The organism is Maricaulis sp. (assembly GCF_048268525.1).
Taxonomy (GTDB): Bacteria; Pseudomonadota; Alphaproteobacteria; order Caulobacterales; family Maricaulaceae; genus Maricaulis.
On sequence record NZ_JBLWVH010000024.1, the window covers coordinates 1 to 53,650 of the forward strand.

Annotated in this window: 46 protein-coding genes, 2 tRNA genes and 1 pseudogene; 21 read left to right on the forward strand and 28 right to left on the reverse strand. The window is 62.8% G+C overall.

All coding sequences use genetic code 11. The features are described from left to right. The 7 genes and pseudogenes from ACN0X9_RS12135 to ACN0X9_RS12165 all read right to left on the reverse strand — a co-directional run. Positions 1-1,027, reverse strand: a pseudogene (locus ACN0X9_RS12135) (hypothetical protein); the annotation flags it as partial. A gap of 125 nt (positions 1,028-1,152) precedes the next feature. Then, a complete protein-coding gene (locus ACN0X9_RS12140; protein ID WP_417487842.1) occupies positions 1,153-1,371 on the reverse strand; it encodes a helix-turn-helix transcriptional regulator in 219 nt (72 codons plus the stop codon). Between the two features lie 2 nt (positions 1,372-1,373). Then, entirely contained in the window at positions 1,374-1,808 is a 435-nt protein-coding gene (locus ACN0X9_RS12145) for a hypothetical protein (protein ID WP_417487843.1), read from the reverse strand. Beyond that, on the reverse strand, positions 1,808-2,242 hold the full coding sequence (locus tag ACN0X9_RS12150) for a hypothetical protein (RefSeq protein ID WP_417487844.1): 435 nt from the start codon (positions 2,240-2,242) through the stop codon (positions 1,808-1,810). The genes ACN0X9_RS12145 and ACN0X9_RS12150 overlap by 1 nt, the downstream gene beginning before the upstream one ends. A 150-nt stretch (positions 2,243-2,392) precedes the next feature. After that, on the reverse strand, positions 2,393-2,926 hold the full coding sequence (locus ACN0X9_RS12155) for a hypothetical protein (protein WP_417487845.1): 534 nt from the start codon (positions 2,924-2,926) through the stop codon (positions 2,393-2,395). A 300-nt stretch (positions 2,927-3,226) separates the two neighbouring features. After that, positions 3,227-4,816, reverse strand: coding sequence for a lysine--tRNA ligase (locus ACN0X9_RS12160; protein WP_417487846.1), 1,590 nt, complete (start codon positions 4,814-4,816; stop codon positions 3,227-3,229). A gap of 620 nt (positions 4,817-5,436) precedes the next feature. Beyond that, on the reverse strand, positions 5,437-5,898 hold the full coding sequence (locus ACN0X9_RS12165) for an ABA4-like family protein (protein WP_417487847.1): 462 nt from the start codon (positions 5,896-5,898) through the stop codon (positions 5,437-5,439). Positions 5,899-5,999: 101 nt separating this feature from the next. Here ACN0X9_RS12165 and ACN0X9_RS12170 point away from each other — a divergent pair, with 101 nt between their 5' ends. The 5 genes from ACN0X9_RS12170 to ACN0X9_RS12190 all read left to right on the forward strand — a co-directional run bounded on the left by ACN0X9_RS12170 (position 6,000) and on the right by ACN0X9_RS12190 (position 10,669). Then, the gene (locus tag ACN0X9_RS12170; protein ID WP_417487848.1) at positions 6,000-6,635 is read left to right on the forward strand and encodes a TetR/AcrR family transcriptional regulator; all 636 of its coding nucleotides are present in this window, start codon (positions 6,000-6,002) and stop codon (positions 6,633-6,635) included. Beyond that, positions 6,632-7,585 carry an HlyD family secretion protein gene (locus ACN0X9_RS12175; RefSeq protein WP_417487849.1) on the forward strand — a complete coding sequence of 318 codons (954 nt, stop codon included), beginning with the start codon at positions 6,632-6,634 and terminating at the stop codon, positions 7,583-7,585. The genes ACN0X9_RS12170 and ACN0X9_RS12175 overlap by 4 nt, the downstream gene beginning before the upstream one ends. Then, positions 7,582-8,508, forward strand: a complete 927-nt coding sequence (locus ACN0X9_RS12180) for an ABC transporter ATP-binding protein (protein WP_417487850.1) — start codon at positions 7,582-7,584, stop codon at positions 8,506-8,508. Before ACN0X9_RS12175 ends, ACN0X9_RS12180 begins: the two co-directional genes overlap by 4 nt. After that, a complete protein-coding gene (locus tag ACN0X9_RS12185) occupies positions 8,505-9,611 on the forward strand; it encodes an ABC transporter permease (RefSeq protein WP_417487851.1) in 1,107 nt (368 codons plus the stop codon). The genes ACN0X9_RS12180 and ACN0X9_RS12185 overlap by 4 nt, the downstream gene beginning before the upstream one ends. A gap of 296 nt (positions 9,612-9,907) precedes the next feature. After that, positions 9,908-10,669, forward strand: a complete 762-nt coding sequence (locus ACN0X9_RS12190) for a hypothetical protein (protein ID WP_417487852.1) — start codon at positions 9,908-9,910, stop codon at positions 10,667-10,669. A gap of 2 nt (positions 10,670-10,671) precedes the next feature. Here ACN0X9_RS12190 and ACN0X9_RS12195 read toward each other — a convergent pair whose 3' ends face one another. From ACN0X9_RS12195 to ACN0X9_RS12210, 4 genes are all read right to left on the reverse strand, one after another. Then, positions 10,672-10,872 carry a helix-turn-helix transcriptional regulator gene (locus ACN0X9_RS12195; RefSeq protein ID WP_417487853.1) on the reverse strand — a complete coding sequence of 67 codons (201 nt, stop codon included), beginning with the start codon at positions 10,870-10,872 and terminating at the stop codon, positions 10,672-10,674. Then, positions 10,869-11,279: a hypothetical protein gene (locus ACN0X9_RS12200; protein WP_417487854.1), complete on the reverse strand. Its 411-nt coding sequence runs from the start codon at positions 11,277-11,279 to the stop codon at positions 10,869-10,871. The genes ACN0X9_RS12195 and ACN0X9_RS12200 overlap by 4 nt, the downstream gene beginning before the upstream one ends. Next, positions 11,276-11,542: a hypothetical protein gene (locus tag ACN0X9_RS12205; RefSeq protein WP_417487855.1), complete on the reverse strand. Its 267-nt coding sequence runs from the start codon at positions 11,540-11,542 to the stop codon at positions 11,276-11,278. The genes ACN0X9_RS12200 and ACN0X9_RS12205 overlap by 4 nt, the downstream gene beginning before the upstream one ends. A gap of 141 nt (positions 11,543-11,683) precedes the next feature. Further along, positions 11,684-12,337, reverse strand: coding sequence for a peroxiredoxin (locus ACN0X9_RS12210; protein ID WP_417487856.1), 654 nt, complete (start codon positions 12,335-12,337; stop codon positions 11,684-11,686). Positions 12,338-12,473: 136 nt separating this feature from the next. Here ACN0X9_RS12210 and ACN0X9_RS12215 point away from each other — a divergent pair, with 136 nt between their 5' ends. Both ACN0X9_RS12215 and ACN0X9_RS12220 read left to right on the forward strand, forming a co-directional pair. Further along, positions 12,474-12,962: a SixA phosphatase family protein gene (locus ACN0X9_RS12215; protein WP_417487857.1), complete on the forward strand. Its 489-nt coding sequence runs from the start codon at positions 12,474-12,476 to the stop codon at positions 12,960-12,962. A 307-nt stretch (positions 12,963-13,269) separates the two neighbouring features. After that, a complete protein-coding gene (locus tag ACN0X9_RS12220) occupies positions 13,270-14,646 on the forward strand; it encodes a glycosyltransferase family 2 protein (RefSeq protein WP_417487858.1) in 1,377 nt (458 codons plus the stop codon). 180 nt (positions 14,647-14,826) lie between these two features. Here ACN0X9_RS12220 and ACN0X9_RS12225 read toward each other — a convergent pair. The 4 genes from ACN0X9_RS12225 to ACN0X9_RS12240 all read right to left on the reverse strand — a co-directional run bounded on the left by ACN0X9_RS12225 (position 14,827) and on the right by ACN0X9_RS12240 (position 20,299). Then, positions 14,827-14,900: transfer RNA gene (locus ACN0X9_RS12225), tRNA-Gly, on the reverse strand. Between the two features lie 93 nt (positions 14,901-14,993). Then, on the reverse strand, positions 14,994-17,051 hold the full coding sequence (locus ACN0X9_RS12230; protein WP_417487859.1) for an alpha/beta hydrolase family protein: 2,058 nt from the start codon (positions 17,049-17,051) through the stop codon (positions 14,994-14,996). A 143-nt stretch (positions 17,052-17,194) separates the two neighbouring features. Next, on the reverse strand, positions 17,195-19,114 hold the full coding sequence (locus tag ACN0X9_RS12235; protein ID WP_417487860.1) for an alpha/beta hydrolase family protein: 1,920 nt from the start codon (positions 19,112-19,114) through the stop codon (positions 17,195-17,197). A gap of 165 nt (positions 19,115-19,279) precedes the next feature. Beyond that, complete coding sequence (locus ACN0X9_RS12240; RefSeq protein ID WP_417487861.1) at positions 19,280-20,299, reverse strand: 2'-deoxycytidine 5'-triphosphate deaminase; 1,020 nt, start codon at positions 20,297-20,299, stop codon at positions 19,280-19,282. Positions 20,300-20,463: 164 nt separating this feature from the next. Here ACN0X9_RS12240 and apaG point away from each other — a divergent pair, with 164 nt between their 5' ends. Together apaG and ACN0X9_RS12250 are read left to right on the forward strand one after the other, a co-directional pair. Then, positions 20,464-20,856: a Co2+/Mg2+ efflux protein ApaG gene (gene apaG / locus ACN0X9_RS12245; RefSeq protein ID WP_417487862.1), complete on the forward strand. Its 393-nt coding sequence runs from the start codon at positions 20,464-20,466 to the stop codon at positions 20,854-20,856. 50 nt (positions 20,857-20,906) lie between these two features. Then, positions 20,907-22,364, forward strand: a complete 1,458-nt coding sequence (locus tag ACN0X9_RS12250; protein WP_417487863.1) for a TrkH family potassium uptake protein — start codon at positions 20,907-20,909, stop codon at positions 22,362-22,364. Here ACN0X9_RS12250 and ACN0X9_RS12255 read toward each other — a convergent pair. The 4 genes from ACN0X9_RS12255 to ACN0X9_RS12270 form a co-directional block, all read right to left on the reverse strand. Beyond that, positions 22,361-23,515 carry a GGDEF domain-containing protein gene (locus ACN0X9_RS12255; protein ID WP_417487864.1) on the reverse strand — a complete coding sequence of 385 codons (1,155 nt, stop codon included), beginning with the start codon at positions 23,513-23,515 and terminating at the stop codon, positions 22,361-22,363. The two genes, ACN0X9_RS12250 and ACN0X9_RS12255, sit on opposite strands and share 4 nt — an antisense overlap. 120 nt (positions 23,516-23,635) lie before the next feature. After that, entirely contained in the window at positions 23,636-24,565 is a 930-nt protein-coding gene (locus tag ACN0X9_RS12260; protein ID WP_417487885.1) for an Hsp33 family molecular chaperone, read from the reverse strand. Positions 24,566-24,592: 27 nt separating this feature from the next. Then, complete coding sequence (locus ACN0X9_RS12265) at positions 24,593-25,780, reverse strand: aspartate aminotransferase family protein (RefSeq protein ID WP_417487865.1); 1,188 nt, start codon at positions 25,778-25,780, stop codon at positions 24,593-24,595. An 82-nt stretch (positions 25,781-25,862) separates the two neighbouring features. Further along, the gene (locus ACN0X9_RS12270) at positions 25,863-26,675 is read right to left on the reverse strand and encodes an ABC transporter permease (RefSeq protein ID WP_417487866.1); all 813 of its coding nucleotides are present in this window, start codon (positions 26,673-26,675) and stop codon (positions 25,863-25,865) included. Positions 26,676-26,879: 204 nt separating this feature from the next. On the opposite strand from ACN0X9_RS12270, the gene ACN0X9_RS12275 reads away from it, so the two are divergent. Then, positions 26,880-27,413 (forward strand): GcrA family cell cycle regulator, encoded by a 534-nt coding sequence (locus ACN0X9_RS12275; protein ID WP_417487867.1) that lies wholly within the window; start codon positions 26,880-26,882, stop codon positions 27,411-27,413. A gap of 98 nt (positions 27,414-27,511) precedes the next feature. Here the strand turns inward: ACN0X9_RS12275 and phoB are convergent, their stop codons facing one another. The 6 genes from phoB to ACN0X9_RS12305 form a co-directional block, all read right to left on the reverse strand. Further along, entirely contained in the window at positions 27,512-28,201 is a 690-nt protein-coding gene (phoB, locus tag ACN0X9_RS12280; protein WP_417487868.1) for a phosphate regulon transcriptional regulator PhoB, read from the reverse strand. Positions 28,202-28,233: 32 nt separating this feature from the next. Then, on the reverse strand, positions 28,234-28,917 hold the full coding sequence (gene phoU, locus ACN0X9_RS12285; protein ID WP_417487869.1) for a phosphate signaling complex protein PhoU: 684 nt from the start codon (positions 28,915-28,917) through the stop codon (positions 28,234-28,236). A gap of 31 nt (positions 28,918-28,948) precedes the next feature. Continuing rightward, positions 28,949-29,740 carry a phosphate ABC transporter ATP-binding protein PstB gene (pstB, locus tag ACN0X9_RS12290; RefSeq protein WP_417487870.1) on the reverse strand — a complete coding sequence of 264 codons (792 nt, stop codon included), beginning with the start codon at positions 29,738-29,740 and terminating at the stop codon, positions 28,949-28,951. A gap of 4 nt (positions 29,741-29,744) precedes the next feature. Continuing rightward, complete coding sequence (gene pstA, locus ACN0X9_RS12295; RefSeq protein WP_417487871.1) at positions 29,745-31,487, reverse strand: phosphate ABC transporter permease PstA; 1,743 nt, start codon at positions 31,485-31,487, stop codon at positions 29,745-29,747. Continuing rightward, positions 31,480-33,180 carry a phosphate ABC transporter permease subunit PstC gene (pstC, locus tag ACN0X9_RS12300; protein WP_417487872.1) on the reverse strand — a complete coding sequence of 567 codons (1,701 nt, stop codon included), beginning with the start codon at positions 33,178-33,180 and terminating at the stop codon, positions 31,480-31,482. Before pstC ends, pstA begins: the two co-directional genes overlap by 8 nt. 146 nt (positions 33,181-33,326) lie before the next feature. Then, positions 33,327-34,724 (reverse strand): ATP-binding protein, encoded by a 1,398-nt coding sequence (locus ACN0X9_RS12305; protein WP_417487873.1) that lies wholly within the window; start codon positions 34,722-34,724, stop codon positions 33,327-33,329. Between the two features lie 273 nt (positions 34,725-34,997). On the opposite strand from ACN0X9_RS12305, the gene ACN0X9_RS12310 reads away from it, so the two are divergent. The 8 genes from ACN0X9_RS12310 (at position 34,998) to ACN0X9_RS12345 (ending at position 48,524) form a co-directional block, all read left to right on the forward strand. Beyond that, a complete protein-coding gene (locus tag ACN0X9_RS12310; RefSeq protein WP_417487874.1) occupies positions 34,998-36,413 on the forward strand; it encodes an efflux transporter outer membrane subunit in 1,416 nt (471 codons plus the stop codon). Positions 36,414-36,415: 2 nt separating this feature from the next. Then, the gene (locus tag ACN0X9_RS12315; protein WP_417487875.1) at positions 36,416-37,684 is read left to right on the forward strand and encodes an efflux RND transporter periplasmic adaptor subunit; all 1,269 of its coding nucleotides are present in this window, start codon (positions 36,416-36,418) and stop codon (positions 37,682-37,684) included. A gap of 29 nt (positions 37,685-37,713) precedes the next feature. Continuing rightward, positions 37,714-40,932 carry an efflux RND transporter permease subunit gene (locus ACN0X9_RS12320; protein WP_417487876.1) on the forward strand — a complete coding sequence of 1,073 codons (3,219 nt, stop codon included), beginning with the start codon at positions 37,714-37,716 and terminating at the stop codon, positions 40,930-40,932. A 77-nt stretch (positions 40,933-41,009) separates the two neighbouring features. Then, a complete protein-coding gene (locus ACN0X9_RS12325; RefSeq protein WP_417487877.1) occupies positions 41,010-43,073 on the forward strand; it encodes a M13 family metallopeptidase in 2,064 nt (687 codons plus the stop codon). Between the two features lie 145 nt (positions 43,074-43,218). Next, positions 43,219-45,303 carry a M13 family metallopeptidase gene (locus ACN0X9_RS12330; RefSeq protein ID WP_417487878.1) on the forward strand — a complete coding sequence of 695 codons (2,085 nt, stop codon included), beginning with the start codon at positions 43,219-43,221 and terminating at the stop codon, positions 45,301-45,303. 119 nt (positions 45,304-45,422) lie between these two features. Continuing rightward, positions 45,423-46,694, forward strand: coding sequence for a DUF819 domain-containing protein (locus tag ACN0X9_RS12335; protein ID WP_417487886.1), 1,272 nt, complete (start codon positions 45,423-45,425; stop codon positions 46,692-46,694). A 150-nt stretch (positions 46,695-46,844) separates the two neighbouring features. Beyond that, complete coding sequence (locus ACN0X9_RS12340) at positions 46,845-47,831, forward strand: hypothetical protein (protein ID WP_417487879.1); 987 nt, start codon at positions 46,845-46,847, stop codon at positions 47,829-47,831. A 93-nt stretch (positions 47,832-47,924) separates the two neighbouring features. Next, entirely contained in the window at positions 47,925-48,524 is a 600-nt protein-coding gene (locus tag ACN0X9_RS12345) for a gamma-glutamylcyclotransferase (RefSeq protein ID WP_417487880.1), read from the forward strand. 10 nt (positions 48,525-48,534) lie between these two features. Here ACN0X9_RS12345 and ACN0X9_RS12350 read toward each other — a convergent pair whose 3' ends face one another. Next, positions 48,535-50,190 (reverse strand): aminotransferase class V-fold PLP-dependent enzyme, encoded by a 1,656-nt coding sequence (locus ACN0X9_RS12350; RefSeq protein ID WP_417487881.1) that lies wholly within the window; start codon positions 50,188-50,190, stop codon positions 48,535-48,537. Positions 50,191-50,307: 117 nt separating this feature from the next. On the opposite strand from ACN0X9_RS12350, the gene ACN0X9_RS12355 reads away from it, so the two are divergent. The 3 genes from ACN0X9_RS12355 (at position 50,308) to ACN0X9_RS12365 (ending at position 52,969) form a co-directional block, all read left to right on the forward strand. Continuing rightward, positions 50,308-50,763: an Lrp/AsnC family transcriptional regulator gene (locus ACN0X9_RS12355; protein WP_323762014.1), complete on the forward strand. Its 456-nt coding sequence runs from the start codon at positions 50,308-50,310 to the stop codon at positions 50,761-50,763. A gap of 78 nt (positions 50,764-50,841) precedes the next feature. Then, on the forward strand, positions 50,842-52,161 hold the full coding sequence (locus ACN0X9_RS12360) for an MFS transporter (RefSeq protein WP_417487882.1): 1,320 nt from the start codon (positions 50,842-50,844) through the stop codon (positions 52,159-52,161). Between the two features lie 319 nt (positions 52,162-52,480). Then, positions 52,481-52,969, forward strand: a complete 489-nt coding sequence (locus ACN0X9_RS12365) for a hypothetical protein (RefSeq protein ID WP_417487883.1) — start codon at positions 52,481-52,483, stop codon at positions 52,967-52,969. Between the two features lie 139 nt (positions 52,970-53,108). Here ACN0X9_RS12365 and ACN0X9_RS12370 read toward each other — a convergent pair. Together ACN0X9_RS12370 and ACN0X9_RS12375 are read right to left on the reverse strand one after the other, a co-directional pair. Next, a tRNA-Arg gene (locus ACN0X9_RS12370) sits at positions 53,109-53,185 on the reverse strand. 111 nt (positions 53,186-53,296) lie between these two features. Continuing rightward, a partial coding sequence (locus tag ACN0X9_RS12375) for a P1 family peptidase (RefSeq protein WP_417487884.1) occupies positions 53,297-53,650 on the reverse strand: 354 nt, incomplete at its 5' end.

Below are 53,650 nucleotides of genomic sequence, written 5' to 3' on the forward strand. Positions count from 1 at the left end.
CCAGCATGTTGGACGCCCAGGTCACACCGGTTTCCAGCGTCAACGAGCGGCCCGGCCGCCAGCGCAGATCGGCGCGGGCCGCCGTTTCGCTGGTTTCCCGGGTCGAGGCGGAGTGGCTGGTGACACCGGCGGACAGGTAATGGTCGCTGGCCACGGCTTCGCCCTGGCGGCGAGTGACGAGTCCAATAAGCTCGATGGTGTCGGAGAAGTCATGGCGCCATCGGGCCGACCCGAAACGGGCGATCGACTCCGAGGCACCAGCTTCGACCGTGCTACCGGGCGACAGCGAGCTCAGGACAGGCGTGGACGCTTCATCCCGCCGCTCCGTTGACAGGGAGAACCCGAAATCATTGCGCGGATTGGCGTGGTAGCGGGCCAGGGCCAGCCAGTCGCGCCGGGTCTGGCTCTCGACTTCGTCGGAAGAGACCCGCGCGCCCGGCTCATCGGCCGTGGACGTCCGCACAGCCCCATAATCCGTGAGGGTCTCGTCATAGAGGTCGATCCGCGCTTCCAGCTCGAATTTGCCGCCGGTGATCGAGGTCGCAAGCTCGCCCTGATATTCCTCGCCACCATCGTCTCGCGGCTCGATTTCGATCCGCCCGTCGACCCGGGTCGCACTTGTCTGCGTGGTAACGATGTCGAGAACCAGCGGATAGCCCTGCATCTCGACGTCACGGGCGCCGGCCTCGATCAGCTCCAGGCGGACGACATCCTCGACGCGGATCGCCCGAATACGGGCCTCCAGCGAGCCGCTGCCACGCGGCGGGCGGCGGCCATTGATCAGCACATTACCGGCTGCGCCCGACAGACCGCGAACATTGTCGCCGCCATTCAGGCTGAAACCCGGCAGGCGATACACCATGTCCAGGGCATTGCGGGGCAGGAATTCTGCGAAGGCGGCGGGTCGGTAGACGGCGATACCCGCATCTTCGGTCGCATCCTGTCCCCAGACAGGTGCATACGACGTCGCCGCCAGACAAATGCTGACGGCGACGGCACGATGAAACGTGTCAGTCAATTTGAACATGCCCCAAGCCATTTCCAGCCAAATTCGCTGCAATGGGTTAGAGAAATGCTTCTAATCGGCCGAAAATCCAGCCCCTGATCATAAACAAATGCAGCGTGTATTTGTCTGGCGCAACCGAATGACCGTCATTCGGCCGGATATTGGAACACAGCGTCCAGGCCGACCTTGAATACACGCGCGATCTTGAACGCGACCTCCAGCGAGGGCGAGTATTTGCCCTGCTCGATGGCGATGATGGTCTGCCGCGTCACACCGACCTGTTTGGCCAGCTCGGCCTGGGTCATCTCGCCGGCATGAAAGCGCAGGGTGCGGATCTCATTGGTGATGGGTGTGGATTTGGCCATGATCAAACACTCCCGCGATAGGTCAGGAACTTCACCAGGATGCTGGTCAGCCCGGCCAGCATGGCGCCGACGAACAGGGTGTTCGCAGCCCAGAACGGATCAAGCTCGAAGACGAGCAGCATCAGCGCGATGAAGGCCGCGGCATGCATGGCATGTCCGCCCCAGGCGTCACCGCGCCGCTCGGCCGCATGATCACGCTCATCATCGACCACATCCGCCTCGTCGAGCTGTCCCTGACTGGCGATGGCGGCCCGGATACTGTCGGCAATCAGGGTGACCACGAAGATCACCACCGCGATTACCATCTCTGCCTTCCAGGAAACCTCGTCCAGGGGATGGGTGACGACCTGCGGTGCGACACGGATCAGGTACCAACCCAGGGCCAGAATGGTGCCGATGGCGGCAGAGCGGTTCATTTTTTCCAGAAAGCCGGGCATCACACACCCCTCCGATAGCCGATCAATTTGGTGACGCCCTTGACCAGCTCACTGGCGACAAGGCCGGCCAGGACCAGGTTGGCGATCAGATAATAGGGCTGGGCAGTCATCGCCGAAGCCATGGCCGCGAGGGCGAACAGGGCCAGCACAAAACCACCGCGCTGGTCGCCACGCATCTCGACCAGCCTGTCACGCTCGTCCGCTGCCTCTTCGGCCTCCGACGGCGAGGCGATGGCCAGCGCGATATGGGCGACGATCGAGGCGATGATGACGGCACCCACCGTCACCAGCATCTTGGTATTGGTCAGCTCCAGCGCCTCTTCCGGCGACACGCTCCCGCCCAGCAAGACATTCGCCGTGCTGGCGAAATACCAGGCATAGACGCCGCCGGTCAGCACCAGCATGGCGATATTGCTTTTCTCGTGAAAACTCATGTCAAGCACTCCGTTCTTTGTGTCTGCAATTTTTAACATGACTTTATGTAAGACGGAGCAGACGTGGTGTCAAATTTATTCGACACCACGTCAGAAAAAGAAGCCCGGCACTTCTGTGCCGGGCCCTTTGCCTGTCAGATCGGGAGGCGATCAGGCCAGAAAGTCGATCAGCGGAGAGGATTGTCCGCCCGTTGCGCCATAGGCGCCGACCTGTCCACCACCCGGGCCACCGCCCAGTCCACCGGCCAGTCCACCGGCACGACCACCGGACAGAGGGGTTTCGCCGTTCTCGGCAAACAGGTTGCGGACGGCCTCATGGTCGATCTCACCGTCATCGCCGAGCACGGAGGACGCTGCATCCTCGCCGAAACGCTCGGCGAGACTGGCCATCATGCGGTCATCGCGGGCTTGCTTCTCCTCTTCGCGAACCTCGGCCATAAGGCCTGACAGGGCCTCGTAATCGACCTCACCGTTGTCAGAGACAACGCCGGAGGCGGCCGAGCCGAAACGTTCGGTCAGGGTCGCGTCCAGGGCTTCCAGATCAATCTCGCCGGCCTCGATCGCTTCCTGGAGGCTGTCGACCAGCTCTTCCTCGGACGGGGGCGGGGGTGGCGGCGGACCGCCTCTCGGACCTTGCGGCCCGCTCATGCCGGACATCGGCATGGATTGCATTGCACCGATCATGGTGTCGCTCCTGTGTCGGTACCGGCCGCTTGCACAGGACGGTACGGGTTCGGGCGACTGCGATCCTTTGAACAGGTTGAGGCCTAGGCCTGAAAACTTTACACGCGGTTACCATTGCGCCTGTCGGACGGCGTGTTTTTCGCATCCGCACAAACTTGTGCAGGCACCGACGGAATGGGCGCGGCGGCGCGTGTCATGGCGAGAGAAACGGGCTTGCAGCCCCCAAGCCCGGCTGCGCTCCTTTGAACCCTGCACAGCCTGTCAGGCCCGTTTCTCTACCCGCGCCGCAGTCCGGACGCGTCAGGACTTGACCAGCTCGCCGGCCAAGCCCTTTTCGATGAGTGCAATTGTCTCGCCGACCCCGTAAATAGCGACGAATGAGCCAAAGCGCGGCCCTTGCGACTGGCCGAGCAGGACTTCATAGAGGGCCTGGAACCAGTCGCGCAGGTTGTCGAACTCCTGCGTCTTGCCGGCAGCGAAGACCTCGTCCTGGATCTTCACGGCATCGCGCTCATCCGCATCCATGGCCCTGAGGCGGACCAGCAGATCTTCCATCGCCGCCCGCTCCATCTCCGTCGCGAGACGGAAGGATTTGGTCGGCTCGACGAAGTCGGCAAAATACTGCACTGCAAAGCCGGCCAGCTGGTCGAGCAGCGGATGGCTCTGCGCCGTCGCGCCGTCGACATAACGGCCGATAAAGCCCCACATCACCTCGGTATTATGAGCCGAGGCGGCCGAGGCGAGATTGAGCATCAAGGCAAAGGAAATCGGCGAAGTATCCGTTGGCGGATTGCCGTCATGGATATGCCAGGCCGGGTTTTCCAGCTGCTTGTCCGGCGTCTGATCGGCATAGGCCGCCAGATGCTGCATATACTCATCGACCGCCTTGGGAATGACGTCGAAATACAAGCGCTTGGCCGTCTTCGGTTTGACAAAGTTGTAATAGGACAGGCTCTCCGCCGGGGCGTATTTCAGCCAGTCCTCGACCGACAGGCCATTGCCCTTGGACTTGGAAATCTTCTCGCCCTTCTGGTCGAGGAAGAGCTCATAGACAAATTGCGTCGGCGGCTCGGCACCGAGAATCTTGCAGATCCGCGAATAGACCGGCGCATTGGTCTGGTGGTCCTTTCCGAACATCTCGAAATCGACGCCCAGAGCTGCCCAGCGCATGCCGAAATCCGGCTTCCATTGCAGCTTCACATGACCGCCCGTGACCGGCAGCGTGGTCTCGGTCCCGTCCTCATCATCAAAGGTCACCGTACCGGCCACCGCATCGACGGACTTCATCGGCACATAGAGGACCCGGCCCGTCTTCGGCGAGATCGGCAGGAAAGGCGAATAGGTCGCCTGGCGTTCCGCCCCCAGCGTCGGCAGCATCACCGCCATGATGTCATCATAGCGTTCGGCGGCGCGCTTGAGCATCGCGTCATAAGCGCCCGACCTGTACAGCTCGGTCGCCGACTGGAAGGTGTAGGTGAAGCCGAACCCATCGAGAAAGCCGCGCAGGCGGGCATTCATGTGGGCACCAAAGCTCTCATGCGTGCCGAACGGGTCGGGCACCACGGTCAACGGCTCCTGCAGGTGCTGGTTCAGCATCTCCTGCTGCGGCAGGTTGTCGGGAACCTTGCGCATGCCGTCCATATCGTCGGAGACACAGATCAGCTGCGGCTCATAGGCCCCGCCGGTCAGCGCATCAAACGCGCGCAGCACCATGGTCGTGCGCACAACCTCGCCAAATGTGCCCATGTGCGGAAGCCCCGACGGGCCATAGCCGGTCTCGAACACGACCGGCCCGGATTTTCGCCCCAGCTTGTCCAGACGCTTCTTGAGCAGGCGCGCTTGTTCAAACGGCCAGGCTTTCGCGTTTTGGGCAAGATCGGAGACAGACATCCCGGTGGTCTTTCTGTTTGTGGACACAAGAGGCTCGCGAGGTAGAGGGGAAGCGGGAGATGGTCAAGCGGGCTGGGCTTGGTGGGGGCCAGTTCCCTCTGGCTCGGGAGAGAGACCGGGTGAGGCGGATATCCCGGAAACTGTGAACCGCGCCCTCGCCGGGCCTTCGGGCCCCTTCTCCCGCGGGAGAAGAATTCCGGCGGTAGCCCTACACCACTTTCCGTCACCCAAAAGCCACACCTCTCGACGATCCAACCACACCGTGTCGATTTCGCCTTGAACGCGAACTGTTGCGGCGTCATAAGCCGCCTCCCGTCAACCCCGCCCGGGACCGAGCCCATCGGTTCCGCGCACAATGAAGAGACGATCATGAACGCAGTTCAGACCCGATATCGCCTCTCCCGCCCGGTCTATTGGCCGGCAGCGGTTGTGCGCGCGGAGGATGGCGCTTCCACCCGGTAGACTGGCCCCACAGTCCCGGTTGATGGCCCTCCCAAGCGCCCGCTTGTGGAGGGTTTTTTGTATTCTGCGCCGCCTCTCCCCCCAAGGGCGGCCGGAATGCAGACCCAGGGAGGGAGCGCGACCCCCGACGCGCTCCCTCCCGCTAAGGTTCGCCAGGCTCATGTGACGCCTTGCGTCCCCTCATCCAGTGACCAACCGGCCTTGCCGGTCAGTTTGCGGCCAACGAGGTAGAGCAAAAGGCCGGTTGGCCCGAACAGGAAGGCCAGTATCAGCGATGGCAGGACCAGGGCGCGAGCGACACCGCGGCGCCGGGCATCGCGACTGATCCAGGCCCCGACAAACAGGTCGAATGCCAGGAAGTGGACCCATCCGGTCAGCAAGCCGACGGGGTGGGAAAACAGGGCCTGAACGGCGGCCAGGCTCGACATGCCGGCCTCCGGATCGGACTGGCCGAAGACGATCCCCAGCGTCAGGAAGCTGAGATAGACCGCGCCCAGCGCCAGCGGCACCAGCGCCGTGTGAACAACCGGCCCGGTCCAGCGCCAGCCAGGCACGAAAATCAGCAGGAACCAGGCCGGAAATACCGCGATATTGATGGCCGAGAACAAGATCTCATACATGGCGGGCTCCCTTTCTTTCACCAGCACGACAGAGAACGCGGATTCGGACCGCCTGCCATCCCGCACTTGTTACTGACTGACTGGTCAGTTATATTGGCGTCATGCCAGAGACCAGCCGACGCCGCCGCCCCGAAGCGCGCCCCGAGGAAATCCTCGACGCTGCCCTGTCTGTCTTTTCAGAACAGGGGTTCGCCACAGCCCGTGTCGAAGACATTGCCCGCGCCGCCGGCCTGTCGAAGGGCGCGATCTATCTCTATTTTCCGTCCAAGGAAGCGATGTTGAACGAGCTGGTCGAGCGCTCCGCCGGGCATCTGGCCAAGACTGCCGAGGCCATGGTCGCCAGCGGCGCCCCTCGGGACGCGGAAACCGGCCTGCGCAATCTCCTGCGCATGTTGTTTACCAGCATGGCCGACCCGGCGATCAGCGCCGCGCCGCGCCTGGTTTTTGCCGAAGCCGCACGCTTCCCCGTGATCGCGGACTTCTATCGCCGTCAGGTGCTCGAGATAGCGCGCGGGGCAATGCGCGCCCTGCTGGAAGCCGGTGTCGGCGCCAATGTCTTCCGCCCGGTCGATGCCGACGCTTTCATGCGTGCGGTCGCCGGGCCGGCCTTTGCCCATATGGCACTGACCACGATCTTCACCCTGCCCCCCGACACGCTGACAGACCCGGCCGACATGGCCGATGCGCTGGCAGATATCCTCCTACATGGCCTCAAGCCGCGAGCCCCTGCATCATGATCACCCGCCTCACGCTCACCGCGCTCCTCCCGCTCACCCTGCTGGCCCTGGTCGGTTGCAGCGAGCCCGAAGACAGCGGGCTTGTCGGCTACGCCGAGGGCGATTTCATCCGCATCGCGCCGGATCAGCCTGGCCGCATCACCGAGGCTCCCGCCGCCGAGGGCGAGCACGTGCTCGCCGGGAGCCTGCTGATACGCCAGGACGATACCGCCGAACGCGCGGCGCTGGCCGCCATCGAGGCCCGCATGGATGCGGCGACCGCCCGCTATGACGATGCCCTCGCCGGTGCCCGCGACCCGGAAGTCGCCGCCGCCCGGGATCTACTCCGCCAGGCGCTGGCCACCCAGGCCGAGGCCGACCAGGCGCGCGACCGCAGCCAGGCCCTGTTTACCGACGGCCATATCAGCCAGGCCCGGCTCGACACCGCCATCGCGGCCGCCCGGGCGGCGGATGCCCGCGTCGACGAAATGCGCCAGCGGCTCAATATCGTCCGGTTGCCCGCCCGGTCCGGCCAGCTGCGCGCCCTGCAGGCCGGGATCGCGGCGGGCGAGGCCGAGCGTGAAGGACCCGCATCTCTGCTGACCCCGCACACCGTCACAGCCCCGGCAAACGCCCGCCTCCATCGCCAGCTCCGCTTCGTCGGCGAACAGGCGGGACCGACTGCGCCGGTCTATGAACTTCTGCCGGACGGTGCGGTCCATGCCGTCCTCTTCATTCCGGAACCGGAGCTCGCAGCGCTGCCCGTCGGGAGCCGGCTCGCGGTCAGTTGCGATGCTTGCGCAGCCGATTTGATGGCCACGATCGCGACGATTGACGACGCCGCCGAATTCACCCCGCCCATCCTGTATTCGGACTCCTCGCGGGCGCGTCTCGTCTTCCGCGCCGAGGCCCGTTTCGACGACACACCGCCGCCGCCGGGCACACCGCTCTTCTTCGAGCCGCGCCCATGAGCGAAGCGCTCGCCATCGACGTGACCGGGCTGAGCAAGTCCTTTGGCGGCACCCGCGTCGTCGATGATTTCGACATGGCTGTCCCGCCGGGCAAGATCTACGGCTTTCTCGGCCCCAACGGATCGGGCAAGACCACGACCATCCGCATGATGTGCGGCTTGCTGAAGCCTGATGGTGGCGGTGGTACGGCGCTCGGCCTCGACATCATCCGCCAGAGCCGCGAGATCAAGGCGCGCGTCGGCTATATGACCCAGCGCTTCTCGCTCTATGGCGACCTCACCGTGCGCGAAAACCTCAGCTTCATGTCGCGCCTGCATGCCCTGCCCAAGACGCGGCAAGTGGTGGACCAAGCCTTGGAAGAATACGATCTCGCGCCGCGGGCCAGGCAATTGGCGGCGAACCTCTCCGGCGGCTGGAAACAGCGCCTGGCGCTGGCTGCCGCCTCGCTGCACCAGCCCGGCCTTCTCCTACTGGACGAGCCGACCGCCGGGGTTGACCCCAAGGCGCGGCGGGACTTCTGGGACCGGATCCGCCGTCTGGCACGGCAGGGCGTCACTGTGCTGGTCTCGACCCATTACATGGATGAGGCCGTGCAATGCGACAATATCGCCTTCATCGCCTATGGCCGCAAACTCATCGACGCGCCGGCCGGCGAGATCCCCTCCCGCATCGGCCTGCACACGATCCGTATTGAAGGCCCCGGCCTGCAGCCGGTCTATGACGCGCTGGAGAACGCGAAAGGCATCGAGCAGATCGCCCGCTTTGGTGCCGCCCTGCACATTTCCGGACGCGACCGGCAAGCCCTGGAGGCGGCATCCGCACCCTATCGGTCGCGCAACGGGCTCAGCGTGACCGAGGCCAAGACGGGGCTGGAGGAAGCCTTCATCTGGCTGATGACCGGCGCCGAGGACAATTTCACATGAAATCGCTCTCCCGCATCCTCGCCATGCTGGGCAAGGAATTCATCCAGATGCTGCGCGACCGACTGACCTTCGGCATGATGGTCGGCATTCCGGTGATGCAGCTCCTCCTGTTCGGCTATGCCATCAATACCGACCCGCGCCATCTGCCGACCCTGATCGAGATGGGCGATAGCGGGCCGGCCAGCCGCGCCATTCTGCAGGCCATGGAGACTTCGGAGTATTTCGACCTGATCGGTACGGTCGCACGCGGCGGCGATGTTGAGACCGCCATGCGCGACGGGCAGGCCGTCTTCATCGTCACCATTCCGCCCGGCTTTGAACGCGACCTGGCGCGCGGCGAGAGACCGCAAATCCTGCTCGATGCCGATGCCACGGACCCGGTCGCAGCGGGCGCCGGAGCCGGCGCGTTTGCGACGATCGTGCAGCAGGCGCTGGAGCCCATGCTGGGCGAGATGACGCCGCCGGTCGAGACCATCATCCACCGGCGCTACAATCCGGCCGGGCGGACCGCCCTCAACATCGTACCCGGCCTGCTCGGCATCATCCTGACCATGACCATGGCAATGATGACCTCGATGGCCCTGACCCGCGAGGCAGAGCGCGGCACGCTGGAAGCCCTGCTGTCGACTCCGACACGGCCGCATGAGGTGATGATCGGCAAGATCACCCCCTATGTCGTTGTCGGCTTCATCCAGGTAGCGATCATGCTGCTGGGTGCCCGCTTCCTGTTCGACGTGCCCTTTGAGGGCTCGCCGCCCGCCTTCCTGGTCGCGGTCTCGCTCTTCATCCTGGTCAATCTGGCACTGGGCTTTCTGTTCTCGACCGTGGCGCGCAGCCAGATGCAGGCCATGCAGCTGACCTTCTTCGCCTTCCTGCCCTCGATCCTTCTGTCCGGCTTCATGTTCCCCTTCGCCGCCATGCCGCAATGGGCACAGGCGATCGGTCAGGCCATTCCGGCGACCCATTTCATCCGGGCGGTGCGGGCGATCATGCTGAAAGGGGCCGGGCTGGAGCATGTCTGGCCACAGGTCTGGCCGCTGATGGTGATTTTCACTGTCATCGCGACCGTGGCGATGGTCCGCTATAGGCAAACGTTGGATTAGAACTTTCTGGACCTCTCCACGATGCACCTTTAAGGTGCACAGCGGAGGTGGCCCATGCCATTTGTTCCAGAGTCGATACTGGCGAAGGTTACCGCTTTAGGCATCGCAGCCACAGCATGCGCACTCCTCACGCTGCTGCTACACTTTTTGATTTATAGCTATTGTGAGACTGAGACCTGCGATCAGGCACCAGGAATCAATACTTACAGCGTCATATTTTTCATTCTCTATAGCCTGTATTACATCGTTAAAGGGGCAATACTGGCAATCAATAAATGGATGAGAAAGGAAAGGCCATGACTGTCAGGATGGCCTCGATCATCCCGCTTGCCCTGATCGTTTTTTTGGCGGGTTGCGCGAGCACGGTTTCGCACGACTATCCAAGTCCGGTAGTGCCGTGGCCAGCTCCACCAGAAACGCGGACCATTCGAGTGGGCGGGCATTTCAATGCCACTTTGGAAAGGTCAATTCTTTATAGCGACCAAGCCATCCCCCCATACCCTGCCACATCTGGCACAACCAATGCGCCAACGATTGTCGGGTTTGTTGCCAGCCACTCTTCAGACAGGGCCGCCAGACGTCGCCTTCGCGCTGTTTGTGAAGGGCTGCAGGAAGCGGCAACACCCCATTCAGGATCGGTCGCTCCATCCACGCGATTGCTCTATTGGTATGACAGGCGACCGAGTGCGGATGCGCGCCCGTGGCAAGGCGGTGGCTGCCTGGATCTCAGCAACAACTTTCATACTGATCGGTCCTGGGCAGAGTACACCAACCGTGCCGGAAACCGGAGCAGTGTAAACCTCCACAAGCGGGGGCCTTTTCTGGTGTTTCAGGATCGCTCGGTTGACCGTTGGTTCAGCATCGACTTTTCAGCCTTGCGCACGACCGATATTCGAGAGGGCGTTGAGGCCTTGCGGCCCTTCATACTCGCCAACACAGATCAGTGGGAAAACAGGTCGATTTCCGCTGAGGCGCGACACTTCGATCTAATTCGAGCGTTTGTAAACTGGGCTGAGTCAATCGGCGCTCTGTTTGAGAATAGCCACGGCGAAGCCTGAGTTTATTGCATACCTCCATCATCAAAAATCGTCTCGATCGGCGTGGCGAACAGGCGCGCCAGTTTGAAGGCCAGTGGCAGGGACGGATCGTACTTGCCGGTTTCCAACGCGTTGACCGTCTGGCGTGAGACGTCGAGATGGTCCGCCAGCGCCTGCTGGCTCCACCCCTTCTCGCCGCGCAGCTCCTTGAGCCGGTTCTTCATCGCACCTGCACCTGCTGGACCATCGAGGCGACGCTGTGGGCCACGGCGGCGATCGGCAGCAACATGGTCATGTTGAGCGGTTCCATGACCCCATAAATCTCGGCGACACCGAAGATTGCGCTGGCGAGCAACATGGCCAGGGTCGCGACGGCGGCGGCCCGGACCTGCATGCGCGCCAGCATCTCGTCGATCGAACGGACATAGCGCACGACTTCATAGCCATAGACCAGGAGCGGCAGGCAGGTGAGCGCCACCAGTGGCCAGGCCGAGACGGCGTCCCAATCATTGACCGACGGATTGATCGTTTTGTCGATGGCCACCAGAATCGCGGTGAAGGCGATCATCGCCACGAAGGTCCGCCACAAATAACGCCGGGTCACGGACGCCTGTTTCTCACTGACGCTCATGACGCGTCCCGGTCGCGACGGCCAAACAGCAATGTGACGATCCGGGCGATGGCCAACAAGCCGAGGATGAAAACGGTCAGGCCTGCCATCTTCATCTCGGCGGAGAGGCTGGCGACAAAATCCCGAACCGTGTCGAGGGACGGGCCAATCATTCCCGCAAAGAAGATGGCTGGCAGGAAGACCGCCGCAAACAGGGCCAGCGAGACCAGGCTGGGCGCCTCGCCTGCATCACCAAAGCCCTTCATCCATTCACGCATCGTCATCAGGATCTCCTTCCAGTCATGTAAAGCGTGCTTTACTATATGATGTAAAGTAAGCTTGTCGTCAAGGGTGCTTTACAAGACTTCACATGAAAAAGGGCGCCGCGGCTCGCCGGGCGCCCTCTTGAGGTCAATGACAGCGAGCTATTCGGCCGGCTCATCAACCTTGTTCGGCTGCTTGGTCACCCGCAGATACGGCTTGATCTTGTTGTATCCGGCGGGGAAGAGCGCATCGGCCTCGGCATCCGAGATCGACGGCACGACGATCACGTCCTGACCGTCTTCCCAATTGACCGGCGTGGCGACCTTGTAGCCATCGGTCAGCTGGAGGCTGTCGATCAGGCGCAGCACTTCATTGAAGTTGCGGCCGGCGCTGGGCGGGTAGGTGAAGGTGGCGCGAATCTTCTTGTTCGGGTCGATGATGTAAACCGAACGGACAGTCAGCTTGGGATCGGCATTCGGGTGGATCATCGAATAGAGCTCGGACACCGATCGGTCGGTGTCAGCGATGATCGGGAAATTCATGCGGACACCTTGGGTTTCCTCGATGTCCTTGATCCAGCCCTTGTGGTCCTCGACACTGTCGACGGACAGGGCGATCGCCTTGGCGCCGCGCTTGGCGAACTCGTCCTTCAGCTTGGCCGTGAAGCCCAGCTCGGTGGTGCAGACCGGGGTATAATCAGCCGGGTGAGAGAAAAAAATCACCCAATCACTGCCGATCCAGTCATGAAAACTGATCGGACCTTCACTCGTCTCGGCTTGGAAATTCGGGGCGATATCACCCAACAAAAGACCCATGGTTCTCTCCTCGGTTCAAAACGCGATGAAACTGGCCTAGGAGTAGGTGCGCCTTGAGCGGGCAGAGTGCAACCCTTCGCGCGGCCCGCGCAACCAAATGTGAACCGGACGACCTGTCTCCCAAGCTGCGGACACCATGACAACTACCCTGATCCTGATGCGACATGCCAAGGCTGTCGACCGGCTCGAAGCCGAAGACGATTTCCAGCGGGGGCTGACCCCGCGCGGACGGAGCGATGCCGGCGAGGTGGCTGGAGCGCTGGCCGCGCTCGGCCTGAGCGTCGACCTTGCCCTGGTCTCACCGGCCTGGCGGACCCGTCAGACCTTTGACCAGCTGGCCCCGCAACTCGGCGCCCCCAAGGTGGACGATCCAATGGTGCTCTACCACGCCTCCACCGACATGCTTGAACGGGCCAGTCGCGAGGTGTTGGGACCATCCAGGACGATTCTTCTGGTCGGTCACAATCCGGGCATTGGCGGCTTTGCCCACAAGCTGGCCCAACGGTGCAAGGCCACCCGCCAACTGCCGATCGGATATCCCACCGCAACCGCCTGCGTGTTCGAACTGACCGAAGCCGACCTGATGCAGCCGAGCTTCGTCGCCTGTATCAATCCGAAGGCGTAACACGCCGAGAGTCGCGCTCAGCGTGTATTTGTGCTTATCTGCCCGCAATCCGAGTGGCAGGAGGCCGGCCTTGACGCTGATCGACGAGCATTTCCGTGAAACTCCTGCCAACCCAGTGGAACTTCGACGACAGTCGCGGCCGCGTGGCGGACATGCCTTTCAGCCTACTCGTCTGGCCCGCCCGCCGGTACACCTCGCCAGCTTGTGGGCGCAACAGGCCGCCTTTGGCCTACCAGGACGACACGCCGAACTCAGCGCATTTGGTCCGACATCCGCCCGAATAGGGCGATTGTCGCTGGCGCTCCTCTTGGCCCTCGCACTGTTCGCCATCATTTCGCCAGTCGTCGCGCTGGCAGCCGCCAGCGTCATGACCTGCGCCCTGTTCACCGGCCTGATCGCATTGCGACTTGCTGCCGTGGCGCTGAAGCCCGTCTGGCTGGACGGACCTGCCTGCGCCGACAGGGACCTGCCCACGGCCACCATCATGGTTGCCCTCTACCGCGAGGCCGCCGTCCTTCCGGACCTCGCCCGCAACCTCGCCGCGATCGACTACCCCGCAGATCGTTTGGCCTTCAAGCTGGTGCTGGAAGCCGATGATGGTGAAACCATCCATGTCGCCCGTCGCCTGGCGCTCGATAGTCGCTTCGAGATTGTCGTCGTACCGCCGGGCGAGCCGCGTACGAAGCCGCGCGCGCTCAACTACGCCCTGCGTATGTGCCGCTCGGAACTGGTCACCGTCCATGATGCCGAAGACCGCCCGGACCCCACCCAGCTGAGGCGGGCCGCGGAAGCTTTCAGGGTTGCCGGGCAGTGCCTCGCCTGCATCCAGGCACCGCTGAACTGGTATAACCGCCGGGAGACTTGGCTGACCCGCCAGTTCGCGCTGGAATATGCCGCCCACTTCCATGCCTTGCTACCGCTCTACCAGCGACTGGGCTGGCCACTACCTCTTGGCGGGACCAGCAATCACTTCCGTCGTGACGCACTGGTCCGCATCGGTGGCTGGGATGCCTGGAATGTGACGGAGGATGCCGATCTCGGCTTGCGCCTGCACGCGGCCGGCTATCGATGCGGATTGATCGAGCCCCACACGCTCGAGGAGGCACCGCTGCAGCTAGTCCCATGGGTCAAGCAGCGGACGCGCTGGATCAAGGGCTATGCCCAGACCATCGGCGTTCTGGCTGCCTGCAGGGACACGCCCTGGCGCCGTGTCTGGCCCGGCGTGCTGGTGCTGGGCGGCGCCGTCGCATCGGCATTGCTGCATGCACCGCTCAGCCTGACCTGCCTGTTGGCCCTCGCCGTTGGGGCCGGACCTGAAGCGTCCGGCCTGACAGCACTGGTCTTCATGGCCACAGGATACGCCAGCGCCATAGCCTGTGCAGCGGTGGCCATGCGCCGCGCCGGACTACCGGTACGCGCCCGCGACCTTGCAGGAATGCCGGTCTATTGGCTGTTGCAGACCCTTGCGGCGGCTCGCGCCTTGCGCCAACTCATCAGCAACCCGCACTACTGGGAGAAAACCGAACACGGCCTCAGCGCCCTGACGGACACGCCATGTATCTCTCCCTCATCCCCACGCTTATCGCCCTTGCCGGATTCATTGCGCTCTTCCTTGTCGCCCGCTGGCGATCCGGACAGCCGGTCCGGCCCGAACGCGGACCCCGCCTCATCCCCTGGATCCTGATAGCCATCATCTCAGCCGCAATGTGCGTCGCCCTGGTGGTGCACTTGGTAGAGTTGGCCGGCATGGACCCGGCGGCGTTCCGACCGCGGCGGATGTAAGGCGTGGTGCGACTAGCAGGCCGGTCACCGCCCCAGGACGGTGACGGATGGCAAAACGCATACGCTGAAGGGCTTGAAGTGCTGGAGCGGGTGAAGGGAATCGAACCCTCGTCGTAAGCTTGGGAAGCTTCTGCTCTACCATTGAGCTACACCCGCTTGGGGCGTCGGCGGGCCGACAACCGGAAACACCTTTTTATAGGCATAGCCTGCGCCCGGCGGAAGTGCCGGGACGCAGGCATTCCGGCTGCATCAGTCCAGGGGACCGGGCGGATTGTGCTCTTCGACGAAACGGACGAGATTCTCGTACAGCAAGCGCCTGTGTTCGTCGGTCATCTGAGCGGAATAATGACGACCGCCCTCGATCGGAATGAACTCATAGGGCTTGCCGGCCTCTTCCATGGCCTCGACCATCAGCTCGGCCTGGCTGTATGGGACGACAATATCTTCCGTACCATGGATGATCATCAGCGGGGCCTGGACCGCCGCCGCCTGACGGGCCGGTGAAATGGAGATGATGTGCTCGCGATTGTCGCCGCGCCAGTCGCCGATATTGCGGGCCCAGTAAAGCTGCGACCCGCCGCCCATGCGCTCCTGGGCATAATCCATCATGCCCAGGATGTCGGAGACGCCGGCGCCGGCCACGCCGCAGCGATAGCGGTCCGGCGTCAGCGTCATCCCGGCGAGGGTGGCATAGCCGCCATAGGACCAGCCGAAAATGCAGACACGGTCCGGATCGATGATCCCCTGGGCAGCAAGATGGTCGATCCCGTCATTGAGATCCGTCTGCATGCTCTCGCCCCAGTTTTGATAGCCAAGCTCGGCAAATTCGACCCCGAAACCGCCAGATCCGCGAAACTGCGGCTGGAAAACGGCATAGCCACGGGAGGCCAGCAACTGCGCCCATTCATCGAAACCATAGGAGTCACGCGATTCCGGTCCGCCATGCGGCATCATTATCAAGGGCAGATCCCGCGCCTCGGTCTGCGCCGGGGTGGTGAGATAGCCGAACAGGTCCACCCCGTCCGCCGCCTGGTAGCGAACGACTGAAACATTACCGACCTGCGCGTCGGGAATTCGCGACCGCGAATTTCCCAGCATCATCACATCACCGGTTGAACGGGTGAGGAGATAATAGGCCCCGGCCGTTCCACCTGCCTCAATGTAGATGACCACCTTGTCGAAAGCCCTGTCCCAGCTGACCAGGCTGACATTGGACTCTGGAAAAAAGCCGATCAGCTGATTGTAGACTTCAGCGAATTCCGGCTCGAAATACTCGACCTGCCGACGCCCATCATCCCAGCTCGCACCAATGATGCCGTTGGTGCGCCAATCAACCAACGTGCTGCCAATACTGGCGATGTCGGATTGGACAATGGGACCTTCGATCTCGCTGGTTTGAAGGTCCATCCGAAACAGCGCGCGGCGGCGGCCGGGCATCCGCCCTGTGGGTGTGCCATTGGTCTCGGAGAAGAAGTAAGCATAGCGCCCCGTCGGATCGACACCCTGGACCCACTCGATGACGCCGAGCCAGTCATGCCAGGTGCGTGCCGCGAAGGAGAATTCCCGCATCATCTGGTGGCGCTCGGTATAGAGCCGCTCCCAACTGCCGGTGCCACCGTCCGAACGAGCCCAGAACTCGTACGGATCGGAGGCGTCGCGCCCACCACGCTGGCGGATGACCGGTCGGTCATTCGGGCCGAGGCTCATGTCGAAATCTCGAACACCGATTTCGACACGGCTGCGACCGGTGCGGCGATCCAGATCCTGCTCGAAGAGGCCATAGCCAACGCCACCGCGAACGCGCGTCATCATGCCGCCGCCGGCGCGCTGGGCGCGGACCCATGTCAGGACCGTATCCGGGTTTTCCTCATTGATGCCCGCAAAATAGGTATAGACTTCCAGCTCGATAGAGCGCTGGTCCTCAATGCGCATGATGTAGGGGCGGCTGACATAGAAATCATCACCCATCCCCCACCAATTGCCACGGTCTGTGTATTCCAGCCAGAGATGGGTGTCGGAGGCAAAGCGGGCGACGGAAATCGCCTGATCGTCACCGGCGTCAATGACCAGTGGCGGTTCGCTACCGTCCAGCGTATAGACCACGATGGCGCGCTCTTCCCAGCTTTGCCCGCTGATGAAGACGAGCCTCTCGCCGTTCGGTGACAGGCGGACCCCGCTCATGTCCGGCAGCGCCAGGAAATCCTCGATTTCAAGAGCCGGGCCCGACTGCGCCAGAACAGCTGATGCCCCTGAGCCAACCACGGCAAACGTCACTGCCGCAGCGACACAATTCAAAACAAAGCGCATGAAATCCCCCGAAACACGTCGCCCGTTTTCAGGCGAAAATCACTCAACTTCTGATTTCAAGCAGAGCCTGATCGATATTTCAAACAAAAAAGAGCGGGTCCGAAATCCCGGACCCGCTCTCAACAAATCTTCCGGCTGATCCGTCAGCGCGGGTCCGGCGGATTGTGCTCGAACAGGAAGCGCTCGAGCGCCGTGTACAGCTCTCGCGTATTGTCCACCGTCATCCTGTACGACTGGTGCGGTCCATCCTGGATGGCGACCAGCTCATACGGCTTTCCGGCAGCCTCCATGGCTTCCGCCATCAACTCGGCCTGCTCGAACGGAACGATCAGGTCGTCGGTGCCGTGGATGATCATCATCGGAGCCTGGACGTCGCTGGCATTCAGCGCCGGCGAGATCCGGGTGATGTAGTCGGTCTCACTGCGCCAATCGCCGATATATTCGGCCCAGTAGGTGACAGAGGCACCACCAAAGCGGCCCGTGACGTAATCCATCATAGCGAAGACGTCCGAAACGGGCGCACCGGCGATGATGCAGCGGAACAGCTCAGGCGTCAGCGTGGCACCCGCAAGTGCGGCGTACCCGCCATAGGACCATCCGAACAGGCAGACCCGTTCATGGTCCACCACACCTTCTTCGACAAGGTGACGCAAGGCATCAGACACGTCGTCCTGCATGCTGCGCCCCCACTCGCCATGGCCCATGGTGATGAAGTCACGGCCGAACCCGTCCGAGCCACGGAATTGCGGTTGGAACACCGCGTATCCGCGGGCGGCAAGGAATTGCGACCAAGCGTCAAAGCCGTAATAGTCCCGGGCCTGCGGGCCACCGTGAGGCATCATGACCAGAGGCAGGTCGCGTGCTTCACGCCCTGGCGGCGTGGTGAGATAGCCAAACAGTTCCAGACCGTCACGCGCCGTGTAGTGCACCACCTCGACCGGAGCGATGGCTTCGTCCGGAATACGGCTGTAGGCACCCGACAGGAACGCCATCTGACCGGTATTGCGGTCCAGCAGATAATAGCTCTCGCTTGTCTGCCCGCCGCTGATGCTGATCACGACCTTCGTAAAGTCCTGGTCCCAGCTGACGATCGAAACGTTCGAATCCGGGAAATAACCCTCCAGCTGGGTCTGGATGTTGGCGAAGGTCTCGTCAAAATACTCGACACGCTGCCGCTCTTCAGCCCAACGCACACCGATGACTGCATTCGTTCGCCAGTCTCTGATGAAGCTGCCGACATCGGCCAGGTCCGATTGTACGACCGGCCCTTCAATCTCATTGGTCTCGAAATTGAAGCGGAAAACGGCCAATCGGTCATTGTTCACGCGCGAGGTGAAATAGCCGTACTGGCCCGTTGCATCCAGACCTGCCACGCTGGTCATACGACCGACCCAGCTATCCGCACGCCGGGCGCCAAAGCGGAAGCGCTCACGTGTGAGATTTTCGGAGTACACGCGATCCCAGCCATTGCCGTCGAGGTTCGACCAAAGCTCGAACTCCCCCTCGTCAAAGGCGAACCGGACCACCGGCTCGTTGTCCGCGTTCAACCGATAGGTGAACCCGCCATCGCCAATGAAAACGCGGCGACGGGCCCGGTCACGGGTGAATTCCTGCCGAAAAAGGCCCCTTGCCGCCTCAACAGAGTCACCGACGGTCCGCGAACCGCGATTGTCCTGAATGACGGGCAACCAGATCAGCATGCTGTCCGGATCGGAAATGTCCCTGTTGGCCATAGTGGCAAATCGGTTGAGTTCCCAGTTTCCGCTGCCGTCCGCCCGCACCACATAGGTCCGGAAGAGGTCGGCTCGCTCGCCTTCGGCCGCCAGATCCCGCCGGTCGGAATAGGTAACCAGCAGATTTTCGTCATTGGCCCAGGAGACCGCCGCGAGGACCTGGTCATCCCCGCCATCGATCACGAAAGGCGCACCGCCCACCAGCGAATAGATGACAATCGAGCGCTCTGCCCGGCTCTCGCCGGAAATGAAGACCAAGCGCTCGCCATTGGGTGAAATACTGACGTCCGACATGTTCGCCATGGCGGCGTAATCGTCGATCGACGGCACCGGCGGCTGTGCGTGGGCAGCCCCAACCGCCGCGCAAAGCATAATCAAAAGGCCTGATAATCTGACCATGAACCCCTCCCTAAATAAAAGCCCACAAAAGGGTAAGCCGCCCGTAAGGTTCAGCCTCGTTGCGCGACAATCAAGGAGAAAACCCAGAAAATCCGGTTATTCGCTGGCGAAGAACTTCGACAATTTCAACCCTTGGGCTTGGTAATTGGACGCGACCTGACCATAGGCTGTATTCGGTACGCCCAGCATCGGCTCATAAACCAGCCGGGCGATGGGTTGGCCGTGTTCCAGCAGGAATGGTACATCGCGGCCGCGCACTTCCAGGACCGCGCGGGCTCCAGTGCCACCGGCTTCACTGGTCCCGAAGCCCGGATCGAAGAAGCCAGCATAATGAGCCCGGAACTCGCCGATCTCGGTGGCGATCGGCGCCATTTCAGCCGCCTCGTCGCATCCGATCCTGACGGCTTCTCGCGAGGCCAGGATGTAAAACTCACCAGGATCCAGGACCAGGCGGCGGTCAGGGGCAGTCAACGGCTCCCAGTATCGAGCTGCGGCATGACCACCAATCCTGGACAGATCAACCAGGCCTGAGTGCCGCCGCGCCCGATAACCGACAATCCCGTCACCAAATCCGGCCAGGTCAACGCTGACCGTGACCTCGCGCAGGGCCTTGTGCTCTCCCTGGCGGAAACGCACTTGGCTCAGCCGGTCGCCTTCACGAGCAAGAATCGAGAATGTACAGGGCGAGATCTCGGCATAGAGCGGACCTTCATAGCCCACCGGGGCCTGGTCAAAGGCGACACCGTGATCGGTGATGACCCGCGTGAAGACATCGATGCGCCCGGTCGAACTCTTGGGATTCATCGCAGCACTGAGGCCAGCGGGCAGCTTCAGGCCTTCCTGAAGCGGCGCCAGGTAGACACAACCGGTCTCCAGGACCGCCCCGGCGGTCAGGTCGACCGTATGCATGACCAGGTCATCGTCGAGACGCTCGGCAACAGTCCGGCCGGGTCCGGGCAGGAAGCTGGCACGCAGTCGCCAGGCCTTGCTGCCGAGGCGGAGGTCGATACTGGCCGGCTGGACCTGTCCCTCGGCCAGCGGAGCGACTGTCGTCACGACGCCGCGGCCGGTCAGGGCGGCAAGATGATGGTCAGGCAGGATTCCGGTATCGGCCATGGATCACAATCAGCATGTGTTGGAAGAGGCAGATGTCCAACATCCGGCGCGCCCTGTCCAGCGATGCTGACCGTGGGGGTTGAGCCACATGGCGCACGGGTTGATTATATGGCCATTATTGATGGTCGGACCTGCGTGATGCAGACCGGTCGCAGGGGCATCCAATGTATGAGCACGAAAGCTGCGGCGTGCGGATCAGTGTCAGTCCGGACTACTTGGAGGATGAGAGCATCCCCGAGGAGGGCCGCTTTGTCTGGGCCTATACGATCGAGATCGAGAATACCGGCGAGCATCCCGTTCAGCTGATCGCCCGCAAATGGGTTATCACCGATGCCAACGGACGCACCGAACACGTGCAAGGCATGGGCGTGATCGGCGAACAGCCGGTGATCGAGCCGGGCGAGCGATTTCGCTACACGTCCGGCGCGCCCCTGCCGACCTCGTCCGGATTCATGAGTGGCAGCTACGAGATGCGGCGCGGCGATGGCGAAAGCTTTGCGGCCACCATTCCGGGTTTCTCGCTGGACCGGCCGTCCGACCGCCTGTGGCTGCATTGATCTGATGATCCGCGCGCGATGAAATCCCGGCCCCAGGAAGACAGGCGCCCGTGACCCAGGCCCTCCGGCAAGTGCTGTTCATGATCGGCATGATGGTCACCGTGCTGGCCGCGACCATGCTGGCGCCCGCGCTGGTCGACTTCGCGTCAGGCCAGCAAGAAAGCGCGACGGCATTCATCCTGTCCTCCATCATCGGCGTCTTTGTGGGCGGGGCGATCACACTGAGCACACGTGGCCCGGTGGGAGACATGCCGGCACGGGGCGCGTTCGTACTTATCGTCGGAGCCTGGCTGGGACTGGCCCTGTGCGCCGCCTTGCCGTTGCGCCTTTCGGGTCAGGGACTAGACTGGACCGACGCAATTTTCGAGGCGATCTCGGGGCTGACAACAACCGGTGCCACGGTCATCACCGGGCTGGACCTGCGACCACCCGGACTGCTTCTCTGGCGGGCCATCCTGCAGTGGATCGGCGGGATCGGGATCATTGTCACCGCAATGGCTTTCTGGCCGATGCTGGGCATTGGCGGCATGCAGTTATTCCAGCTTGAAACCGGGGACACCTCCGAAAAGGTGCTGCCACGCGCGACCCAGATCGCCGCGGGCATTGCCGCGATCTACCTGGCCCTGACCATCGTCTGCTTCGTCGCCTATATGGGGACGGGCATGGCGTGGCTGCCGGCGCTTTGTCATGCCATGTCCACCGTTTCAACGGGCGGCTTCTCAACATCCGACAACTCGATGGGGGAGTATGTGCACCTCGGCTCGGACATGATCACCGTCGTGTTCATGATCCTGGCCTCCTTGCCCTTCGGCCTGTTTCTTCTGGCCTCACGCGGTAAGTTCAGCGGTCTGTTCCGGGACGCCCAGGTGCGGGGTTTCCTACTGGTCGTCGCGGTGGCGACGATTGGACTGACCACACTCATCATGGCGCAGGACTTGTTCACCGGCGACGTGCCGGCCTGGCGCCACGCCGCGTTCAACGCCATCTCGATCATAACCGGCACCGGGTTCGCCACGACCGATTATGGCCAATGGGGGCCGTTGGCACAGGCTTGCTTCTTCGTCTTCATGTTCGTCGGCGGCTGCGCCGGGTCGACAACCTGTTCGGTGAAAATTTTCCGCTACCAGATCGCGGGCACCGCCATGCGTCGCTACCTGGCCCGGTTGTTGCGCCCGAATGCCGTAATTCCAATGCACTATAATGGTCGACCCGTTTCGGAGAGCATCCTCCACTCGGTATTGGGCTTCTTCTTCGTGTTCTTCGCGGTTTACGCGGCATCCGCCGCCATCCTTTCGGCGTTGGGACTGGACCTGATCACGGCCCTGTCCGGCGCCGCCGCGACACTCACCAATGTCGGCCCCGGTCTTGGATCGGTCATCGGCCCGGCGGGCACGTTCGAGCCTTTGTCGGATCCGGTAAAATGGGTGCTGACCGCCAACATGTTTATCGGTCGGCTGGAAGTGCTGGCCGTCCTGATCCTGTTGAGCCCGCGTTTCTGGCGCCCCTAGGCCGCAGCGGTGATGATCCGGTTTCGGCCGGCATCCTTGGCCCTGTACAGCGCCGCGTCAGCTCGCTTGAACAGGCCTGTCAGCGTCGGGTGAGCGTCGGTGACCTCGACCAACCCAGCCGAAATCGTCACCGGGATTTCGCGTCCATCGAGACGGAAGGGGTGGTCCTGCACCGCCTCGCGGACCCGCTCGGCTACATCCTGCACCGTCACGCTGCTGTGCGAATGGATGAGCGCCACGAACTCCTCGCCGCCGAGGCGGGCGACATGGTCGGTTTCCCGGATGGCGGACTTCAGGATGTCGGCGACATGCTGCAGCACGGCGTCTCCGACATCATGCCCGTACGTGTCGTTGACCTGTTTGAAATGATCGACATCGAAGACCGCAATGGCTGCCGGTGCCACAGCCGCCGGTGACGACAGGAAGCTCTCATTGACCACGGCCTCGAAGGCCCGGCGATTGGGCAGCCCCGTCAGATGATCGGTCAGCGCTGCCTGCTTCAATACCGACGCCGAACGGCCAGCCGAGAGCAACACAAATCCGAATACCAGATTGGTCTCGACCACCATCAAGAAGAGGATACCCAGGGCCATCATCTGGCTGGGCGCCAGGACACTGGGAAGGTCCGGGTCAAAGAGCAGGATGCTGCTGCTGAGCACGGCAAGGGCAATCACGAATAGGAAGATCGTATAGCGCAGCAATCGCACGCCAGGCAGGCCGTCGCGGTGACCAATGACCGTGAGATAGGGCAACATCAACAAGCAAGGCACGATCACGCCGATACCAAAGATGGCGAAACGCAAGGCGGCAATGTCAACGGCCCAGGTAAACACCGGGAAGCCGAACACAACCAAGCCGGCAAGCGCGCCCAGTTGCCAGTGCGGCACCCGTTGGCCGGCGAAACGGGCAACGCCTTCCAGCAGGATCAGGAAGCCACCGGCGGCCAGGATGTCACCGATCACCACACCCACCACGTCAGGCACGAAGCCGCGCAACGAGATCAGACCCAGTCCGATACCGTGCGCCGCCGTTCCGGCCAGCCACCAGCGCGGACCATCGCTGGTTTTCTGGATGGAGGCATTGACCGCGTGGATCAGCACGCCAGCCAGAATGACCGGAACCAGCGCCAGTATGAGTGTCTTTGAATCCATCGTGTCGCGCTCTGCCTCTCCCGTCGGCGCGGACAGTGACGCGGAGGCGTTACCACGGGGTTTGCAGAACCAAACTATCTGTGTTGCACCGCAACAATGGCAATCGGTGACCGGGCCGGGTCAGGCCGACGGCGCGTCGACCTCAGACGGTTCGAAACGCCAGTCGCGGTTGCAATACTCGCACGTCATGACAATCGCGCCATCGGATTCCATCGCGGACCGGTCGTCGGCCGGGAAAGACGCGATGATCCGACGCAGGCGTTCTCGCTCGCACGAGCAGCGCCTGGTCACAGCTGTCGGCTCGAGCAAGCGGACACCGTCCTCATTGTAGAGCCGATAGAGCAGCGCCCCGGCGGACAGGTCGGGGTCGAGCAGTTCGCCATCCTCGACAGTCTCGAACAGGGCCCGGGCGTGATCCCAGTCCTCCTCGGCAGACCCACGAGCCTCATCGCCCGCGACAGATTGCAGGAGCGCGCCGCCGCCACGCCACTGGCGGGCCTCATCGCCGGTCCAGATCTCGCCGATCGCGCAGCGCAGGCGGGTCGGTGTCTGTTCCGACTGGCGGAAATACGTCTCGGCAACCTCGCTCAGCGAGGTGCCCTCCAGAGCGACCACGCCCTGGTACTGGTCCATGTCGGGGCCGTGATCGATCGTCATGGCGAAGGAGCCGCGCCCGAGCAGGGTCGACATCATCGCCTCCGGCGCGATTTCGCCGGCCAAGGCCGTATCCACCGCATCGCGGTCCATGGAGGCAAAGCCACGCACACCTTCGCCGGTGACATATTCCGCCACCAGAAAGCGCACCGGGCCATCGCCCTGGGCCTGCACGATCAGGCGACCATCGAATTTCAACGCGTCACCGACCAGGGTCGTGACCAGTACGGCCTCGCCCAGCAGGCGTGCCACCGGCTCGGGATAATCATGGGCCGACAGGATCTCGTCGAGCACCGAACCGATCCGGGTGACCCGCCCACGCACGGTCCGGCCTTCAATCTGAAAGCCGGCAACAATGTTGTCGTGTTCTCCGAGCGGGTCACTCACGGTCGAAATCCTTGTCGTTGCAGGCTGCAGGACGCGTCAGGCTGTGGCTTCAAGCGCGCCGAGCGCCTCGTCGAGAACCGCCACGGCCTCACTGGCATCGTCCTTGGTAATCACCAGGGGCGGCGCCAGACGGGAGACATTGTCACCGGCAGCGCCGATCAACAGATGGCGATCGCGAGCCAGACCTGCAAGCTTCTTGGGATCAAATCCCGGCTTCAGCTTCATGCCGATCAACAGGCCCTTGCCGCGCACTTCCTCGACCTTGTCCGCATGGCGGTCCATCAGACCGTGAAGTTGCTGGGTCAGATAATTGGAAACTTCGACCACCTGGTCGAGGAATCCGTCAGACGTCAGCTCATCAAACACGACATTACCGACTGCCATTGCCAGCGGTCCGCCGCCATAGGTCGAGCCATGGGTTCCCACGACCATACCTTCAGCGGCCGCTTCCGTGGCGAGGCAGGCGCCCATCGGGAAGCCGCCACCAATACCCTTGGCGGCCGCCATGATGTCGGGCTCGGCGCCGTCGACCCACTGGTGGGCGAACAGCTTGCCGGTGCGACCGGCGCCAGACTGGACTTCATCATAGATCAGCATCAGGCCGTGCTCGTCGCAGAGCTGGCGCAGGCCGCGCAGGAAGCTGTCTTCGGGAGCACGGACACCGCCCTCACCCTGGACCGGCTCGACGCAGATGGCGGCGGTCTCATCGGAGATGGCGTTCTTGACAGCGTCGAGGTCACCGAACTCGACCTGGTCGAAGCCCTCCATCGCCGGGCCGAAGCCTTCCAGGTATTTCGGATTGCCGCCGGCATTGATTGCGCCATAGGTGCGGCCGTGGAAAGCGCCGGTGAAGGTTATGATGCGATAGCGCTGCGGATTGCCATTCACATAGTGATAGCGACGGGCCGTCTTGAGCGCGCATTCCATCGCCTCGGCACCGGAATTGGTGAAGAAGACACGGTCGGCGAAGGTCGCCTTGGTCAGCTTCTCGGCCAGTTCGACGCCGGCCGGGACCTTGAACATGTTGGACAGGTGCCACAGCTTGCCGGCCTGCTCAGTGAGCGCGGCGACGGCCTTGGGATGGGCATGGCCCAGGCAATTTACCGCAATACCCGAAATGAAGTCGAGATACCCGTCCCCTGCCGCCGTGAACAGGCGCGGGCCCTTGCCGTGGTCAAAGACCAGATCCGGCGGAGCGTAGGTATCCATCATCGGTGCGGGCATGTTCATATCCTCCTGGATTGCCTGAATGGCGTGTCCGGCCCTGTCTCGATGCGGGCCTTTCCTCTCCTCTAGGCCGGGCCGATCAGCTCTTCAAGCGCCAGCCTGCATGCAACAGCGCATAGCTGAGAGCGCCAAGTGCAAGGTTGATCACTCCGAGCAGGATGACCCCGATCATCAGGTTGCCATCCGCATGGCCGGTGAACCCATAACGGAAGCCATCGATCATATAGAAGAAGGGGTTGAAATGGCTGATGGTTGCCAGTGGACCGGGCAGATTGGTGATCGAGTAGAACGTCCCCGACAGGAAGGTCAGCGGCGTGATCACGAATGTGGTGACGGCTGCCATGTGGTCGAATTTCTCGGCCCACAATCCTCCGATAACGCCGATCATCGACAGCATCGCCGCCGCGCTCAGACCGAAATACGCCACCGCCCACCAGTGGGCCGGCATCATGTTCATGAAGGGAATGAGCGTTACCGCCGTCACCGCCGCCACCAATACGCCACGGGTCATGGCTCCGGCCACAAAGGCAATGAACAGCTCGAGCGCGGATAGCGGCGGCATCAGGAAGTCGACCGTATTGCCCTGGACCTTGGACACCAGGATTGAAGACCCTGAATTGGCAAAGGCGTTGTTCAACAGCCCCATCAGGATCAGGCCTGGTGCCAGGAACTCTGCAAAGGGAATTCCGCCGACATCGCCGCGCCGGGCACCGATCGCGACAGTAAAGACGGTCATGTAAAGCAGCGTCGTTGCGACCGGAGCGAGCACGGTTTGCATGCCGACCTTGAGGAATCGTCGAACTTCCTTCTTGTACAGAGTCCAAAGCCCCAAGCCGTTGAAAAGTCCGAAACTTTTGGGCTGTGGAAAATCAGTTAAGCGAGCGTTACTCATATCGAATTACCCTTAATTTCCCGGTAACCATCTTCGTTAACGATTGGTCGTGCAAGTGAGCTTTCCACAGGTATGACCATAACCCCATCTTGTGGCGGTGGTTCGTGTTGCTACAATATCTAGTGTAATTAAACATGCATTGAGCAATGCGCGGTTTACCATCATCAAGGTAGGCAAGCGCATCCCAAACGGGAGACTAGGGCGATGGCTTGGACTGACGAACGCGTAGAAGAACTCAAGAAACTCTGGTCGGAAGGCCTGAGCGCGAGTCAGATTGCGAAACAGCTCGGTGGTGTGACCCGCAATGCCGTGATTGGCAAGGTGCACCGCCTCGGTTTGTCAGGTCGCGCGACGCCGTCGCGTCCGGCCCGCCGGGCCACGAAGCCTTCCCGTCCGCGCACACCAACGGCTACCACCGCGCCGGCGGCCCGCACCGTTGCGCGCCCCTCCCCCTCAGCGCCCCCGGCTGCTACGCCGGCGCCGGTGGAGCCAGCCGTTCTTCCGTCCGGTGAATTTGCCACCGTGCTGACGCTTCGCGAAAGCATGTGCAAATGGCCGATCGGCGATCCGTCCCAGTCCGAATTCCGCTTCTGCGGTCGCAAGACGGATACCGGTGCAGCCTATTGCAACGCGCATTCCGACATGGCCTACCAGCCGAGCCAGAAACGCCGCCGTCGCACATCTGACGCCAACGCCGCGCTTGACGCCATCGCCGCCACGCGCCGCTTCAATTTCTGACCCGACCCCTCACCCAGGTACCGGGACAGACAATGGCCGCCTCGTTCTCGAGGCGGCCGTTTTTTTGCGGGTAAAGCTGAACCCCTGCGGGGAGCGATCTAGGCGTTCACGTCGAACGCATACCCGGCCGAGCGAACAGTCCGGATCGGGTCGCGCTCTTCCTTGTTGTTGAGCGCCTTGCGCAGCCGACCGACATGAACGTCGACCGTGCGGGCCTCGACATAGACGTCCGAACCCCAGACCGCGTCCAGCAATTGCTCGCGCGAGAAGACCCGCCCCGGATGCTGCATCAGATAGTCCAGCAGACGAAACTCGGTTGGTCCGAGATGGATCTCGCGATCGGCCCGTTTCACGCGATGCGCGACCCGGTCCATGGTGATGTCGCCGGCCTCGATCGCATCCTCTGCCAGCCCCGGCCGGATCCGGCGCAAGACGGCTCGGATGCGGGCAAACAGCTCGGTCATCGAGAAAGGCTTCACGACGTAGTCGTCAGCACCGGTATCGAGACCGCGCACGCGATCGGTCTCCTCACCGCGCGCCGTGAGCATGATGATCGGGACATTGGCCGTATCCTGGCGACCACGCAGGCGGCGGCAAACCTCGATGCCGGAGACTTTCGGCAGCATCCAGTCAACCAGGACCAGATCCGGCGTCGCCTCCTCGGCCTGCATCAGGGCATCTTCACCGTCACGAGCAACCGCGACTGAATAGCCTTCCTTCTCCAGATTGTACTGAAGCAGGGTGGCCAGGGCATCTTCGTCTTCTACGACAAGAACATGGGCTTTCATCGACCGGCTCCGGATATCGATTGCGGGCGTTGTCAGGCCTGGCCGTCTTCGACCAGAGGCGAGGCCGTGACCATGAAGTGGACGGCTTCGGCAATATTGGTGGCGTGATCGCCGATACGTTCGAGATTCTTGGCGACGAACAGGATGTGCACACCCGGACCGACCAGGCCTGAATCCTCGGTCATCGACATCAGCATTTCGCGGACCAGCGTATTGTAGCGCTCGTCCACTTCGTCATCAGAGTGCCAGACCCGCACGGCGGGCTCGACATCGGCCGAGGACAGGGCGTCCAGCACTTCACGCAACTGCTTGATCACGATGGCACCGAGTCGCTCGACCTGCTGGGTCAGCGCGACCGGTGCATAGTCGGCCAGATCGCCGGCCCGGTAGGCGATATTCTTGGCCAGATCCCCGACCCGCTCGAGGTCGGTGGCGACTTTGAGGGCGGAAATGGTCATGCGCAGATCGGTTGCCAGCGGTTGGCGCAGGGCGAACAGGCGCAGGACACGCTTTTCGACTTCAACCTGCAGCGCGTTGACCTGGGCTTCACGCGCCTTGATGTCCGGCTTGACGCTCGCGTCGCGCCGAACCACGGCCGCAATGGCCTTTTCCAGCTGCGTTTCGACCAGGCCACCCATCCGGGCGAGATCGTCCGCCAGCTGGTCCAGCTCTTCGCCATAGGCGGTGACAATGTGTGACGTTCTGGAAAGCGCCATTGCTGGCCCTCCTCTCGATGGAAACCCCGGCCTAGCCGAAGCGTCCTGTGATGTAGTCCTGCGTGCGGGTGTCGCGCGGATTGGTGAAGATGTCCTCGGTCGGCCCGTATTCGACCAGGTGGCCCATATGGAAGAAGGCCGTGTGCTGGGAGACCCGGGCCGCCTGCTGCATCGAATGCGTGACAATGATGATGCAGTAATTCTCGCGAAGTTCGTCGATCAGCTCTTCAATCCGTGCCGTCGCGATCGGGTCGAGGGCCGAGCACGGCTCGTCCATCAGGATCACTTCCGGATTGACCGCGATGGCACGAGCAATGACGAGGCGTTGCTGCTGGCCGCCCGACAGGCCGGTACCGGGATGGTTGAGGCGATCGGAAACCTCGTCCCACAGCCCCGCCTTGCGCAGCGCGCTCTCGACGATTTCGTCCAGTTCCGGCCGCGTCAGGGCGAGGCCGTGTATGCGGGGACCGTAGGCGACATTGTCGTAGATCGACTTGGGAAAGGGGTTGGGTTTCTGGAACACCATGCCGACGCTGGCTCGCAACACCACCGGATCGATCGTCTTGTCATTGATTTCCTGGCCGTCAATCGTCAGCGAACCGCCAACGACGGCGCCGTCGATCGTGTCATTCATCCGGTTGAGGCAGCGCAGGAAGGTCGACTTGCCGCAGCCCGACGGGCCGATGAAGGCCGTGACCGAGCGGTCCGGAATGTCGATCGACACATCATGCAGAGCCTGCTTGCCGGAATAACTCACCGTCACCTTGCGCGCGGTGACCTTGATCGGCAGATCGGGTGTGGGGTTGAGAGGGGTATCGGTCATGAAACTACCATCTCCGCTCGAAGCGACGGCGCAGATAGATGGCCAGGGCATTGAACCCGATCATCAGCGCGAGAAGAACCAGGATTGCGGCACCGGTCCGTGCCTGGAAGGCACGCTCGGCACCATCCGACCACAGGAAGACCTGGACCGGCATGACGGTGGCGGGCTGGGTGAAACCCTCCAGCCCCAGCGTCGGGGCATCGGCGATGAAGGCGACCATGCCGATCATCAGCAGCGGCGCCGTTTCGCCCAGCGCCTGGGCGAGGCCGATGATGGCACCGGTCAGGATGCCCGGGGCAGCGAGCGGCAGGACGTGATGGAATACGGTCTGGGTCCGCGAAGCTCCGACCGCCAGCGCCGCCTGCCGGATCGACTGGGGCACCGCTTGCAGCGCGGCACGGGTAGCGATGATCACGGTCGGCAGGGTCATCAAGGAGAGCACCAGGCCGCCGACCAGGGGCGCCGAACGCGGCAGGCCGAATGCGTTGATAAAAACCGCCAGACCCAGCAGGCCGAACACAATCGACGGTACCGCCGCGAGGTTGTTGATATTGACCTCGATCAGCGCCGTGAACCGGTTTTTCGGCGCGTACTCTTCCAGATAGAGCGCCGTGAACACACCGATCGGGACCGAGATCATGATGGTGATGATCATGGTCAGGATCGAGCCGTAGAGCGCGCCCTTGACGCCGGCGAGCTCGGGCTCACGGCTGTCGGCATTGGCGAAAAGATAGGTATTGAACACTGACTGGATGGCGCCGCGCGCCTCCAGCGCCCGCGTCCACACGATGAGTTGATCTGACACCCGGCGGCGTTCAGCCGGTGTATCGATCACGTAAAGCGCCCACGCTTCCGCCGCCTCCAGTCCGCCACTGCCCAGCAGGTAGCGCCCCGTGGCCGTTGCGCCGTCACGGGCCAGGCTCGTCAGCAATACAGCGCGGTCATCAGCCTCGACGATAATGCTCGGCAGACTGCCATCCAGCTCGATCGGGCCGGCGCCCGCGTCCAGGGTCGCGCGGATTTCCCCGGCCTGACGGCGGTTGGTCTGCGCGTTGTAGAGCATATCCTCGGCCTCGGCACCGGACAGGCCATTGGCGCGTTGCTCCAACGCATCGGCCTCGACTTCAAGCACCGTGGCCCGCGCCCGCAGGGTACGGGTCACATCGGCCGCCATGTCCCGAAAGTCTGTTGCGCTGGATCGCACGACTACATCACCGTCTTCTTCGGTGAGGGTCAGAGATCCATTGGCCGCCAGGGTACGGTCATCAACCAATTGCCCCTTCAGATAGAGATCCAGATCATCAGCCAGCGGCATGGTGAAGTCATGCTGCGTTCCAATCAGGGTCGGGTCATCGAGCACATCATCCATCAGCCGGGTGGCATTGAGTGCGGTGTAGAGGCTGAACAGGTTGCGCAGGTCGCGGCGCGCCTGGACCTCGGGGAACTCCGCCCGCATGGCGGTTTGCAGGATCCGGCTGTAACTGCCCCGGCGCAGCGATTCCTCGCTGCCATCGCCCATCGGGTCGACAGCCTCGCGTTCGAGGTCGACCGTCAGCGCCAGCTCGTGCGCAGTGAAGGCCGGCAGGCCACCGGATACGATCGAGCTGAGCAGGATAATCAGGATGCCAACCGCCGCCGCGACAGCGCCCAGCCCGGCCGCACGAAAGCGCAGCTCGGCACGGTAGCGCGCGCCCAGATTTTTGCGGACCGCGGTCCGGATCGGCGAGATGTCGGGCTTATCAGTCATATTTTTCCCGGTATCGTTGCACGACGCGCAGGGCGATGACGTTCATCACCAGAGTGATGACAAAGAGAACCAGACCCAGCGCGAAGGCGGACAGGGTTTTCGGACTGTCGAACTCCTGGTCGCCGGTCAGCAACATCACGATCTGGACCGTGATCGTGGTGACCGATTCCAGCGGGTTTGCGGTGAGATTGGCGCCCTGGCCGGCGGCCATGACGACGATCATCGTTTCACCCACGGCGCGCGACACGGCCAGCAGGATGGCCCCGACAATGCCCGGCAGCGCGGCCGGCATGATCACCCGGCCGATGGTTTCCGACTTGGTGGCGCCCATGGCGTAGGACCCGTCACGCAGCGATTGGGGCACCGAATTGATGACATCGTCACTGAGCGACGAAATGAACGGGATGATCATGACGCCCATGACCAGTCCGGCCGACAGGGCGCTCTGCGTGACCACATCCTCGAACCCGATCATCGCGAAAAATCCGCGGATCGCCGGACCGACGGTCAACAGGGCGAAGAAGCCGTAGACCACCGTCGGAACGCCAGCGAGGATTTCCAGCACAGGCTTGGCGGTCAGGCGGAAACGCGGACCGGCATATTCGGACAGGTAGATTGCCGACAGCAATCCGATCGGGACCGCGACGATCATCGCAATGAAGGTAATCATCGCAGTGCCTGCGAACAGGGGCACGGCACCAAATGCGCCTGACTGTCCGACCTGATCCGCGCGCAGGGCGATCTGCGGCGACCACTGCAGCCCGAACAGGAATTCGGTCAGCGGCACGGTTGAGAAAAAGCGGATGCTCTCGAACAGCAGCGAGAACACGATACCGACCGTCGTCATGATCGCGATCACTGACGACAGGAACAGCATGGCCGTGACCAGGTTTTCGACATGGTTGCGGGCGCGAAAGCTTGCTGTGACCTGTCCGCGTGTGCGGATCAGGCCGCCAATCGCCAGAGCAAGCGCCAGACCCGCAGCCAGTCGGCGCAGCTGGGTATCGTGATGAGCGACGACCTGGGCAGCGGCATCAAGCTCGGCACTGGCGCGGCTGGCCAGACCATCGTCCGCGATGCGCCGCGCATCGGACAGGAAGAGCTGCCGGCGTTCGCGCGGCGCGTGGACCAGCTCGAAACCAGCCAGGGCCCGAATGTTGGCGCCATCTGCGGCAGCCATTTCGGCGACACTGTCACGCAGTGCAGTCCGACGGCTGAGGCGAGCCTCCTCGGCTGTGGCAATCTGATTGACTAGGTCGGTCTGCTCGACACCGAGTACTTCCAGTCGCGCCGGGTCGCGATCCACTCCGTCAGCACCGCGCAGGGTGGCGATCTCATCCTGCGTCGCTTCTGCACGCTCGCGCAGGACAGCCAGCGCGTCGACCAGCTCGCCATGCCGTTGATCCGCCTCAAGGGCGCTTTCAAAACTGGCAGAGAGCTCAAGGGCCTCATGACGAAGTTCAGCGGCAGTGAGACGATCGACAAGCGTCGACCCGAACATGCCAAACGCCGCCAGCATCACAAAGGCCGGAAGACCGGTCCATATCGCGATGTAATAGCCGTGATAGTTCGGCAGCGAATGCAGCCCGGCTGTGGCGCCGGAAACAGCCGAAATCGCCCGTGAACGGCCGACATAAAAGCCGCCGGCCAGCATCACGATGATCGCAAGGGCGACGATGGCGATAATGGACATGCAATTCCCCTCGGCTCGCCGATGGTGGCCCGGACCGGTGCGTCCCGACTGGTCTTGTACGCGGGATGCGGGCCCCGTTTATGACAGCTTGGCTACAGTTTTGTGACAACGCCCTGCCTGCCCGCAAACTATTTTCCAGACACCACTCAAACCACTGTCTTGGCTTGCATTTCTGACTGTATCTTCGGCGTCGGGAAAAACACGCTGAACACGGATCCAGCGTCAGGTCGGCTCTCGACGGTGAAGCCGCCGCGGTGCCGGTTGACGATATGCTTGACGATGGCCAGGCCGAGACCAGTGCCTTCACGCGGCCCGCTCTTCTGGCCATCGACCCGATAGAAGCGTTCGGCCAGACGCGGCAGGTTGCGGCGCTCAATCCCCTTGCCGCCATCCCGGATGCGCACGGCGGCGAAGCGGTCGCCGGCCTCCGAAACAGGCGCAGCCAAGGTCAGGCGACTCGCCCCGTCACCGAGGATCAGGCCGGGGCGCTCGGCCTGGTCGCGCGTCAGTTCGCTGGTCAGGCTGACCACGACCCGGGACCCGGCCGCCGAGTACTTGATGGCGTTCTCGACTAGATTCATGATCACTTCGAGCAATTGATCGCGATCGCCGACCACTTCCGCCGGAGCGACCTCAAGCTTCAGCTCGATCGACTTCTCGGTGATCTGGGGCCGCAGCACGTCGACAACATCATCGATGATCGCCGCCATATCGGCGCAGCCACCCGGCCGGACATGTTCATCCATCTCGACGCGCGACAGGGAAAGCAGGTCATTGATCAGGCGCTGCATCCGTTCAGTCTGGTCGAACATGATGGCCAGAAACCGCTCGCGCGCTTCAGGGTCATCCTTGGCATGCCCGCGCAGCGTTTCGATAAAGCCGGCGAGCGACGCCAGCGGCGTGCGCAATTCATGGCTGGCATTGGCGAGGAAGTCGGCCCGCATGCGATCAGCGCGTTTGATCGACGTCTCATCGGACAGCACGAGCATTGCGCGCCAGGGCAGTGACGGGTCCTCTTCGCTTGCGAGCGGGGCGACGAAGGCACGGACATGACTCTCGACAGGCGCCATCATCGAGTATTCGACAGGGTCGACGGTCTGGCCGCGTAGTGCCGCGCTGACGGCTTCCAGCACCTGGGGCTGGCGGAGTACCGCGGACAGGTGCCCCGTCACCGATCCGAGACCGAGCATGGCACGTGCCGCCGGATTGGCGATTTCTATGCGCCCGCCGCCGCCGACCAGCAGGACCGGGATCGGCAGGTTGTCCAGCATGATCTTCGCCCGGGCCTTGGTAAGGCCCTCCGCGTCATCGGCGTCGCGAACCGGAATCGCCTCCGGGGTCGGATTCAATGTTGTGCTGATTGTCAGATAGTAGAACGTGGACAGCGCGCCGATTGTCGCGATGGCCACGACCGTCTCCAGCGAGCCAAGCTCGTTGAACAGCCAGAACAGCACCAACACCATGCAACCGATCGATGCCACCGCGGCTGTGTCGCGGCGGCGAATGCGACTGTGGGGTGCCTCGGAGTCCTTTTTATTGCTCAAGTTTTAGTCGCCTTCGCGCCCGCATTGCGTCATGTAACCGCCCATTCGGGCTGATTTCCCTGTCGCCTGCAGGCCTTCTATCCCGATTTGCATCCAAATGACGAGCCTGCGGCATCAAACTTGTGTGCGCAGGCCAATGACATCACGAATTTCGAGAGAGTTTTCATGCCATTCGCTATGCATTTAGTGTTTTTCGATAAAAAAATGTTGACTTTCGCTATGCCCTTTCTAGGATGCAAATCCAATCGAGAACAAAACGTGCAGGAACCCCGCATGGCAAAACGTTTGTTAGTAGTCGCCACCGCGCTGGCCACCGCCTCCTGCAGCACCCTGCAGGCCTTCGATACGCGGGAGTTCAGCACCGAGGGCACATTGCCATCCGCACCGGTTGCCTGGTCGGCCGGCACGGGCGAAGCCGGCGCCGAGCTGGCTCGCGACTGGGTCGCCTCCATGCAGGATGAGCAACTCACAGCGCTCATCGATGAAGCCTTTGCCGACAATCCCAGCCTGGCGCAGTCACTCGCCCGGTTCCACGGCGCGCAGGCGGCAGCCCGGGTAAGCGGCGCTCGCTACATGCCGCAGCTCGACGCCAGCACCAGCTATCAGCGCACCCAGCCAAATGTCGGTTCCGGCTCTGACAGCTTCGGCCTGGGGCTGTCCGCGTCCTGGGAAACCGATTTGTGGGGCGCCCTGCGCGACAACGCACAGGCCAGCCAACTTGATGCCGAGGCCGCCGCGGAAGACCTGCGCGCTGCCCAGCTGTCGATTGCCGGCCTGGTCGCCAAGGGATGGTTCTCCCTGATCGAAGCCCGGCTGCAGACCGAACTTGCGGAACGCGATTTGGCGACGCGCCAGAGCTCACTTGATCTCACCGAGCGGCGCTTCGCCCGCGGGCTGGTCCGCAGCTCCGACGTGCGGACCGCACGCAGCGCCCTGTCGTCCTCGGAAGCCGCGCTGGCATCCCGGCAACGCGCCGAGGCGGCATCGGCCCGCAGCCTGGAAACACTGCTCGGTCGCTACCCGTCTGCGTCCCTGACCCCGGCGTCTGATTTCCCTGTTTTTGATGCACTCGGCGGCCTCGGCTCACCCGTGGACCTGCTCACCCGCCGCCCTGATGTCCGCGCTGCGGAAGATCGCCTCGACGCGGCCGGCCTGCAGTCGCAAGCTGCCGCCAAGGCCCTCATCCCGAGCCTGTCCCTGCGCGGATCGTCCGGAACAGGCGGGATCGACGTGGCCGACATGTTCGACCTCGATACGCTGGTCTCCAGCCTGACCGCCTCGCTGGTCGCTCCGATCTTTGATGGCGGGAGCCTGCTGGCCCAGCGCGATCAGGTTTATGCCAACGCCGAGGGGCTGGTTGCCAGCTATGTCGCAACCGTGCTGACGGCCTGGCAGGAAGCCGAAAATGCCATCCACGGCGACGCCATTCTCGCCCAGCGGGTCGAGAGCCTGCGCGAGGCCTATGAAGAAGCCGCGGCGGCGGAAGACCTTGTCATTCGCGAATATGCCCGCGGCGTATCCACCATCTTTGAATTGCTGACCGCGCAATCGCGCCGGATCAGCGCTGAAAGCCAATACATTTCGGCGCGTCGCGAACGGGCGACCAACCGCGTCGACCTTTACCTCGCCCTCGCCGGCGATTTCTCCGCGGCCCAGTCCGCAGACCCGGCCGCGCAGACAGGAGAATAATCATGGGTAGTTTCTTGGGACGTTTCTTGATCTTCGCCATCGTTGGCGTTGTCGGTGTCGGCATAATCGCCATGCTGTTTGCTTCCCAGCAACAGCCGGAGCGGGCCAATGCGGCACCACGGCCGGTCGCGGTCTTCGTTGACGAGGCCCGCCTGGATACCATTGCGCTCCAGGTCACCTCGCAGGGCGAGGCACGTCCGCGCACCCAGATCAACCTGGTGCCACAAGTGGCCGGTCGCATCACCTTCGTGAACCCCGACTTCATCGAGGGCGGATTCTTCGAGGCCGGTGAGACCCTGGTCCAGATCGACGATGCCGATTACCGGCTGGCCGTAACCCGGGCCTCCGCCCAGGTGGCCCAGGCGCAGCAAGCGCTCGCCCGGGAACAGGCCGAATCCGAGCTCGCGGCCAGTGAATGGGCCGAACTGGGTGACGGCGAAGCGTCATCGCTCACCCTGCGCGAACCCCAACTGGCAGAAGCCCGCGCTCAACTTGCCGCGGCCAATGCCAGCCTGCAGTCAGCCCGTCTGGACCTGCAGCGCACCCGCATCTCGGCACCGTTCAGCGGCCGCGTCCGCACCAAGAATGCCGGCCTCGGCCAGTATGTCTCCCCGGGCGCCCAGCTGGGCACGGTGTTCTCGACCGACGCCATTCTTGTCCGTCTGCCGCTGACCGACCATGAACTTGGCCTGCTGGGTATTCCGATCGCCTACGATGCGGCCGGTGGCGAAGGCATGCCGGTCCAGCTGAGTGCCACCCTGGCGGGCAGGTCCCACACTTGGCAGGGCCGCATCACGCGGACCGACAGCGCCATCGACCCGCAGACCCGCGTGCTCTACGCGATCGCGGAAGTGGCTGACCCGTACGGGAATGGCGCCGAGAACGGCACGCCCCTCGCCGTCGGCCTGTTCGTGACGGCCAGCATCACGGGTCGGGATGTTGAAAACGCCTACATTCTCCCCCGCTCAGCCCTGCGCGGCCAGAACAGTGTCTACGTCGCCGAAGAGGGCGGAACACTGTCGGTAAGGACGGTCGAGGTTATCGACTCCAACGCCGAACGGGTTGTGGTGTCTTCCGGTGTCCGCGGCGGCGAGATGGTTGTGACATCGCCAATCCGTGGCGCCAGCGATGGCATGCGCATCCAGACATTCGACGCGGCCGGCGAAATGATCGCCGCCTACTCCGCGACCTATGATGACGAACCGGCTGAAGGCCTGGCTGAAACCGAGACCGGCGACGCCGACAGCGAAGCTGTCGCGAGCAACGGTTAAGCGTCCAGCTGCGAGGAAGGAAAACGGCAATGACCGACCCGAACACCACTCATGAAGAGGCCCCGCGGGGCGGTATTGTCGGCTGGTGGGCGCGCAACTCCGTTGCCGCCAACCTGGTCATGATCATCGCCGTGCTCGGCGGATATCTTGGCTATCAGTCACTGAACCGGGAAGTCTTTCCGACCGTGTCCGTGAATGGCGCCAGCGTCTCGGTGGCCTGGCCCGGAGCGTCTCCGCAGGAGGTCGAAGAACAGATCATTGTCCGGATCGAGGAAGCCCTGTCCGACATGGACGGCATCGAGACGATCACCTCGACAGCCCGCGAAGGTGGCGGAAACATCAATATCGAGGGCAAGCGCTCGGTCGATGTGGGTGAGTTCATCGACGCCATCAAGCTCGAGGTCGACTCGGTCAACAACCTGCCGCAATCAGCCTTCCGGCCGGTGGTGACTCCATGGCGGTCCCAGGACCAGGTCGTTGGATTCGCCGTTCATGGCAGCGCTGACCGTCGTGACCTGCAGGCGATTGCCCGTGAGATCCGCGACGAGGTGGCCCAACTCCCGGGTGCCTCGATCGTCAACATGTGGGCGACGCGCGGTGAGGAAGTCTCAATCGAGGTTTCCGAAGAAAACCTGCGCCGCTACGACCTCACCTTCGACGAAATCGTCCGGGCCGTCCGGGCCACCTCGCTGAACGCCTCGGCCGGCAGTGTCCGTACCGAGCTGGGCGATGTGAACATCACCTCACGCCAACTCGCCGACACCGCGCCGGAATTCGAAGACATCATCATCCGTCAGACATCGGATGGTGGCACGCTGCGCGTTCGCGATGTCGCCCAGGTCACCGACGGCTTTGTCGATTTCAATCTCGAGGCCACCTATAACGGCGAACCGATGGTACTTGTGGTGGTCGAGACCTCGCCCAATATCGACGTGGTCGACACCTCACAACAGGTCCGCGACTATATCGAGCGCAAGCGCGCCGAACTGCCCGACGGCACCCACCTGTCGCTGTGGTGGGACAATTCGGAAATGTACACCGGCCGCATGGAAACCATCGCCAGCTCGGCCCTGTTCGGCGGCATCCTGGTCCTCATCGTCCTCTTCCTGTTCCTGCGCCCCATCGTCGCTTTCTGGGTCACGGTCGGCATTTTCGTCGCCTTTGGCGGTGCCTTCCTGATCCTGCCGATGCTCGGCGTGACGCTGAACATGCTGTCGCTGTTCGCCTTCCTGTTGGTGATCGGCATCGTGGTCGATGACGCCATCGTGGTCGGAGAAAACATCCATGACAGGGTGGAACGCGGCGAGCCGGGACTGACCGCCTCGATCGTGGGAACACAGATGGTCGCCAAGCCGGTCATCTTCGCCGTCATCACCACCATCATGATGTTCTCGCCGTGGATGCTTCTTACCGGGCCCGAGGTACAGTTCACCCGGCAGATTTCGCTGGTGGTGATTGCCGCCCTGGCGTTCTCGCTGGTCGAATCCCTGCTGATCCTGCCGGCCCACCTCTCCCACCTCAAACCGCAGTCGAACACCGGCTTCTTCGGACCGTTGATCGCAGTGCAGCGGGCAATCGCGGGCACGCTCCTGAGCTTCGCCCGTGGCATCTACCGCCCAATGGCCAAGGCCTGTATCCGCAATCGCTACGCCACTTTCTTTGGCTTCTTCCTGATCTTCGTTGCGTCCATCGCCCTGATGATGACCAATCGGGTCGGGTCGGTCTTCATGCCGCAGATCGAGAACGAGACCATCCAGACCTCGATCACCCTCGCCGAGGGAACGCCGTGGAACCGGACCGAGCAGGTGCGCCAGCAGCTCGACCGGGCCCAGGACGAAGCCCTGCAATACTATCGCGGCGAGTATCCGGGTGAGATCGACATGATCGAAAGCCGGTCCACGCTGGCAACCGACGGCCGTATCCGCGCCTGGATCACCCTGGCCGATCCGGAAGTCCGCCCCGGCGGCCTGCCAACCGCAGAGGTCGCTGCACAGATCCGCGAGTATCTGGGCCCGATCCCGGATGCCGAGGAAATCCGTCTCGACTCGACCATCAATGACGGTGGCAATTCCATGAATTTCGCCCTGTCCGGTCAAAATCTCGACGAGTTGCGTGCCGCGGCTGACGACCTGAAGGCCCAGCTGCGCAGCTATGACACGCTCTATGACGTGGTCGACTCGATGCAGACCTCGACCGAGGAATTGCAGGTCCGCCTGCGTCCGAACGCCCAGGCGCTCGGCCTGACCTTGGTTGATGTCACCAATCAGGTCCGCCAGGCGTTTTACGGCGTCGAAGCCCAACGCCTGCCGCGCGATGGCCAGGATGTGCGGGTCATGCTCCGCATGGACGAAGAGTCACGGCGTTCGCTGGACACGTTCCGCGACATCCGCATCCGCACGGCCGACGGTCGTGAAGTGCCGCTGGACACGGTTGCTGAAGCCGACTTCGCGCCGGGCCTGAACCGCATCAACCGCCGCAATGGCATGCGGACAATCACGGTCAGCGCGGAACTGTCGGACCCGGCCGCCCGCGGGGACATCAACACCAGCCTCGGCGAGGATTACTGGGACACGTTTGAAGCCCGCTTCCCGCATGTATCACGCGACGAAATCGGGCAGGCCGAAGGCCAGCGTGAGTTCATGGCTGAAGTCCAGATCCTTCTGCTCTTCGCCCTGATCTCGATGTACCTGTTGCTGGCGATCGCCTTCCGCAGCTACTTCCAGCCGATCGTGATCATGATCGCCATCCCGTTCTCGCTGACCGGCGCCATTTTCGGACATTACCTGTTCGGCATGCCAATCGCCCTGTTCTCCTACTTCGGAGTGGGCGCCGCGGCTGGCGTTGTGATCAACGACAACCTGGTGCTGATCGATTTCGTCAACCGGCTCCGCTCAAACGGCGTCGGGGCCTTCCAGGCGCTGGTCGATGCCGGTGTCCAGCGTTTCCGTCCGATCCTGCTGACCTCGGTCACCACCTTCCTCGGGATTTTCCCGATGATGGCCGAGCGCTCGACCCAGGCGGAATTTCTGAAACCGATGGTCGTCGCCTTGGGCTTCGCCGTCATCTTCGCCCTGTTCCTGACCCTGCTGCTGGTTCCGGCCATGTATGCGATCGGGGTCGACATCGCCCGCTTCTTCCGGATGTTGTGGACAGGCAAGAAGCAGCCATCGCTGGGCGAGCATTATGCCGACACCGACTTCGCCCATGGCGAACAGGCCGGACATCTCGACCAAACACCTGCCGAATAATTGGCGCCCGAACGCCCCGCGTTGTATCAAGCGCGGGGCGTTTTGCGTCTTTGACTGAAAACCAAGGGGATCCTCGTATGAAAAAGCTCTTGCTGAGCACGGCTGTTCTGGCGCTTACCGCCGCCTGTCAGCCGGCCACATCAACCGATACGGTCGCGACCGAGACGCACGCCGCTGCCACCGCCAGCCCGGAAATCGGCAGCTGGGGTTTTGACATGGCCGGCATGGACACCAGCTACGTCGCCGGTGACGATTTCTACCGCTACGCCAATGGCACCTGGCTGGACACGACGGAGATCCCGTCCGACCGCTCGAACTACGGCATGTTCACCGAACTGGCGATCGAAGCCGAAGAACAGGTCCAGGCGATCATCCTCGAACTCGCCGCGATGGACGCGGCCGACGGTTCGATCGAACAGAAGGTCGGCGACCTTTACGGCAGCTGGATGGACACCTCGACCATCGACCAGCTCGGTCTCGCTCCGGCGCAGCCTTATCTCGACGAGATTGCTGCCGCCGAGACCCATGCCGATATCAACGCCCTGTTCGCGACGATTCATCACCAATCGCCCTATGGCGTTGGCATCATCCCCGACCCGGCCGACACCACGCGCTACACCGTCTTCGTCGGCCAGGGAGGCCTCGGTCTGCCGGACCGCGACTATTATCTGGAAGAAGACAACCAGGACGCCCGGGACGCCTATCTGGCCTTCATCGCCCAGATTTTTGACCTTGCCGGCATCGAGGACGGCACCAGCAAGGCGCAGGCGATCTTCGACCTGGAGATGCGCATCGCCGAAAGCCACTGGACCCAGGCTGACAGCCGCAACATCCAGATGATCTACAACCCGATGCCGCTGGACCAACTGAGCACCCTGGCGCCGCAACTGAACTTCGAAGCCGGCATGGAACAGCTGGGCCTCGACGGCGTCGCGACCTATCTCGTTGCCCAACCGAGCGCCATCGAAGCCGCTGGTGCGATCTTCGAAGAGACTCCGGTCGACGTTTGGAAGGACTACATGACCTTCCATTACATCCGCTCGAATGCCGGCGCCCTTCCGGAAGCCTTTGATGCTGCCAACTTCGCCATGTTCGGCACCACGCTGAACGGTATTGAGGAGCAGCGTCCCCGCGACCGCCGCGGGGTCAATCTCGTCGGCGGCCAGCTGGGCGAAGCTGTCGGCCAGGTCTATGTCGACCGTCACTTCCCGCCGGAATCCAAGACCGCGATGGAAGCCCTGGTCGCCAATCTGATCACCGCGTTCGAGGGGCGCCTTGAAGCCCTTGAGTGGATGGATGACGAGACCCGCGCCAATGCCCTTCAGAAGCTCTCGACCTTCGAGCCGCGCATCGGATATCCCGACGAGTGGCAGGACTACTCGGCCCTCGAGGTCCAGGCCGACGACCTGTTCGGCAATCTCGTTCGTCTGACGGAATTCCAGTGGAATGAGCAGGTCGCCGACCTGGCTGGTCCGGTCGATCGCAATGCCTGGCCCTATCCGCCGCAAACCGTCAACGCCTCCTACAATCCGTTGATGAACCAGATCACCTTCCCGGCCGGCATCCTGCAGGCTCCCTTCTTCGATCCGAACGCCGACGCGGCGATCAATTACGGCGCCATCGGTGCCGTGATCGGCCATGAGATCGGCCACGGTTTCGACGATCAGGGTCGCCGCTTCGACCATGATGGCTCGATCCGTGACTGGTGGAGTGCGGAAACCAATGAGCGCTTCGAGGAGCGCGCCAATGTGCTGGAAGCCCAGTATGACAGCTATGAGCCCGTCGAAGGCCGTTTCGTGAATGGTGAGTTCACCATGGGCGAGAATATCGGCGACCTTGGCGGCCTGCAGATGGCCTACACCGCCTATCAGCGTCACCTCGACGCCTGCTGTGACGGTGAAGCTCCGGTGATCGACGGCTTTACAGGCGAGCAACGCTTCTTCCTTGCCTGGGCCCAGGTCTGGCGTCGTCTGTATCGGGAAGAAAACCTGATCAACCGCCTGACAACCGACCCGCACAGCCCGTCGCAATACCGGACCAACGGTGTCGTGCGCAATCTGGACGTCTGGTACGAGGCCTTCGGTGTGACCGAGGACAATGACCTCTACCTGCCGCCGGAAGAGCGCGTCTCCATCTGGTAGTCGCAGTGACATTCTGAGGACACGGCCCGGCGGAAACGTCGGGCCGTTTTCATTACAGGGCTGTAAGAGACGGGCTGTGCGTATTGCGTGTTCGCCCGGGCGCACTAGTGTTTCGTCCAACTTTGTTACTGAGATGGGAAACACCATGAAAAAGCTTTTGCTGACCAGCGCCTGTGTCGCGTTGATGGCGGCCTGCTCGCCCGCCACCGAGACACCGGAAACGGATAACGGCACGACCGAGGCCGCAGCCACCGAAGCCATGCCGGCCGGTTCGCCGGACCTGGGCAGCTGGGGCGTCGAGATTGAATATGTCTCCGACACCGTCGCGCCGGGTGACGATTTCAACCGCTACGTCAATGAAGGCTGGCTCGAGACAACCGAATTGCCGCAGGGCTTCTCATCCTTTGGCGGTTTCACCGAGCTTTACCTGCGCTCGGAAGAGCGGGTCGAGGGCATCATCCAGGAAGCCGTTGCCGCCAATGCCGAAGCTGGCACCCTGCAACAACAGGTCGGCGACCTCTACGCCTCCTACATGGATACCGACACGCTTGCGGCCCGCGGTCTCGAGCCGGCCCGTCCGATGCTCAACACGATTGCCGAAGCCCAGTCGCATGACGACATCGCCACACTGATGGGCAGCCCAGGTACCGCGTCGATCTTCGGCGCCGGCGTTGGCCGTGACCCGGGCAACCCGCAACGCTACATCGTCTCGGTCAGCCAGAGCGGGCTCGGCCTGCCGGACAAGTCCTATTATGAGCGCGACGACGAGACCTTCATTGGTTATCGCGAAGCCTATGTCGCCTACATGACCGACGTCTTCGAGATGATCGGCATGGACAATGCCGCCGAGCGCGCCCAGGGCGTGCTCGACCTGGAAACACGCATCGCCCAGATCCACTGGACCCGTGCGGAAAGCCGCGACCGGGTGCGGACCTATAATCTGATGAGCACGGATGATCTGGTCGCCTCGGCGCCGGGCTTCCCCTGGGGCGCCTTCATGACCGCCCTGGAATACGAGAATGAAACCGAAGTCGTGGTCCGCCAGGACACGGCAATCCAGTCGCTCGCCACCCTGTTCTCCGAAATCCCGGTCGAGGCCTGGCAGGACTATCTCAGCTTCCGCTACATGTCCTCGAACAGGAACCTGCTGACGCCGGAATTCTACGAGCGCTCCTTTGACTTCTACAGCCGCACCCTGCGCGGCACGGAAGAGCCCCGGGCCCGCGATCGCCGCGGCATCCAGTATGTGAACGGCAATCTGGGCCAGGCCATCGGCCAGATCTATGTCGATCAATACTTCCCGCCCGAGCACAAGGCGCAGATGGAAGAGCTGGTGGAATACCTCCGCCGGGCCCTGCGCGAGCGTATCGAAACGCTCGAATGGATGGATGACGAGACCCGCATCCAGGCCTTCGACAAGCTGGAGAAGTTTCTGCCGAAAATCGGGTATCCGGACATCTGGCCGGATTATTCGGATATCGAGATCCGGGCCGACGACCTGTTTGGCAACTCCCAGCGCGTCGCCGAATGGTTCCGTGCCGACAGCCGTTCGCGCCTCGGTGGCCCGATCCGCGAATGGGAATGGTTCATGTCACCGCAGACGGTGAATGCCTATTACTCATCGACTGCCAACGAAATCGTCTTCCCGGCCGCCATCCTGCAGGGGCCATTCTTTGACCCGTATGCGGACGCTGCCGTGAACTTCGGTGGCATCGGCGCCGTCATTGGCCACGAAATGGGCCACGGCTTTGACGACCAGGGCAGCCAGTCTGATGGCGATGGTGTGTTGCGCAATTGGTGGACCGATGCGAGCGCCGAGAGCTTCAACGCCCTCACCGACCAGATCGTCGCCCAGTATAATGGCTTCTCACCGGTCGAAGGCCAGACGGTCGATGGCGAGCTGACGCTCGGCGAGAATATCGGCGATATCGGCGGTCTCTCCATGGCCCACCGCGCCTACCAGATGTATCTGGCCGACAATGGCGGCGAAGCTGAAGTGCTCGATGGCTTCACCGGCGATCAGCGCTTCTTCATGGCCTGGGCGCAGGTTTGGCGGAATGTGCGCACCGAAGACAGCCTGCGCGCGCAGCTCCTGTCCGACCCGCACAGCCCGGCCCAGTACCGGATCAACGGCGTCGTTCGCAATAATGACGCCTGGTATGAGGCCTTCGGCGTGACCGAGGACCATGAACTCTACCTGGCACCGGAAGACCGCGTCTCGATCTGGTAAGCCAGTCAACAGACTGACGAAACGGCCCGGCGGAAACGTCGGGCCGTTTTGCATTTGGCGTCTTGCCAAGCTCCTGCAAAACCCGTCCTATCCGCCCGGAAAACAAATTCCGGGGGATGATGATGGAAGCCGAAATCGCACCACTTTTCAGCAATGACGCGATCGTCATGGGTCTGCTGGCCGTGCTGCTGGGAGCCGTGTTCTGGACCTCCAGCCTCGACAACAAGCTGGCCAAGGGCTTCTACCGCATCTTTCCGCCGCTGCTGTTGTGCTACTTCCTGCCCTCACTGCTGACCCTGTTCAACATTGTCGACCCGGAGCAGTCGCGAACCTATTTCATCGCCTCGCGCTTCCTGCTGCCGGCAGCGCTGGTCCTGTTGACCATGTCGGCCGACCTGCCGGCCACCTTCCGGCTCGGGCCCAAGGCACTGATCATGTTCTTCACCGGGACAGTCGGCGTCGTGCTGGGCGGTCCCGTCGCGCTTCTGATTGCCGGCTATCTCTTCCCCGAAGCCATCGGTGTGACAGGGCCGGACGCCGTCTGGCGCGGCATGGCGACCGTAGCCGGGACCTGGATCGGTGGCGGCGCCAACCAGGCCGCGATGTATGAATTCTTCGGAGTCGGCGGGGAGGTCTATTCGGCCTGGATTGCGGTCGACATCATCGTCGCCAACATCTGGATGGCCTTCCTGCTCCTGGGCGTGGCCAATGCCAAACGGATCGACAAGGCCCTCAACGCAGACACCCGGGCCGTCGATGCCCTGCGCGAAAAGGCCGAGACCTTCGAGCAGACCAATGCAAGGATTCCCGAGCTGAAGGACCTGATGATCATTCTCGGCTTCGGTCTCGGCGCGATGGGCCTGTCCCATATCGTTGCCGACTTCATGGGTCCCTGGATCAATGACAATATGCCGGGCCTGGCCGAGCTGGGTCTGGGGTCCGGCTTCTTCTGGCTGATGCTGTCCGCCACCATTATCGGTGTCGTCCTGTCCTTCACCAAGGCCCGGCAATTGTCCGGTGTCGGGTCGATGAAGGTCGGTTCTGTCTTCATCTATGTGCTGGTCGCGACGATCGGCATGCGCATGGACATCACCGCCATCTTCCGCAACACGGAGTTTTTCGTGATCGGCATCATCTGGATGCTCTTCCACGTCGCCCTGCTGTTACTCGTCGCCTGGCTGATCAAGGCGCCGACCTTCTTCATCGCCGTCGGATCGAAAGCCAATATCGGTGGCGCCGCCTCGGCCCCGGTGGTTGCGGCCGCCTTCCACCCCTCCCTGGCGCCGGTCGGCGTTCTGCTGGCCGTGGTCGGGTACATCGTCGGCACCTGGGCGGCGATGATGACCGGTTACATCATGATGTTCATGATGGGCGCCAGCGTAACCCCTTGAGTTGAAAGCGGGACAAGAAATTCCCCTGAGGGTTGAAACTTCCGTCTGAAGGCGATTATTTCTTAACGATACCGCCTGCTTCCGTTAACCTTATGTCATCGAGGAAACGGATCACCGTGCCCTCACGACATTTCCAAGGGGGGAATCACGATGAAACAACAACTCCTGTGCGCCACTGCTGTCGCACTGCTCACGGCCTCCACCGCCTTTGCCGGTGACACCGAGTGGTTCCCGCCGGATCCGCCGACCACGGCTGCGACGGGCGAGTGTTATGCGCGCGTCCGCATCGCGCCGGAATACGACACCTATTCCGAACAGGTCACCACCCAGGACTCCTACGAGCGTTACGACGTCGCTCCGCCGAGCCTGCGTGACGAGTATCGCGAGTACATCTCCCGCGAAGCCGGCATGCGCTACATCGTGCACGAGCCGGTCTACGAGACCCGCACCGAAACCGTGCAGATCAGCCCGGCCTATGTCGAGTATGAAGTCATTCCAGCGACCCACGACACCGTCACCGAAACCATCCTCGTGCGCGAACCGCGCATGGTCTGGCGCCGCGGCTATGTGCCGGGTGCGTCGATGACGCGTTTCGACAGCGAGACCGGTGAAGTCTGGTGCCTGGTGGAAGAAGCCGGCGAATACCAGACCGTGACCCGCAATATCGTGGTCCAGCCGGCAACAATTCGCGAGATCAACCATCCGGCTGAATACGCCCAGATCACCCGCGACGTCCTCGTACAGGAAGCACGTATCGAGGAGATCCCGATCGCCGAGGAGCGCGACACCTATCGCATCCAGGTCCTCGATCAGCACGCCACGGTCGACAGCCATGTCGTCCCGGTCGAAACCCAGACCATCACCCGCTACTCGCTGCGTTCGGAAGAGCGTTGGGAATGGCGTCTGGTGGATTGCGAAGAGATCAACCTGCCGGGTCACAACCCGCCGATGAGCTCGGAGATCCCGCCGGTCGCGTCGCGCCAGACGGCTCCGTCCAGCCAGGGCAATACCTATCTCTACGGCACCGAAATGCCGGTCGACAACAACGCCTATTCCGAAGAAGTCCCGGTCGCCCAGGCGTCCTACAGCGGCTCGTCTTCGTCATCGTCGCGTTCGACCCGGCGTTATCGCCAGTAGTCAGGCTGGACACATCGTCCCAGCCGACCAGAATGAGGCGGCGCGGAACCATCCGCGCCGCCTTATTCATGTCATCCCCGGGAGAGCCGTCAGGTGAGAGACTTCATGATCGGCTATGGCAGCCTGCTGAGCGATTACAGCCGGCGCACCTATTCGGGCATTGAGGCCGAAGTCCGCCCGGTCATGGCAACCGGCTGGCGACGTGGCTGGACCGTGCGCTATGGCGACGAAGCGGCGACCTATGCCGGCGTCCGCCCATCGACGGGCCACATCCTCCATGCCGCGTTGGTTCCGACAGCGATCACGCCGGAACTCCGACATCGCGAACGCGGCTATGTCTTCACCGAGGTGGATCCGGACCTGGTTCACCCGGATGGCGCCGACCGGTCCGCCCTGCCCGTCGGACGCTACTGGATTGTGGTCAATCGCGAACAGGTGCGGGCGGACGAGGACCACCCCATCCCGCAGACCTATGTCGATACCTGTCTGTCAGGCTGCCTTGAGACCGGCGGCGAAGCACGGGCGCGGGACTTCGTGACAACAACCGAGCTGTGGGACGCGCCCTGGATCAACGACCGCGACAGCGCCTCGCCACTCTATCCGCGCCGGACTGTTCCCGGCCCGGACGAACGCGAGACCATCGACCGCATCCTCGCCGAATGTGGCGTACTGGCCTACCGGCGCCCCGGCTGAGCAGGCCGGCTCAGCTTTCCAGCAATTGCACGTCACGGGGATGAAGGTCCGAATCCCGAAAGACCCGAACAAGGTCCGTCGCCGTACGGAACGGCATTTCAAAGCGATCAGCCTCATCCGTGCCGCGGCTGCCCGCAAAGTCCTCGGTCACTGCCAGTTTGACGTCCAGCAAGCGGTCCGGCCACCGGGTCTCGCCCTCGACCGGGTCGCCCGCCCACTGCCAGCTGCCTGTCCGGGCATCGCGGTCATAAAAGCCGGAGAACAATTCGGCATTGTCGGCCAGGAAACAGATCGCATCGATCAGATAGGCGATCTCGTCATCCGACATCACCCAATGCAGGCTGACCCGGCACCAGCCCGGGCGGGCGCCGACATCGCCTGCCATCACACGCGACCGGATCGACCGGGTGGTCTTGGAGTCAATGCCGAGGAGGTGATGGCCGTAGGGCCCGGCACAGGAGCAACCGGCGCGGGATTGGATCCCGAACAGGTCATTCAACAACAGTGTGACCAGTCGTGGCTCGACCAGCTCGCCATCAGCCTTGCGCAGGTTGAAGGCGACGATACCCAGCCGTCGGGACGGAAGTTGCGGACCCAGCACATCGATCCGCGCATGCTGACACCAGCGCTGGAATGCCCGCTCAAGTGCGCTGTGCTCGCGCTCGGCAATGACATCGGTGCCGATCTCGGCCTGGACCTGCAGCGCCAGTGCCGCGCGGACCAGCTGCGGCAGACCGGGCGTGCCGGCCCGTTCGCGCGCTTCAATTCCCTCGAGAAAATCGTGCCCGTCCTGCCAGACATAACGGACAGTACCGCCGGCACTCTGGGTCGGCGCCAGGTCGCGGCGATAGAGACATTCATTGAACACGAGTATGCCGCAAGCCCCCGGCCCACCGAGAAATTTGTGCGGCGAGAAATAGACCGCATCGATCGCGCCTGCCGGATCCTGGTCCGGATGCATGTCGATGCGCTGGTAGGGCGCGCTGGCAGCACAATCCAGACACAAAATGGCTCCGTGCGCGTGCAGGCAGTGGGCCAGGCTGGCGATATCGGTGCGGACACCGGTCACGTTCGACGCGGCGGAGAACGCGCCAATCTTGCGCCATCCATCAAAACGCGGGTCGGACAGGGCCGCTTCAAGAGCTTGCAGATCAATCCCGCCAATGCCGTCGAGCGGTATCGACACGACTTCGGCCAGACTGTCGCGCCAGCTCAGTTCGTTGGAGTGATGCTCATAGGGACCGACGAACACGACTGTGTTGACGGCCGGGCCAGGCTTTACACCCAGTGCATCACGGCTGGCAGGCGCCACCGCGAGTCCGAGGATTTCCTGAAGCTTGTGGATCGCCCCTGTGGCACCGGCCGCACAGGGCAGGAGGCAGTCGTCGGGTGCGGCATTGACCGCCTTGCGGATGATCGCCTCGGCGTCGCGCATCCAGCGATTGCTGGCGCGCCCGGTGGCGCTGTCCTCGCTATGCGGATTGGCATAATCCAGCATCAGCTTTTCGACCTGGCCCTCGATCTGGCGCAACGCCCGACCCGACGCCGTGTAATCGGCATAGAGAAAAGGCTTCAGGCCGAACGGCGTCGCCAGCATCCCGTCGCCGCCGATCAGCCCTTCACGGACAGCATTCAATCGGTCGGAAGATTTGGATTGGACGGACATGGCGCACCTCGGAACTGAACTGCGGCATAGAAACATCTTTACCAGGGCGATTTTCACCAAAGATCGGCTGTGATATCACTTTTTTGTAGTGATTATAGCTCTGGAAAGGCCGAAATCATGGTTTTGGATGAACATGACCGACGCCTGTTGCGCGCCGTCCAGAAGGACTCCGACCGGACCGTGCAGGAGCTCGCCGACCTGATCGGACTCAGCGCCACCCCGACGGCTCGCCGCCTGAAGCGCCTTGCCGAGGCCGGCATCATCCGCAAGCATGTCGCCTTGCTGGATCCGGAAGCCCTGGACCTGCAGGCCACGCTCTTTGTCACAGTGCGCACGAGCCATCATGACGCCGAATGGCTGAAACGCTTCGCCGACGGCGTCGCCCGCATGCCCGAAGTCGTCGAATTCTACCGCCTGAGCGGCGATATCGACTATCTCATCAAGCTGTGCCTGCCCGATGTCCGCGCCTATGACGAGGCCTACAAGAAACTGATCGCGATCGCGCCATTGTCCGATGTCAGCGCCAGTTTCGCGATGGAAGCGATCAAGAACACCACCGAATTGCCCGTCTGAGCTGACAGACCTTGCATGGCTGGCAGGTCTGCCTGAAGTTGTCGCCAGCCCCCTTCAGCCGCTTGCCGACGAGACATCATGACACGCTCCACCGAATCCGGGCCAGGAACCGACAGCTATCGCAATGTCGCGGCCATCGTCATCGCGCTCGCCATTCTGCAGATGGCAACCGGCGCGCTGTCGGTGGTCGGGCCGCTGACCCTGGTCTCGCAAGGCGCTGCGCCGCTGAAGATCGGCGCCATCGTGTCTGCCTACGCACTCGGCTTCATGCTGGGCGCCCGGCTGGCGCCTCGCGAAATCATGCAGATCGGCCATATCCGGGCGATTGCCGGCTTTGCCGCCGCTGCATCACTGGGTGCCGCCGCGCTCTATGTCAGTGGCGCCATGGCCTGGTGGATGCTGGTCCAGTTCATCATCGGCGTGTCGGTGGCCGGCTTCCTGGCCTCCGGTGAAAGCTGGATTGCCGATGCGGCACCCAGCCAGAGCCGCGGCGCCATCCTTGGCTTCTACCTGGTGACCTCCAAGCTTGGCTTCATGGCAGGGCCCTTCCTTGTTGCCGGCGCGCCTGCGGGCACCGCGACCGGGTTTCTGATCGTCGCCGCCCTTCTGACTGCAAGCCTGATTCCGGTCTGCGCCACCCGCCGCGCCGAACCCGCCGCCCCGACGACGAAGCCATTCAGCCCGTTGAAAATCTGGAGCATCGCGCCGTCGGCCATCATTGCGGCACTGATCTCCGGCATGGTGTCCGGCGCAGTGCTCCAACTCTACGCCGTCTACATCCAGGATTTCGCGTCGGGCAGCGTCACGCAGACGGCCGCCTTGTTCAACGCCGCCATGATCGGCGGATCGGTCATCGCGACCTGGCCGGCCGGCATGCTGTCGGACCGCATCGACCGTCGCCTGGTGATCGCGGGCCTGGCCCTGACATCCGGCGCCGCTGCGCTTGTCATGGCCCTGTTCAGCGGTGTCCTGCCACGCACGGCGATTTTCGCCATCGCCGCCATCTGGGGCGCCGGGGCGTTATCCTACTACGGTGTCGCTGTTGCCCATGCCGCCGACCGGGCCCCGGATGGTCAGGCGACCAGCATGATGTCCGGAATCCTGATGGTCTGGGCGCTGGGCTCGATGATCGGACCACTCGCCGCCAGTACCGTGATGAGTTTCATCGGTCCGGCCGGCCTCTTCCTGTTCGCCGCAACCGCCCTGTTCTCCCTGACCGGACTGATGCTGGTGCGACGCACCGGAACCGCACCGGTCCGTGACGAAGACAAGTCGGACTTCGAGCCGACCGCCACAACCTCGGTCTCCGTGGTCGAGCTGACGGACCACGCCGAGGAGGAGAGCGAATGGTCAGGCTCCGGCGAGGACGAATTTGACGATGCGAGCTGGCGCGACTGACCGTCTGTCGGATCGGGACACGCCGCCAACTGTAATCTACATGGCACAAAGCACAGTGCATCGCGCCCGCCGACTGACCTCGTCTCGGTGAACCAGTGTTTGCATAAAAACATCTGAACATGCGAATGAGCCAGACGTCATTCAACTTATCAAATAGAACACGCCCTATACCTTTCCAGTCAATATTTCAGATTTCATTGGGCATATATTTTAATCACACATGGCGACCTTGAAATCTCTCCCATGATGACTATTCCTCTACCTGATAGTTCTTAGGCGCCGGATGAACTGCGCCCGCCAAATGGAGAATACCCGCTTGATGAAACATGGTCCCCGTCCGAGCCGCGTCGCTGCATTCGTCGCCGAGTCCGTCAATGTCCAGCAATTGCAGACCGCCAATGACGCACTCGCTCGCCACAACCGGCGGGCCGTCCTTGTCTCCGGCCAACAGGCCCTCCTGCGCGGCAAGAATGGTGGCACGGAGATCAATTTCGCCGTCGCCGAAACCGTCGCCGATATCGACGAGGCCAAGTATGACGCCCTGGTGCTGCTCGAAGACGCAGGAACCCAGGCGGAGAGTGCCACGGCGCTCGCCAAACTGTTTGCGGGCAAGGGGAAGCCGGTCATCGCCCTGACCGGGAGCGCCGCAATTATCGCGACCCTGGCCGGCACCGACACGCCGTCGGCGGCGACGTCCGCAGCCCTGATCGACGGTCACCTCTACGCCAGCGATGAAGTCGATTGCGAGTGGAAAATCATTGACGCCGTGATCGGCCGCCTCCAGCGCGAAGCCGCGCCAGCCGCCTGATCCTGGCGGTCAGTCACATCTGAAGAGGGCCGGACGCAATTGTCCGGCCTTTTTTGTGTGCGCTACAGGCAAGGCACCGGTCCCGGCACCGAAGCTGGAATCAGGCTCGGGTCGAGCGGAACGGGAACAAAGAGAAAAATGGCGCACCGGGGAGGATTCGAACCCCCGACCCCTAGATTCGTAGTCTAGTGCTCTATCCAACTGAGCTACCGGTGCAGGCCGTATGGCTTCAGGGTCTTGGCCCCGAAGAGGCGCGGAACCTAGCCCCGGCTTTTGGCGATGGCAAGTCCCCGAATGCGGCAATTGCACCGCCGCACGCAGCGCGGCTCAGCGGCCCGCCTGACGCGCCGCGTGGACACCGCGGGCAACGGCCCGGGCGAGGCAGTCGGCGGCGGCCGAGCCGAGCCGGGCGAGATGGGCTTCACCGCTATCTCCCAAAGGCCGGGCGGCGGTCGACAGGGCAAACACCACATCCCCGTCAAACGGCGTGTGCACCGGTCGAATGGACCGGGCGAGCCCGTCCTGGGCCATGATGGCCAGACGCTTGGCCTGGGCCGGCGTCAGCGCGATATCGGTGGCGACGACGGCGATGGTGGTGTTTTCGCGCGGTCCGGGCTGCATTTTGGCAGCGCCCCAGTCTTCCGGGGCCGGACGCCAGTCGGCGGGCGGACGACCACCGCC

Coding starts and splice junctions, on each gene's coding strand:
- ACN0X9_RS12140 (WP_417487842.1), bottom strand. CDS start 1,371: ATGGCCAAATCCACACCCATCACCAATGAGATCCGCACCCTGCGCTTT.
- ACN0X9_RS12145 (WP_417487843.1), bottom strand. CDS start 1,808: ATGCCCGGCTTTCTGGAAAAAATGAACCGCTCTGCCGCCATCGGCACC.
- ACN0X9_RS12150 (WP_417487844.1), bottom strand. CDS start 2,242: ATGAGTTTTCACGAGAAAAGCAATATCGCCATGCTGGTGCTGACCGGC.
- ACN0X9_RS12155 (WP_417487845.1), bottom strand. CDS start 2,926: ATGATCGGTGCAATGCAATCCATGCCGATGTCCGGCATGAGCGGGCCG.
- ACN0X9_RS12160 (WP_417487846.1), bottom strand. CDS start 4,816: ATGTCTGTCTCCGATCTTGCCCAAAACGCGAAAGCCTGGCCGTTTGAA.
- ACN0X9_RS12165 (WP_417487847.1), bottom strand. CDS start 5,898: ATGTATGAGATCTTGTTCTCGGCCATCAATATCGCGGTATTTCCGGCC.
- ACN0X9_RS12170 (WP_417487848.1), top strand. CDS start 6,000: ATGCCAGAGACCAGCCGACGCCGCCGCCCCGAAGCGCGCCCCGAGGAA.
- ACN0X9_RS12175 (WP_417487849.1), top strand. CDS start 6,632: ATGATCACCCGCCTCACGCTCACCGCGCTCCTCCCGCTCACCCTGCTG.
- ACN0X9_RS12180 (WP_417487850.1), top strand. CDS start 7,582: ATGAGCGAAGCGCTCGCCATCGACGTGACCGGGCTGAGCAAGTCCTTT.
- ACN0X9_RS12185 (WP_417487851.1), top strand. CDS start 8,505: ATGAAATCGCTCTCCCGCATCCTCGCCATGCTGGGCAAGGAATTCATC.
- ACN0X9_RS12190 (WP_417487852.1), top strand. CDS start 9,908: ATGACTGTCAGGATGGCCTCGATCATCCCGCTTGCCCTGATCGTTTTT.
- ACN0X9_RS12195 (WP_417487853.1), bottom strand. CDS start 10,872: ATGAAGAACCGGCTCAAGGAGCTGCGCGGCGAGAAGGGGTGGAGCCAG.
- ACN0X9_RS12200 (WP_417487854.1), bottom strand. CDS start 11,279: ATGAGCGTCAGTGAGAAACAGGCGTCCGTGACCCGGCGTTATTTGTGG.
- ACN0X9_RS12205 (WP_417487855.1), bottom strand. CDS start 11,542: ATGACGATGCGTGAATGGATGAAGGGCTTTGGTGATGCAGGCGAGGCG.
- ACN0X9_RS12210 (WP_417487856.1), bottom strand. CDS start 12,337: ATGGGTCTTTTGTTGGGTGATATCGCCCCGAATTTCCAAGCCGAGACG.
- ACN0X9_RS12215 (WP_417487857.1), top strand. CDS start 12,474: ATGACAACTACCCTGATCCTGATGCGACATGCCAAGGCTGTCGACCGG.
- ACN0X9_RS12230 (WP_417487859.1), bottom strand. CDS start 17,051: ATGCGCTTTGTTTTGAATTGTGTCGCTGCGGCAGTGACGTTTGCCGTG.
- ACN0X9_RS12240 (WP_417487861.1), bottom strand. CDS start 20,299: ATGGCCGATACCGGAATCCTGCCTGACCATCATCTTGCCGCCCTGACC.
- apaG (WP_417487862.1), top strand. CDS start 20,464: ATGTATGAGCACGAAAGCTGCGGCGTGCGGATCAGTGTCAGTCCGGAC.
- ACN0X9_RS12255 (WP_417487864.1), bottom strand. CDS start 23,515: ATGGATTCAAAGACACTCATACTGGCGCTGGTTCCGGTCATTCTGGCT.
- ACN0X9_RS12265 (WP_417487865.1), bottom strand. CDS start 25,780: ATGCCCGCACCGATGATGGATACCTACGCTCCGCCGGATCTGGTCTTT.
- ACN0X9_RS12270 (WP_417487866.1), bottom strand. CDS start 26,675: ATGAGTAACGCTCGCTTAACTGATTTTCCACAGCCCAAAAGTTTCGGA.
- ACN0X9_RS12275 (WP_417487867.1), top strand. CDS start 26,880: ATGGCTTGGACTGACGAACGCGTAGAAGAACTCAAGAAACTCTGGTCG.
- phoB (WP_417487868.1), bottom strand. CDS start 28,201: ATGAAAGCCCATGTTCTTGTCGTAGAAGACGAAGATGCCCTGGCCACC.
- phoU (WP_417487869.1), bottom strand. CDS start 28,917: ATGGCGCTTTCCAGAACGTCACACATTGTCACCGCCTATGGCGAAGAG.
- pstB (WP_417487870.1), bottom strand. CDS start 29,740: ATGACCGATACCCCTCTCAACCCCACACCCGATCTGCCGATCAAGGTC.
- pstA (WP_417487871.1), bottom strand. CDS start 31,487: ATGACTGATAAGCCCGACATCTCGCCGATCCGGACCGCGGTCCGCAAA.
- pstC (WP_417487872.1), bottom strand. CDS start 33,180: ATGTCCATTATCGCCATCGTCGCCCTTGCGATCATCGTGATGCTGGCC.
- ACN0X9_RS12310 (WP_417487874.1), top strand. CDS start 34,998: ATGGCAAAACGTTTGTTAGTAGTCGCCACCGCGCTGGCCACCGCCTCC.
- ACN0X9_RS12315 (WP_417487875.1), top strand. CDS start 36,416: ATGGGTAGTTTCTTGGGACGTTTCTTGATCTTCGCCATCGTTGGCGTT.
- ACN0X9_RS12320 (WP_417487876.1), top strand. CDS start 37,714: ATGACCGACCCGAACACCACTCATGAAGAGGCCCCGCGGGGCGGTATT.
- ACN0X9_RS12325 (WP_417487877.1), top strand. CDS start 41,010: ATGAAAAAGCTCTTGCTGAGCACGGCTGTTCTGGCGCTTACCGCCGCC.
- ACN0X9_RS12330 (WP_417487878.1), top strand. CDS start 43,219: ATGAAAAAGCTTTTGCTGACCAGCGCCTGTGTCGCGTTGATGGCGGCC.
- ACN0X9_RS12335 (WP_417487886.1), top strand. CDS start 45,423: ATGATGGAAGCCGAAATCGCACCACTTTTCAGCAATGACGCGATCGTC.
- ACN0X9_RS12340 (WP_417487879.1), top strand. CDS start 46,845: ATGAAACAACAACTCCTGTGCGCCACTGCTGTCGCACTGCTCACGGCC.
- ACN0X9_RS12350 (WP_417487881.1), bottom strand. CDS start 50,190: ATGTCCGTCCAATCCAAATCTTCCGACCGATTGAATGCTGTCCGTGAA.
- ACN0X9_RS12355 (WP_323762014.1), top strand. CDS start 50,308: ATGGTTTTGGATGAACATGACCGACGCCTGTTGCGCGCCGTCCAGAAG.
- ACN0X9_RS12360 (WP_417487882.1), top strand. CDS start 50,842: ATGACACGCTCCACCGAATCCGGGCCAGGAACCGACAGCTATCGCAAT.
- ACN0X9_RS12365 (WP_417487883.1), top strand. CDS start 52,481: ATGAAACATGGTCCCCGTCCGAGCCGCGTCGCTGCATTCGTCGCCGAG.